52 protein-coding genes, 1 tRNA gene and 2 riboswitches (1 of these 55 only partly in view) are annotated in these 54,506 nt (G+C 65.6%); of the genes, 29 read left to right on the top strand and 24 right to left on the bottom strand.

The features are described 5' to 3' along the window. Positions 1-18 precede the first annotated feature (18 nt). Complete coding sequence (locus AC56KL_RS00750) at positions 19-492, top strand: hypothetical protein (RefSeq protein ID WP_497178243.1); 474 nt, start codon at positions 19-21, stop codon at positions 490-492. A gap of 155 nt (positions 493-647) precedes the next feature. On the opposite strand, the gene AC56KL_RS00745 is transcribed toward AC56KL_RS00750, so the two are convergent. The 3 genes from AC56KL_RS00745 to AC56KL_RS00735 all read right to left on the bottom strand — a co-directional run bounded on the left by AC56KL_RS00745 (position 648) and on the right by AC56KL_RS00735 (position 3,590). Beyond that, the gene (locus tag AC56KL_RS00745) at positions 648-773 is read right to left on the bottom strand and encodes a hypothetical protein (RefSeq protein ID WP_497178242.1); all 126 of its coding nucleotides are present in this window, start codon (positions 771-773) and stop codon (positions 648-650) included. Positions 774-879: 106 nt separating this feature from the next. After that, positions 880-1,905, bottom strand: a complete 1,026-nt coding sequence (locus tag AC56KL_RS00740) for an alpha/beta hydrolase fold domain-containing protein (RefSeq protein WP_497178241.1) — start codon at positions 1,903-1,905, stop codon at positions 880-882. An 8-nt stretch (positions 1,906-1,913) separates the two neighbouring features. Beyond that, entirely contained in the window at positions 1,914-3,590 is a 1,677-nt protein-coding gene (locus AC56KL_RS00735; protein WP_497178240.1) for an electron transfer flavoprotein-ubiquinone oxidoreductase, read from the bottom strand. A 178-nt stretch (positions 3,591-3,768) separates the two neighbouring features. On the opposite strand from AC56KL_RS00735, the gene AC56KL_RS00730 reads away from it, so the two are divergent. After that, positions 3,769-4,545 carry an SDR family oxidoreductase gene (locus tag AC56KL_RS00730; RefSeq protein ID WP_497178239.1) on the top strand — a complete coding sequence of 259 codons (777 nt, stop codon included), beginning with the start codon at positions 3,769-3,771 and terminating at the stop codon, positions 4,543-4,545. Between the two features lie 25 nt (positions 4,546-4,570). Beyond that, the gene (locus tag AC56KL_RS00725; RefSeq protein ID WP_497178238.1) at positions 4,571-4,996 is read left to right on the top strand and encodes an acyl-CoA thioesterase; all 426 of its coding nucleotides are present in this window, start codon (positions 4,571-4,573) and stop codon (positions 4,994-4,996) included. Positions 4,997-5,033: 37 nt separating this feature from the next. Here AC56KL_RS00725 and AC56KL_RS00720 read toward each other — a convergent pair whose 3' ends face one another. Continuing rightward, positions 5,034-5,630 carry a LuxR C-terminal-related transcriptional regulator gene (locus AC56KL_RS00720; protein ID WP_497178237.1) on the bottom strand — a complete coding sequence of 199 codons (597 nt, stop codon included), beginning with the start codon at positions 5,628-5,630 and terminating at the stop codon, positions 5,034-5,036. Between the two features lie 147 nt (positions 5,631-5,777). Here AC56KL_RS00720 and AC56KL_RS00715 point away from each other — a divergent pair, with 147 nt between their 5' ends. Further along, positions 5,778-6,476 (top strand): CoA transferase subunit A, encoded by a 699-nt coding sequence (locus tag AC56KL_RS00715; protein ID WP_497178236.1) that lies wholly within the window; start codon positions 5,778-5,780, stop codon positions 6,474-6,476. A gap of 35 nt (positions 6,477-6,511) precedes the next feature. After that, positions 6,512-7,162 (top strand): 3-oxoacid CoA-transferase subunit B, encoded by a 651-nt coding sequence (locus tag AC56KL_RS00710; protein WP_497178235.1) that lies wholly within the window; start codon positions 6,512-6,514, stop codon positions 7,160-7,162. 64 nt (positions 7,163-7,226) lie between these two features. Here AC56KL_RS00710 and AC56KL_RS00705 read toward each other — a convergent pair whose 3' ends face one another. The 3 genes from AC56KL_RS00705 to AC56KL_RS00695 all read right to left on the bottom strand — a co-directional run bounded on the left by AC56KL_RS00705 (position 7,227) and on the right by AC56KL_RS00695 (position 9,374). Next, positions 7,227-7,634, bottom strand: a complete 408-nt coding sequence (locus tag AC56KL_RS00705) for an energy transducer TonB (protein WP_497178234.1) — start codon at positions 7,632-7,634, stop codon at positions 7,227-7,229. Positions 7,635-7,707: 73 nt separating this feature from the next. Next, complete coding sequence (locus AC56KL_RS00700) at positions 7,708-8,970, bottom strand: M56 family metallopeptidase (RefSeq protein WP_497178233.1); 1,263 nt, start codon at positions 8,968-8,970, stop codon at positions 7,708-7,710. Then, on the bottom strand, positions 8,967-9,374 hold the full coding sequence (locus AC56KL_RS00695) for a BlaI/MecI/CopY family transcriptional regulator (protein ID WP_497178232.1): 408 nt from the start codon (positions 9,372-9,374) through the stop codon (positions 8,967-8,969). Before AC56KL_RS00695 ends, AC56KL_RS00700 begins: the two co-directional genes overlap by 4 nt. Positions 9,375-9,575: 201 nt before the next feature. Here AC56KL_RS00695 and AC56KL_RS00690 point away from each other — a divergent pair, with 201 nt between their 5' ends. After that, positions 9,576-10,544, top strand: coding sequence for an IS1595 family transposase (locus AC56KL_RS00690; RefSeq protein WP_497178231.1), 969 nt, complete (start codon positions 9,576-9,578; stop codon positions 10,542-10,544). Positions 10,545-10,605: 61 nt separating this feature from the next. Here AC56KL_RS00690 and AC56KL_RS00685 read toward each other — a convergent pair whose 3' ends face one another. Beyond that, a complete protein-coding gene (locus AC56KL_RS00685) occupies positions 10,606-11,907 on the bottom strand; it encodes a dicarboxylate/amino acid:cation symporter (RefSeq protein ID WP_497178230.1) in 1,302 nt (433 codons plus the stop codon). 552 nt (positions 11,908-12,459) lie between these two features. On the opposite strand from AC56KL_RS00685, the gene AC56KL_RS00680 reads away from it, so the two are divergent. Further along, the gene (locus AC56KL_RS00680; RefSeq protein ID WP_497178229.1) at positions 12,460-12,687 is read left to right on the top strand and encodes a hypothetical protein; all 228 of its coding nucleotides are present in this window, start codon (positions 12,460-12,462) and stop codon (positions 12,685-12,687) included. Positions 12,688-12,815: 128 nt separating this feature from the next. Here AC56KL_RS00680 and AC56KL_RS00675 read toward each other — a convergent pair whose 3' ends face one another. The 3 genes from AC56KL_RS00675 to AC56KL_RS00665 are packed head-to-tail and all read right to left on the bottom strand — an operon-like array spanning position 12,816 to position 15,037. After that, the gene (locus AC56KL_RS00675; RefSeq protein WP_497178228.1) at positions 12,816-13,781 is read right to left on the bottom strand and encodes a nitrilase family protein; all 966 of its coding nucleotides are present in this window, start codon (positions 13,779-13,781) and stop codon (positions 12,816-12,818) included. Between the two features lie 58 nt (positions 13,782-13,839). Next, positions 13,840-14,220, bottom strand: a complete 381-nt coding sequence (locus AC56KL_RS00670) for a hypothetical protein (RefSeq protein ID WP_497178227.1) — start codon at positions 14,218-14,220, stop codon at positions 13,840-13,842. Positions 14,221-14,242: 22 nt separating this feature from the next. After that, complete coding sequence (locus AC56KL_RS00665; RefSeq protein WP_497178226.1) at positions 14,243-15,037, bottom strand: 3-hydroxybutyrate dehydrogenase; 795 nt, start codon at positions 15,035-15,037, stop codon at positions 14,243-14,245. A gap of 218 nt (positions 15,038-15,255) precedes the next feature. Here AC56KL_RS00665 and AC56KL_RS00660 point away from each other — a divergent pair, with 218 nt between their 5' ends. From AC56KL_RS00660 to AC56KL_RS00635, 6 genes are read left to right on the top strand one after another with little or no spacing between them, the layout of a single operon-like run. Beyond that, a complete protein-coding gene (locus tag AC56KL_RS00660) occupies positions 15,256-16,092 on the top strand; it encodes an alpha/beta fold hydrolase (protein WP_497178937.1) in 837 nt (278 codons plus the stop codon). A 31-nt stretch (positions 16,093-16,123) separates the two neighbouring features. Then, entirely contained in the window at positions 16,124-16,474 is a 351-nt protein-coding gene (locus tag AC56KL_RS00655) for a RidA family protein (protein ID WP_497178225.1), read from the top strand. Positions 16,475-16,482: 8 nt separating this feature from the next. After that, the gene (locus AC56KL_RS00650; protein ID WP_497178224.1) at positions 16,483-18,750 is read left to right on the top strand and encodes a RelA/SpoT family protein; all 2,268 of its coding nucleotides are present in this window, start codon (positions 16,483-16,485) and stop codon (positions 18,748-18,750) included. 57 nt (positions 18,751-18,807) lie between these two features. Continuing rightward, positions 18,808-19,614 carry an MlaE family ABC transporter permease gene (locus AC56KL_RS00645; protein ID WP_497178223.1) on the top strand — a complete coding sequence of 269 codons (807 nt, stop codon included), beginning with the start codon at positions 18,808-18,810 and terminating at the stop codon, positions 19,612-19,614. Between the two features lie 25 nt (positions 19,615-19,639). Then, complete coding sequence (locus tag AC56KL_RS00640; RefSeq protein WP_497178222.1) at positions 19,640-20,572, top strand: MlaD family protein; 933 nt, start codon at positions 19,640-19,642, stop codon at positions 20,570-20,572. Continuing rightward, positions 20,569-21,201 (top strand): hypothetical protein, encoded by a 633-nt coding sequence (locus tag AC56KL_RS00635; RefSeq protein ID WP_497178221.1) that lies wholly within the window; start codon positions 20,569-20,571, stop codon positions 21,199-21,201. The genes AC56KL_RS00640 and AC56KL_RS00635 overlap by 4 nt, the downstream gene beginning before the upstream one ends. A gap of 166 nt (positions 21,202-21,367) precedes the next feature. Here the strand turns inward: AC56KL_RS00635 and AC56KL_RS00630 are convergent, their stop codons facing one another. Continuing rightward, positions 21,368-22,336 carry an NAD(P)/FAD-dependent oxidoreductase gene (locus tag AC56KL_RS00630; RefSeq protein ID WP_497178220.1) on the bottom strand — a complete coding sequence of 323 codons (969 nt, stop codon included), beginning with the start codon at positions 22,334-22,336 and terminating at the stop codon, positions 21,368-21,370. Positions 22,337-22,405: 69 nt separating this feature from the next. Beyond that, complete coding sequence (locus AC56KL_RS00625; RefSeq protein WP_497178936.1) at positions 22,406-23,326, bottom strand: cation diffusion facilitator family transporter; 921 nt, start codon at positions 23,324-23,326, stop codon at positions 22,406-22,408. Positions 23,327-23,459: 133 nt separating this feature from the next. On the opposite strand from AC56KL_RS00625, the gene AC56KL_RS00620 reads away from it, so the two are divergent. The 11 genes from AC56KL_RS00620 to AC56KL_RS00570 all read left to right on the top strand — a co-directional run bounded on the left by AC56KL_RS00620 (position 23,460) and on the right by AC56KL_RS00570 (position 34,589). Continuing rightward, a tRNA-Val gene (locus AC56KL_RS00620) sits at positions 23,460-23,536 on the top strand. 344 nt (positions 23,537-23,880) lie between these two features. Next, positions 23,881-25,791, top strand: a complete 1,911-nt coding sequence (gene thrS / locus AC56KL_RS00615) for a threonine--tRNA ligase (protein WP_497178219.1) — start codon at positions 23,881-23,883, stop codon at positions 25,789-25,791. A 46-nt stretch (positions 25,792-25,837) separates the two neighbouring features. Continuing rightward, a complete protein-coding gene (gene infC / locus AC56KL_RS00610; RefSeq protein WP_497178935.1) occupies positions 25,838-26,359 on the top strand; it encodes a translation initiation factor IF-3 in 522 nt (173 codons plus the stop codon). Between the two features lie 322 nt (positions 26,360-26,681). Then, positions 26,682-26,879: a 50S ribosomal protein L35 gene (gene rpmI, locus AC56KL_RS00605; RefSeq protein ID WP_026354218.1), complete on the top strand. Its 198-nt coding sequence runs from the start codon at positions 26,682-26,684 to the stop codon at positions 26,877-26,879. A gap of 30 nt (positions 26,880-26,909) precedes the next feature. Beyond that, on the top strand, positions 26,910-27,269 hold the full coding sequence (rplT, locus tag AC56KL_RS00600) for a 50S ribosomal protein L20 (RefSeq protein WP_027865360.1): 360 nt from the start codon (positions 26,910-26,912) through the stop codon (positions 27,267-27,269). A 130-nt stretch (positions 27,270-27,399) separates the two neighbouring features. Then, complete coding sequence (gene pheS / locus AC56KL_RS00595) at positions 27,400-28,431, top strand: phenylalanine--tRNA ligase subunit alpha (protein WP_497178218.1); 1,032 nt, start codon at positions 27,400-27,402, stop codon at positions 28,429-28,431. Between the two features lie 29 nt (positions 28,432-28,460). Then, positions 28,461-30,887: a phenylalanine--tRNA ligase subunit beta gene (pheT, locus tag AC56KL_RS00590; protein ID WP_497178217.1), complete on the top strand. Its 2,427-nt coding sequence runs from the start codon at positions 28,461-28,463 to the stop codon at positions 30,885-30,887. Between the two features lie 180 nt (positions 30,888-31,067). Beyond that, on the top strand, positions 31,068-31,412 hold the full coding sequence (locus tag AC56KL_RS00585) for an integration host factor subunit alpha (protein ID WP_497178934.1): 345 nt from the start codon (positions 31,068-31,070) through the stop codon (positions 31,410-31,412). 7 nt (positions 31,413-31,419) lie between these two features. Then, positions 31,420-31,833 (top strand): MerR family transcriptional regulator, encoded by a 414-nt coding sequence (locus AC56KL_RS00580; protein ID WP_497178216.1) that lies wholly within the window; start codon positions 31,420-31,422, stop codon positions 31,831-31,833. 273 nt (positions 31,834-32,106) lie between these two features. After that, the gene (locus AC56KL_RS00575) at positions 32,107-32,739 is read left to right on the top strand and encodes a response regulator (RefSeq protein WP_497178215.1); all 633 of its coding nucleotides are present in this window, start codon (positions 32,107-32,109) and stop codon (positions 32,737-32,739) included. A 323-nt stretch (positions 32,740-33,062) separates the two neighbouring features. Continuing rightward, positions 33,063-34,589 (top strand): CHASE3 domain-containing protein, encoded by a 1,527-nt coding sequence (locus tag AC56KL_RS00570; RefSeq protein WP_497178214.1) that lies wholly within the window; start codon positions 33,063-33,065, stop codon positions 34,587-34,589. Here AC56KL_RS00570 and AC56KL_RS00565 read toward each other — a convergent pair. Then, the gene (locus AC56KL_RS00565) at positions 34,570-35,370 is read right to left on the bottom strand and encodes a Crp/Fnr family transcriptional regulator (RefSeq protein WP_497178213.1); all 801 of its coding nucleotides are present in this window, start codon (positions 35,368-35,370) and stop codon (positions 34,570-34,572) included. The genes AC56KL_RS00570 and AC56KL_RS00565 overlap by 20 nt on opposite strands. 292 nt (positions 35,371-35,662) lie before the next feature. Here AC56KL_RS00565 and AC56KL_RS00560 point away from each other — a divergent pair, with 292 nt between their 5' ends. Both AC56KL_RS00560 and AC56KL_RS00555 read left to right on the top strand, forming a co-directional pair. After that, the gene (locus AC56KL_RS00560) at positions 35,663-36,343 is read left to right on the top strand and encodes a response regulator transcription factor (RefSeq protein ID WP_497178212.1); all 681 of its coding nucleotides are present in this window, start codon (positions 35,663-35,665) and stop codon (positions 36,341-36,343) included. A gap of 37 nt (positions 36,344-36,380) precedes the next feature. Beyond that, entirely contained in the window at positions 36,381-37,868 is a 1,488-nt protein-coding gene (locus tag AC56KL_RS00555) for a sensor histidine kinase (RefSeq protein ID WP_497178211.1), read from the top strand. Here the strand turns inward: AC56KL_RS00555 and AC56KL_RS00550 are convergent. Genes AC56KL_RS00550 through AC56KL_RS00525 form a run of 6 tightly spaced genes read right to left on the bottom strand, consistent with a single transcriptional unit; the run spans position 37,847 to position 44,367 of the window. Next, entirely contained in the window at positions 37,847-41,206 is a 3,360-nt protein-coding gene (locus AC56KL_RS00550) for a pilus assembly protein (protein ID WP_497178210.1), read from the bottom strand. The two genes, AC56KL_RS00555 and AC56KL_RS00550, sit on opposite strands and share 22 nt — an antisense overlap. A 30-nt stretch (positions 41,207-41,236) precedes the next feature. Beyond that, entirely contained in the window at positions 41,237-41,821 is a 585-nt protein-coding gene (locus AC56KL_RS00545; RefSeq protein WP_497178209.1) for a hypothetical protein, read from the bottom strand. Continuing rightward, positions 41,818-42,912: a PilW family protein gene (locus AC56KL_RS00540; RefSeq protein ID WP_497178208.1), complete on the bottom strand. Its 1,095-nt coding sequence runs from the start codon at positions 42,910-42,912 to the stop codon at positions 41,818-41,820. The genes AC56KL_RS00545 and AC56KL_RS00540 overlap by 4 nt, the downstream gene beginning before the upstream one ends. A 12-nt stretch (positions 42,913-42,924) precedes the next feature. Further along, complete coding sequence (locus AC56KL_RS00535) at positions 42,925-43,509, bottom strand: type IV pilus modification PilV family protein (protein WP_497178207.1); 585 nt, start codon at positions 43,507-43,509, stop codon at positions 42,925-42,927. A 4-nt stretch (positions 43,510-43,513) separates the two neighbouring features. Beyond that, the gene (locus tag AC56KL_RS00530) at positions 43,514-43,972 is read right to left on the bottom strand and encodes a GspH/FimT family pseudopilin (protein WP_497178206.1); all 459 of its coding nucleotides are present in this window, start codon (positions 43,970-43,972) and stop codon (positions 43,514-43,516) included. After that, entirely contained in the window at positions 43,966-44,367 is a 402-nt protein-coding gene (locus AC56KL_RS00525) for a type IV pilin protein (protein WP_497178205.1), read from the bottom strand. Before AC56KL_RS00525 ends, AC56KL_RS00530 begins: the two co-directional genes overlap by 7 nt. A 188-nt stretch (positions 44,368-44,555) precedes the next feature. Between AC56KL_RS00525 and AC56KL_RS00520 the strand changes: the two genes are divergently transcribed. Then, positions 44,556-46,235 (top strand): peptide chain release factor 3, encoded by a 1,680-nt coding sequence (locus AC56KL_RS00520; RefSeq protein ID WP_497178204.1) that lies wholly within the window; start codon positions 44,556-44,558, stop codon positions 46,233-46,235. Positions 46,236-46,289: 54 nt separating this feature from the next. Here the strand turns inward: AC56KL_RS00520 and AC56KL_RS00515 are convergent, their stop codons facing one another. Then, positions 46,290-46,967, bottom strand: coding sequence for an outer membrane beta-barrel protein (locus AC56KL_RS00515; RefSeq protein WP_497178203.1), 678 nt, complete (start codon positions 46,965-46,967; stop codon positions 46,290-46,292). A gap of 273 nt (positions 46,968-47,240) precedes the next feature. Between AC56KL_RS00515 and AC56KL_RS00510 the strand changes: the two genes are divergently transcribed. Continuing rightward, positions 47,241-48,923, top strand: a complete 1,683-nt coding sequence (locus AC56KL_RS00510) for a methyl-accepting chemotaxis protein (protein ID WP_497178202.1) — start codon at positions 47,241-47,243, stop codon at positions 48,921-48,923. 25 nt (positions 48,924-48,948) lie between these two features. On the opposite strand, the gene gcvP is transcribed toward AC56KL_RS00510, so the two are convergent. From gcvP to gcvT, 3 genes are all read right to left on the bottom strand, one after another. Further along, positions 48,949-51,828, bottom strand: a complete 2,880-nt coding sequence (gcvP, locus tag AC56KL_RS00505; protein ID WP_497178201.1) for an aminomethyl-transferring glycine dehydrogenase — start codon at positions 51,826-51,828, stop codon at positions 48,949-48,951. A gap of 228 nt (positions 51,829-52,056) precedes the next feature. Then, positions 52,057-52,437: a glycine cleavage system protein GcvH gene (gcvH, locus tag AC56KL_RS00500; RefSeq protein WP_497178200.1), complete on the bottom strand. Its 381-nt coding sequence runs from the start codon at positions 52,435-52,437 to the stop codon at positions 52,057-52,059. 58 nt (positions 52,438-52,495) lie between these two features. Then, positions 52,496-53,626: a glycine cleavage system aminomethyltransferase GcvT gene (gcvT, locus tag AC56KL_RS00495; protein ID WP_497178199.1), complete on the bottom strand. Its 1,131-nt coding sequence runs from the start codon at positions 53,624-53,626 to the stop codon at positions 52,496-52,498. Positions 53,627-53,690: 64 nt separating this feature from the next. Then, positions 53,691-53,790, bottom strand: a riboswitch (glycine riboswitch). An 18-nt stretch (positions 53,791-53,808) separates the two neighbouring features. Beyond that, a riboswitch (glycine riboswitch) is annotated at positions 53,809-53,894 on the bottom strand. Between the two features lie 166 nt (positions 53,895-54,060). Between gcvT and AC56KL_RS00490 the strand changes: the two genes are divergently transcribed. Further along, positions 54,061-54,506: the 5' portion of an ATP-dependent Clp protease proteolytic subunit gene (locus AC56KL_RS00490; protein WP_497178198.1), read on the top strand. It continues 115 nt past the right edge of the window; the window shows 446 of its 561 coding nt (coding positions 1-446); the start codon lies at positions 54,061-54,063; its stop codon lies off the right edge, out of view.

Below are 54,506 nucleotides of genomic sequence, written 5' to 3'. Positions count from 1 at the left end.
GGCGCTTTCGCCCTGGCCTTGCCCGCCGAGATCGTCCAGTGCCGGTGTGCCGCCGGAGGCGTGCTGGCCGCCTCCCTGCTGGCCGCCCTGCTGGCGGTCGCTCTGCTGGCTGCCCTGTTGCTGGCCACCTTGTTGCTGGCCACCTTGTTGCTGGCCACCCTGTTGCTGGCCACCCTGTTGCTGGCCACCCTGTTGCTGGCTACCCTGTTGCTGGCCACCCTGCTGGCCACCTTGCTGCCGGCTGCCCTGTTGCTGGCCGCCTTGTTGCTGGTTGCCCTGTTGCTGGCCGCCTTGTTGCTGGTTGCCCTGTTGCTGGCCGCCTTGTTGCTGCTTGCCGGAGCCCATGCCGCCCGACTGCTGGTTCCCCTCGCGCTGGCCCTGGCCGGCGGCTGGAACGAGATCCGCGTTTGGATCGGATTGGGAATTGTCCGCTTGCGACTGTTTCTGGTTTGGCTGCTTGTTCATGACCGTCTCCTTGTCGAAGATTGCTGAGACATCATGTTAGTCCACCTGCTGACATCGGCCATCGGCGTTCGTCCGACATGGCTGTAGGAGAGGTCGGACGGCCTGTCCCAGCAGCAAAACAAGCGCGCACCTTGGCGGGCTGTTGCCTGCGCCGATGCGCGCTCCATTCAGTAACGGAAACGCTACCCGGCGCAGTCAATGCTTCCCACCTTGCTTGTCGTCCTCCGCTCGGGCTGGCGGTTAACGTCGAAGTCGTCGAATTGCAGCTTGGAGATGCTCTTGTCTGCAAAATCCTTGTTGTCAGCCATGGCAGCCTCCGCGCTTCGGATGAGTTGGAAACCGCATCTTGGGCGTTCCGGCAGGGAGACGGCGCTTGCCGCACGCTGGACGCGGCAAGCGCTGCAGGACAGGAGTTCAGGGCTGGGCGGGCGCCACGCCCAGGCTGCGCAGGAACTCCTGGGCGGCGCCGGAGGCGGCCCGATGCTGCTCGGCCGAGAAGCCGCCGTGCCCGCCGCCCTTGATCGTGTACAGCACGTTCTTCACGCCGGCCCGGTCGAGCGCCGTCTTCAGGCGCACGCCGTGCGCATACGGCACCAGCGGGTCGGCGTCGCCATGGATCGTGAAGACGGGCGGCCCGCCGGAGCGCACATGGGTCAGGGGCGACACCGCACGCGCCAGCGCCTCGCGGCCCTGCATGCTGCCGAACCAGGCCACCGCATACGAGCGCACGTTCGGCCCTTGCAGCATGTCGGCGATGTCGGTAATGCCATACCAGTTGACCACCGCCGCCACCTTCGGCGCCGGGTTCCGGTAAGGCCCGCTCCAGCCGGGCTCGTTGGCTGCGCACTGGTTGGTGAAGGGAGAATCCGACGGAATCATCGCGGTGGCAAGCGCCAGGTGCCCGCCGGCCGAGTCGCCGGAGGTCACGACCCGGTTGACGTCGAAGTTGTACTTTTTCGCGTTCAGGCCGACCCACTGCAGCGCGCACAGCGTGTCCTCGACCGCCGCAGGCGCCAGGGCCACGTTGGCCAGGCGGTAGCCCGCGTTCACCACCGTGAAGCCCATGTGCAGGAAAGGCAGGGCGGACAGGGCGGCGCGCCCGTGCGCGCCCGCGACCCAGCCGCCGCCATGGAAGTACAGCACCACCGGCGCGGCTTGCCCGCTTGCCGCGGTAGCGGCCGCGGCGGGCCGGTAGATGTCGAGCTTGAGCTCCTTGCCGCTCGCGGTCAGGTAGTGGATGTCGGATTGGACCGTGAAACCCTGCTGGCGCACGATGTCGCGGCGCGCCTCGGCGGGATCGGCCTGCGCCGACGCGGCCGGGGCCGCGCCCAGCGCGCCGGCCAGGACGGCAGCCAGTGCGGCAGCCGAGACGCGAGCCAACCCGGCGGGCCGCGGCGCGAGCGCAGGCAGTGGCCGTCCCTGCGATGGAAATGCGCGCATGCCCACCCTTACATGTTCGGGTAGTTCGGGCCGCCGCCGCCTTCCGGCGTCACCCAGACGATGTTCTGGGTCGGATCCTTGATGTCGCAGGTCTTGCAATGCACGCAGTTCTGCGCGTTGATCTGCAGGCGGTCCTGGCCATCATCCAGCTTCACGTACTCGTAGACCCCGGCCGGGCAGTAGCGCTGTTCCGGACCCGCATACTTGGCCAGGTTGACGTCCACCGGAATGCTGGGGTTCTTCAGCGTCAGGTGGATCGGCTGGTCTTCGCTGTGGTTGGTGTTCGAGATGAACACCGAGGACAGGCGATCGAAGGTCAGCTTGCCGTCCGGCTTCGGGTAGGCGATCGGCTGGAACTGCGCGGCCGGTTTCAGGCACTCGTGGTCGGCATGCTTGTGGCGCAGGGTCCACGGCGCCTTGCCGCGGAACACCATCTGGTCGATGCCGGTCATGATGGTGCCGACGTAGAGGCCCTTGCTCATCCAGGGCTTGAAGTTGCGCGCGACGTGCAGTTCCTCATGCAGCCAGCTCTTTTCAAAAGCCGCCGGGTAAGACGCCAGCTCGTCGTGCTGGCGGCCTTCGCCCAGCGCGGCGAACGCGCTTTCCGCGGCCAGCATGCCGGTCTTGATTGCACCGTGGCTGCCCTTGATGCGGCTGGTGTTCAGGAAGCCTGCATCGCAGCCGATCAGGGCGCCGCCCGGGAACACGGTCTTGGGCAAGGATTGCAAACCCCCTGCGGTGATGGCACGCGCGCCGTACGAGATGCGCTTGCCGCCTTCGAAGAAGTGGCGGATCGCCGGGTGCGTTTTATAGCGCTGGAATTCCTCGTAGGGCGACAGGTAGGGGTTCTGGTAGGCCAGGCCCACGACGAAGCCGACCGCCACCTGGTTGTTCTCCAGGTGGTACAGGAAGGAGCCGCCGTAGGTGCTGTTGTCGAGCGGCCAGCCGGCCGTGTGGATCACCAGGCCCGGCTTGTGCTTGCTCGGGTCGATCTCCCACAGCTCCTTGATGCCGATGCCGTAGGTCTGCGGGTCCTTGCCCTTGTTGAGGTCGTATTTCGCCATCAGCTGCCGGCCGAGGTGGCCGCGCGAGCCTTCCGCGAACAGCGTGTACTTGGCGTGCAGTTCCATGCCGAGCTGGAAGTCGCCGCCCGGCTCGCCGTCGCGCTTGACGCCCATGTTGCCGGTAGCGACGCCCTTGACCGAACCGTCCTCGCTGTACAGCACTTCGGCCGCCGGGAAGCCGGGGAAGATCTCGACGCCGAGCGCCTCCGCCTGTTGCCCCAGCCAGCGCACCACGTTGGCCAGCGAGATCACGTAGTTGCCGTGGTTGGTCAGCATCTTCGGGACCATGAAGTTCGGCGTGCGGATCGCCTTGCTCTCGGTGAGGAACAGCACCTGATCTTCGGTGACCGGGGTGTGCAGCGGCGCGCCTTTTTCCTTCCAGTCGGGGATCAGCTCGTTCAGGGCGATCGGGTCCATGACCGCGCCAGACAGGATGTGGGCGCCCAGCTCGCCGCCTTTCTCGAGCACGCAGACCGAGACCTCTTGTCCCTTTTCTGCCGCCAGCTGCTTCAGCCGGATCGCAGCCGACAGGCCCGCCGGGCCGCCGCCGACGATGACGACGTCGTACTCCATCGCTTCGCGCGGTCCGTATTGTTCCAGGATGTTGGTTGGCTCAGTCATATGATTATTTTAATAAGAATGAAAAATTTAAGCACGAGTGTGCGCTTTTTTACTGCCGATTGCAACGTTGGCCGCCATTTTACGGACATTATTAGATGCAGCAATCTAATACTGATGATTTGTGTAATCATGGTGTCTTCGCAACCGGGCAGGACCAGACTGGAAAGGGGAGCCGAGCGTGGGCATCGAAGTCAATTACGAAGGAAAAATCGCCATGGTCACCGGCGCATCGAGCGGCCTGGGCGCGCGTTTCGCCAAGGCGCTGGCGGGCGCAGGGGCGCAGGTGGTGCTGGCCTCGCGCCGGGTCGAGCGGCTCAAGGAGCTGCGCGCCGAGATCGAGGCCGACGGCGGCGCCGCCCACGTGGTGCGGCTGGACGTGACCGACCTGGCCTCGATCAAGTCGGCCATCGCGCATGCAGAGACCGAAGCCGGGCCGATCGACATCCTGGTGAACAACTCGGGCGTCTCAAGCACCCAGCGCCTGCTGGACGTGACCGAGGAAGACTACAACTACATCATGGACACCAACCTGCGCGGCGCCTTCTTCGTTGCGCAGCAGACCGCCAAGCGCATGATCCAGCGCGCCAAGGGCGACCCGCGCAAGCAGCACCGCATCGTCAACATCGCCTCGGTGGCCGGCCTGCGCGTGCTGCCCCAGATCGGCGTCTATTGCATGAGCAAGGCCGGTGTGGTGCAGATGACCAAGGCGATGGCGGTGGAGTGGGGCCGCTACGGCATCAACGTCAACGCCATCTGCCCGGGCTACATCTCCACCGAGATGAACGAGGATTACTTCGATACCGAGCAGGGGCGCAAGCTGATCGACATGCTGCCCCGCAAGCGCGCCGGCAAGCCGGAAGACCTCGACGGGCTCCTGCTGCTGCTCGCCGCGGACGAAGCCCACTTCATCAACGGCGCCGTCATCACGGCCGACGACGGCATGACGGCGCAGTAACGCCGTTTACCTGGGTGAGGAAGCCATGAGCAGCAAGCAGTTCGTGCACGCCCTGCGGATCCCCATTCGCTGGGGCGACATGGATGCGATGGGTCACGTCAACAACACCGTCTATTTCCGCTACATCGAATCGGCACGCATCGCCTGGCTGGAACAGGCCGGTGCGCTGCCCGACCCGGCCGCGTCCAGCGAAGGTCCTGTGATCGTCAACGCCCATTGCAGTTTCCTGAAGCAGCTGACGTATCCAGGCGAGATCGAAGTGAGGACATTTGTCGGCCCGCCGGGGCGTTCCAGCATCGAGCTCAGCCACGAGATCCGCCTGGTCGGTCCGGACGGACAGGCCGGTGCGCTGCATGCCGAGGGCGGGGCGAAAGTCGTGTGGATCGACTTCAAGGCCGAGAAATCGCGCCCGCTGCCGGACCGGCTGCGGGCGCTGCTTCCCACTGCGTAAGCGGGCAAGCGCGCCGAGCCAGCGCTGGCGGCAAGGCTCAGCGCGCCCCGACCAGCTTGTGCACCAGCTCCGACGAGGTCGAGGCCGAAAACTTGCGCATCAGGCTGGCGCGGTGCATCTCCACCGTGCGCGGGCTCAGGTCGGTGTCGCGCGCGATCATCTTGCTGGTCTTGCCCTCCACCAGCAGGGCGGCGATCTCGCGTTCGCGCGGCGTCAGTTCGGCCGACACCGGCCGCTTCTCGCTCACGTCCTCGAAGGTCCACACGCCCGCGCCCAAAGGCTGGCTCGGGTCGAGCGCGCGCCCCGTCACGTGGCACCAGAACAGTTCGCCGTCCGCGCGGCGCATGATGCGCTCGTCCGAGTAGCGCCCCCTGGCATTCATGATCGGCACGATGCGGTCGCCCGTGCGCAGGAATTCGTCCATGGTCGGGTAGAGGACGCTGAAGGATTTGCCGTTCAAGTCGCCCGCGGCATAGCCGAACATGCCTGCCAGCGCCAGGTTGCAGGACTGGATCACACGGTTGGACGAGACGCACATTCCCACCGGCGCATGCTGGAAGATCATCTCGTAATCGATGGCGGCGACCGGCACAGCGGCCTGGTTCGCTTGAGGTGGATCGGTTGCTCGAGTCATGGACGGGGCGGCCCGTATTTCTACGGTATTGTTATTCGTTACAGCGTATTTTATGCTGAGAATCGACTCTTGGAGGAAACCCGCGGCATGCCGCCGGGTTCTGGAAGTAAAAAAAGCTTGTTGGCTTAATCGATAAAAGGGACGGGTATGAACAAAGTGTATCCTGATGCGAAGTCGGCGCTCGCCGGCATCGTGGCAGATGGCCAGACCATCGCCGTGGGCGGCTTCGGCCTGTGCGGTATTCCGGAAGCGCTGATCGCGGCGCTGCGCGACTCCGGCGTGAAGAACCTGACGGCGATTTCGAACAATGCGGGCGTGGACGGCTTCGGCCTGGGCCAGCTGCTGGAAACCCGCCAGATCAAGAAGATGATCTCGTCCTACGTCGGCGAGAACAAGGAATTCGCGCGCCAGTTCCTCGCCGGCGAACTCGAACTCGAATTCACCCCGCAGGGCACGCTGGCCGAGAAGCTGCGCGCCGGCGGCGCCGGCATCCCGGCCTTCTACACCAAGACCGGCTACGGCACCATCGTCGCCGAAGGCAAGGAAACCCGCGAATTCGACGGCGAGCACTACGTGATGGAACGTGCGCTGCTGCCGGACGTCTCGCTGGTCAAGGCGTGGAAGGCCGACAAGGCCGGCAACCTCCTGTACCGCAAGACGGCGCGCAACTTCAACCCGAACGTGGCCACCGCGGGCAAGATCTGCGTCGTGGAAGTCGAAGAGCTGGTCGAGATCGGCGAGATCGATCCGGACCAGGTGCACACCCCGAGCATCTTCGTGCACCGCATCGTCCACAACCCGACGCCGGAAAAGCGCATCGAACAGCGCACTGTACGTACGAACTGAGGCGCCAAGCGCTATCAAGAACCTGGAGACAGAACATGGCATGGACTCGTGATGAAATGGCCGCGCGCGCGGCGAAGGAACTGCAGGACGGTTTCTATGTGAACCTGGGCATCGGCCTGCCGACCCTGGTGGCGAACTACGTCCCCAACGACATCGAGGTCTTCCTGCAGTCGGAAAACGGCCTGCTGGGCATCGGTCCGTTCCCGACGGACGATGCAGTGGACGCCGACCTGATCAACGCCGGCAAGCAGACCGTGACGGCGCTGCCGGGCGCAGCGTATTTCAGCTCGGCTGATTCCTTCGGCATGATCCGGGGCGGCAAGATCAACCTGGCGATCCTGGGCGCGATGCAGGTGTCCGAGCGCGGCGACCTGGCCAACTGGATGATCCCGGGCAAGATGGTGAAGGGCATGGGCGGCGCGATGGACCTGGTGGCGGGCGTCAAGCGCGTGGTCGTGGTAATGGAACACGTCGCCACCGCCAAGGACGGCTCGACCTCGCACAAGATCCTGAAGGGGTGCGACCTGCCGCTGACCGGCGTGGGCGTGGTCGACCGCATTATTACCGACCTGGGCGTCATGGACGTGCTCGAGAGCGGCCTCAAGCTGGTGGAACTGGCGCCCGGCGTGACGAAGGAACAGGTGCTGGCGGCCACCGGCTGCGAGCTGGATGTGTCGGCGGTCTGACGATCATGGGGCGGCTCTGCCGCCCTTCGTGAACAAAGCCCGGCCAGGCAGGTGCCGGGCTTTTTTATTCCGGAGTCCAGACGTACTGGACAGCCGTCCATGCGCGCACCGGCTTGCCGTCGACCATGGGCGGCTTGAAGCGGCATTTCGATAAACCCGAGCGCGCTGCCTCGTCGAGCCCGGGGTGGCCACTCGACTTCTGGAGCCTTGAGTCCAGCACCCTGCCATCGGGACCGATCAGGAACTGGATGGTGACGGTGCCTGTGTTCTTCAGCCGGGCGTCTTCCTCCGGATAGACAGGCCTGCTGCAGGTACTGGTGTCCACACCGGGGCGGGCATCCTGCACTGGACTGTCAGGCGCTGCATGGACAACTCCGTGGAGCGCCGCGGCGATGACAAACGATGCGCATGCCGCGAGCCGGACATGCCGTGCGTACCGGGCCGGGCCGGCGCGGCGGGAGGGGACTGCCATGCGATCTCCTTGTTCACCGCCCGAGGCTGGCGGGCGTCCCCGCCAGTCTACAGGCCTCGCACGGCAGCGGCAATCAGTCGAGCGTCCAGACGTACTGCACCGCAGTCCAGGATTCTACCGGCTTGCCCTCGGCGGTGGCCGGCTTGAACTTGCACTTCGTCAGCGCGGTGTGCGCCGCCTCGTCGAGCGCCACATGGCCGGACGACTTCGTGACTTTCGATTCCTTCACCGAACCGTTTTCCGACACCAGGAAGCCGAGCGAGACGGTGCCGGTATGCTTCTGTGCGATCGATTCGGCCGGGTACTTGGGACGCTCGCAGCTGTTGAAGTTTGCGATTGCGATGGTATCGGGCTTGGCCGGCTGTGCGGCAGGCGCCGCATGCGCGAACACCGCGGCGCTCATGGCGGCCAGTCCCAGGACGGGAATGGCCGCCTTCCAGTTCAATGCTTGTGTATCTGGGCGAATCAAGCGTTTGATGCGTGACATAAGATCTCCTCCGTTGGCCGCCTGGGCCAGGTGGTGGGTTGAAAACTGGAGTTTCTCCAGCTCGGAAAGGGCCAGGGCCAGGCGCCGCGGTTCGCCCAGTATCCTTGCCGCATGATCGTCGGCGATCTGTTCCCGTTCGACGCGGATGCGTCCCGAGATCCACCAGACCGCCGGGTGGTAGAAGAGCAGGGTCTCGACCAGGTTCTGGCCGAGGTTGACGAGGTAGTCGTGGCGCTTGATGTGGGCCATCTCGTGGGCCAGCAAGGCTTCCAGCAACTGCCCCGGCATACCGGACACGAGCGAAGCCGGCACCAATACCACCGGACGCCACCAGCCTGCCGTGATCGGGCTGCCGAGCCGCTCCACCACGCGCACGCGCACCGCACGGGTGATGCCGAACTGCGCGGCCAGCCGCTCGGCGCGAGCCTGCCATGCGGGATCCTGGCGTTCCTGGGATGCGGCGCGGCCGATCCAGAGCAGGCCCAGCACCATGCGCAATGCCATCGCGACGGCGCACACGGCCCAGGTGCCGACGATCCAGCTGAGCTGGTCGGCGAGCAGGACGCCCCAGCCTTCGTCGATCGGCGAGCCGGTCACCAGTCCGGCGGCGAACAGCACCATCGCGTCGCCGCCCGTGCCGGCGCTGCCTTGCAGGCGCAAGGCCAGTTCGGTCGCGGGCCATGCCAGGCACAGGAACAGCCCGGTGCACGCGGCCAGGTAGCGCGATTCGGGCCGGCGGTTCCTCAGTACCGTCAGCAGCACCGCAGTGGCGCAGCCGATCAGCGCACCCTGCCACAGGAAGTGAACCAGGGTCCAGCCGACGCTGGCGACGATGTCGGCGGCGCTCATTTCTTCGCCCCCGGTTGGTCTTCCTGCGCATCCTCACGCAGCAACTGCTCGATCTCTTCGCGTTCCTTCTTCGAGATGCCGCTCTTGAGCGCAGCCAGCACCAGCGCCTTGGCCGAGCCGGCGAATGCGCGCTGCATCAGGTCCTTCAGCAGATTGGTCTCGACCGAGTCCTGGGCATGGGCCGGGGCGTAGACGTGCGAGCGTTCGCTTTCGTCGCGCACCAGCAGGCCCTTGCCGTGCATGATCTGCATCAGGCGCAGCACCGTGGCATAGGTGACCTCGGGCTTGGTCTTCTGCATTTCCTGGTGCACCTGCTTGGCGGTGCCGGAGGCCATCGGCCACAGCACCTGTAATAGTTCGAGTTCGGCCGGGGTCGGCTTTGGGGTGTCGGGTTTGCGTGGCATGAGCGTCCTCATATGGTTGGTACCTGAGGCTAGAATAATCTGTCTAGACACGGCTGTCTACAACTTTCGTGCGCCGCGCTTCCATTATGCGCGGCGGATACGGGCGAAAAAAAAGGCTCTGTCAACCTTATGTATGGATGAGGGAGGAACTGCTGAGCCAATTCGCTGTCGAACACCGGTCACGACAGACGGGGAACGAGCATGCGATCGCCTCAGTTCACAAAGTGGTTTGCCAAACTCCCTGCGCTGAATGTCCCCCAGCGCCTCAAGACACTCGCGGCCCTGCAACCGGCCGCCGGGCTCGAGCAGGTGATCTCGCTCATCACCGAGATCGGCGCCACCGCCCGGCGCTGCCCGGGTTGCGCCTGTGATCGATACCATCGGCATGGCCAGGCCAACGGCCTGCAGCGCTACCGCTGCCGCGCCTGCGGCCGCACGTTCAACGACCTGAGCGGTACACCGCTGGCGCGGCTGCGGTTGCGCGATAAATGGCTGGATTACCTGGGCGCCATGCTCGAATCGAAGTCGGTGCGGGCAAGCGCCCGCCAGGTCGGGGTGCACCGCAACACGGCATTTCGCTGGCGCCACCGCTTCCTGCAGCGGCCCCGGGACGACCAGCCGCGGCAGCTCAACGGCATCGTCGAGGCCGATGAAATGTTCTTGCTGGAATCGCAGAAGGGCTCGCGCAAGCTGGACCGGCCGGCGCGCCAACGCGGCGGCAAGGCGGGTCGGCGCGGCATCTCAAGAGAGCTCGACTGCATTCTGGTAGCGAGAGACCGTAGCGGACAGACCGTCGACGCTGTAACGGGCCGCGGCGCGCTGACGGCGCCGCAACTGGAGCGTCACCTGCTACCCAGGCTGGATCGGCAAGTGCTCCTGGTAAGCGACGCGCATGCGGCGTACCGCAGCTTCGCCCGCAAGCACGGCGTCGCGCACGAGGCGGTCAACCTGCGTGCCGGCGTGCGAGTGCGCCGGGGCGCTGCCGGCGCCATCCACGTGCAGAACGTGAATGGCTATCACCAGCGATTCCGGCAATGGTTGAGCCGGTTTCGTGGGGTGGCCTCGCGTTACCTGCCCAACTACCTGGGCTGGCGCCGCGCGCTCGATGGCGACCGGGGGAGTACCGCGCAGCAATTGCTGCGCATTGCGATCGGGGTCATCAACAGTTAGCGCTGACAGCGCCAAAAAAACCGCATCCGAAGATGCGGTTCTCGAGAGGAGTGCAGGGTAGTCAGGCGGCGGCAGGCACCGGGGTCAGGTCCTTTTCGCCTTCGAGCGGCACGCGGCCGTGCAGGACGTCATCCATGCGCTGCACGTCGAGCTCCTTCTCCCATTTCGACACCACCACGGTGGCCACGCCATTGCCGACGAAGTTGGTCAGGGCGCGGGCTTCGCTCATGAAGCGGTCGATGCCGAGGATCAGGGCCATGCCGGCCACCGGGATGGTGGGAACCACAGCCAGGGTCGCGGCCAGGGTGATGAAGCCGGCGCCGGTGATGCCGGAAGCGCCTTTCGAGGTCAGCATCGCCACCGCGAGGATGGTCAGTTCCTGCATCAGGGTCAGCTCGGTGTTGGTGGCCTGGGCCACGAACAGGGCCGCCATCGTCATGTAGATGTTGGTGCCGTCCAGGTTGAACGAGTAGCCGGTTGGGACCACCAGGCCAACCACCGGCTTGGAGCAGCCGAGGCGTTCGAGCTTGCGCATCAGGGCCGGCAGCGCGCTCTCCGACGAGCTGGTGCCGAGCACGATCAGCAGTTCCTCCTTGATGTAGCGGATGAAGCGGAACACCGAGAAGCCCGTCATCCGGGCGATGAAGCCCAGCACCACGGCCACGAACAGGAAGCAGGTGAGGTAGAAGGAGCCCATCAGCTTGGCCAGCGGCAGCAGCGAGTCGAGGCCGTACTTGCCGATGGTGAAGGCCATCGCACCGAAAGCGCCGATCGGGGCGGCCTTCATGATGATGTTCACGACGCCGAAGATCACGTGCGAGAAGTCCTCGATGAACTTCGTCACCGGACGACCGCGCTCGCCCATCATCGACAGCGCGAAGCCGAACAGCAGCGCGATCAGGAGTACCTGCAGGATGTCGCCCTTGGCGAAGGCATCCACGAAGGTGGTCGGGATGATGTTCATCACGAAGTCGATCGTGCTCTGGTTCTGGGCCTTGGCCGTGTACTGGGCGATCGAGGAAGCGTCGAGCTGGCTGGCGTCGACGTTGAAGCCGGCGCCCGGCTTGAGCACATTGGCGACCACCAGGCCGATGGCCAGGGCGAAGGTCGAGACGACTTCGAAGTAGATCAGCGCCTTGCCGCCGACGCGGCCGATCTTCTTCATGTCCTGCATGCCGGCGATGCCGGCGACGACGGTACAGAAGATCACCGGGGCGATGATCATCTTGATAAGTTTGATGAAGCCGTCTCCCAAAGGCTTCATCTTCGCGCCCAGTTCGGGGTAGAGCACCCCAAGCAGCACACCAAGCACGATGGCGAACAGCACCTGGACATACAGGACTTTATAGAATGGCTTTTTCATGGCAAGGCTTCGTAGTGAAGTTTGTGGTGTTGCCATCTTTACCGAAGCGTGCTGCCTTATCTATTGTGGATATCCGCAGGCCTTATATCTTGCTTGCTGATATGTCGATCCTGTATCGGGTGGTATTTCTGAAACGATCTCCTCGACTACCCGCCCGAAGACGTAGCACGCACCACTGGCGCCTGTGACCTCCGGCGAAGGCGGTAGTCATGCCACCCACATGAGTGCCCGAATTTTTTTGCCTGCCGAAGACGCTGTTAGCATCGCCGCCGCCTGAACACCTCGCCACCCTTTATCACGAATGGCTGGTTTCCTTTTGTGATGATGCGTTGGAAGATCGCCATCACAGCGGAGCGTACTGTTTGGAAGAACAAGCCTGGATGAAGCCTGGGCTGAACTCGCAACGGTAGAAGCGGACTTCTTGTACGTCCGCCCTGGGCCTGATTCGGCCCTTGTGACAATTGGCGGATTTTTCTGTTCCGCAGGCTGGTATCTTGGTGCGACAGGGGGAATGCAGGTCGGACCTTTTGTCCGATCCGCGCTACTATATCGATGACGCAAGATAAAATGACAGATCAAAAACCATCCTTCCGTCGTTCCTGCCTTGAATTCGCGACGGCGCTGTTGGTCGTGAGTATCTCGGCATTCGTCGCCGGGTATGTTGTGGGAAGTCTTGGCGTATCCAGAGGAAATGAGATTGCAGGTGGAGTCGGTGCAATCATGGCTTTTCTGTACCTGGAAATGCAGCGCAGAGCGCGCAAGTCGCGGCGCAGCTCCTGACTGAAGCGCGACCTCATTTCGAGCCAGGGACGGATATCGACACCGGCTGCTGCGCCTGCGAGGCGCTGGTCAAATGACAAGCCATACGCGCCTGAAACGCATCAGGACCAGCTTGATACGCCGCCGATTCAGCCCGAGGTAGGCGCGTCCGAGAATCGTGCGGTTATCGGATCGAGCTCGTTTCCGGTCGCTTCGCACAGCAGGCCGTACAGCGCAGGCCGGCGGCCGCGTATCCACCGGCGTCCGGTGCAGCGTTCCAGTAGCGACAGGTCGAGTTCGCCGCACACCATCTCGTCCCGCGCTTTCCAGGTTTCATTGATGATCCGCCCGTAGCAGTCGATCAGCATCGCGTTACCGGTGCGGACTTCGCCATGGTCCTCGCCCACGCCGTTGGAGAAAACGAGGAACATGCCGTTGTCGTGCGCGCGCGCGGGCAGCCAGCGCATCAGCCAGCCGCGCCCCTTGTCGCCGCGGAATTCGGCCTCGATCGCTTCCGGATCGTTCTCGCGCTGACGCCATAGCGCCGGATCGATGACGCCCATCGCATGCGGGCTCCGGGATGCGGTGCCGCCCGTCTGATGCGGCGCGATCAGGATGTCCGCGCCCAGCAGCGCAGTCATGCGCGCATTCTCGACCAGGTTGTTGTCCCAGCAGATCAGGATGCCCAGCCTGCAGCCGAGCGAGGAGTCGAACACCGTGTAGCGGTCGCCCGGAGTGATGTGCTCGCTCTCAAAGGCGTGGATCTTCCGGTGGACGTGCCAACTGCCGTCGGGCTCGGCCACGACATAGCTGTTGTGCAGCGCCCCGCCATCACTTTCGATCAGTCCGGCGCCGATGACCAGATTGTATTGCCGGGCCAGCGCCAGCAATTTCCGGGTGCTCGGCCCCGCCGGCACTGCTTCGGCGAGCGCTTCGATGCCAGCGCGCGGCATGCCGACGACATGCCAGTACCCGGTGATGCACATCTCCGGAAATACGGCCAGTTGGATCTTGCGGGCGGCGGCCTGCGCGGCGAACTCCGTAATCCGCTGCAAGTTGGCCTGCTTGTCTCCGGGAATATGCTGGAACTGGATGGATGCCGCCTGGATGATCATCTGCCGAATCCTGAACTAAATGAATAAACGGAAGTTCTAGAAGACTATCCTTGATGGATCAGCCTTCCAGATCCCCCAGCGACTGCTCGATCCCGAGCTGCACGTCGCGCAGGAAGGCCCCACCCTGGTCCGACAGGGCAATCCCCGGCACGGCCAGCTCCACCAGGCACACCAGCGCCTGGCGGAACCATTCCATGTCGGTGCCCATGAGGGGCAGGGCGTGGGCGTCGTTCAGGTAGTGGACGGCGCGCGTCAGGAGGTTCGGATCGCGCCCGGCGCGCGCCACGCCGGGGGCGAAGTCGACGACTTCGCGGAAGAAGCGGTCCGCCAGCGTCTCGAGGATGTCGTTCGACACCTGCGGCTGGCCGGCGGCAAGCACCACCCGCGCCAGCTCCAGGCAGGCGTCCCGCAATCCCTGTTCGTCGAGGCGCTCGGTCATCGTGCTGTTACGGCGGGCGGGCTTACTGCGCGGCCCAGCCGCCGTCCATGTTCCAGGCCACGCCGCGCACCTGGTCGCCGGCCGGGCTGCAGAAGAACACGGCCAGCGCGCCGAGTTCCGCCGGGGTGACGAACTCGCCCGAAGGCTGCTTTTCAAGCAGCAGTGCCTTCCTGGCCTGCTCGTTGGAGAGGCCGTCGCGCGCGGCGCGGTCGTCCACCTGCTTCTGCACCAGCGGGGTCAGCACCCAGCCCGGGCAGATCGCATTGCAGGTGATGCCGGTCTGGGCCAGCTCGAGGGCGGTGACCTTGGTGAAGCCCACCAGGCCGTGCTTGGCCGCCACGTAGGCCGACTTGCCTGCCGAGCCCACCAGGCCGTGCACCGAGGCCAGGTTGATGATGCGCCCCCAGCCCTTCTGCTTCATGCCGGGCAGGGCCAGGCGGGCGGTGTGGAAGGCCGAGGTCAGGTTGATGGCGATGATCGCGTCCCACTTCTCGGTAGGGAATTCGTCCACGCTGGCCACGTGCTGGATGCCTGCATTGTTGACCAGGATGTCGACGCCGCCGAAGCGCTCGGCAGCAAAACGCATCATGGCTTCGATCTCGGCCGGCTTGCTCATGTCGGCGTTGTGGTAAGCGGTCTGCACGCCGAACTCCGCGCCGACTTCAAGGTAAAGCTTCTCGATCTGCTGGGCGTCGCCGAAGCCGTTGAACACGATGTTGGCGCCCTGTTCCGCCAGCGAGCGGGCGATCCCCAGGCCGATGCCCGAAGTCGAACCGGTGACGAGTGCTGTTTTACCGCTGAGCATAGTGGAGTTCATTGTGTCCTCTGGTTTGGTGGGTGAGTTTGCAGGTGAGCGGGTTGCTTCCTCAGAATTGGTAGAATTCTAATGGCAATGCCAAGTAAAATGGTGCGTTGCCACAGTAGAAACTGAAAAGATTGGACAATATTGTCATCGACGGAGCGGGGGCGAAGGTGCAGAGCGGCGAAGCCAGACTGAAAAACGTGCAGTGCAGTTCGCCTGCCGGCCTGCACCGCATGGCCTACAAGGAGTGGGGCGACCCGGCGAATCCGAAGGTGCTGGTGTGCGTGCACGGCGTCACCCGCGTGGCCGACGACTTCGACCACCTGGCGCGCGCCCTGTGCGACGAATACCGCGTGGTGTGTCCGGACGTGGTCGGCCGGGGGCGCTCCGGCCGGCTGCGCAATCCGGAGTACTACACGGTGCCGCAGTACGTCGCCGACATGGTCACGCTGATCGCGCGCGTCAAGGGTGACGACGATGCGGACGACAGCCCCGGCGTGCACTGGTTCGGCACCTCGATGGGCGGCCTGATCGGCATGATACTGGCCTCGCTCGAGGACAGCCCGATCCGCAGGCTGGTCCTCAACGACATCGGCCCGGTGCTGGACCAGGGCGCGATCGCCCGCATCGGCGAGTACATCGGCCAGGACATCCGCTTCCCCGACTTCGATACCGGCGCGGCCTATGTGAAAGCCGTGTCGATGTCCTTCGGCCCGCACACCGAGGAAGAATGGCACAAGCTCGCCAGCGACGTGCTGCGCCAGGACCCCGACGGCCAGTGGGTGCGCCACTACGACCTGGGCCTGGCCCAGCCTTTCCGCGCCATCACGCCGGACCGCGCGGCCGGCGACCAGGCCGCCCTGTGGTCGGCCTGGGATGCGATCCGCTGCCCGACCCTGCTGGTGCGCGGCGAGCAGTCCGACCTGCTGTCGCGCGAGACGGCCGAGGAAATGTGCAGGCGCGGACCGTTGCCGCGGCTGGTCGAGATTCCCGGCGTGGGGCATGCGCCCACTTTTGTCCGGGCCGACCAGATGGCGATCGCACGAGAATTTTTAGTCGGCGGAGCATAGGCATCCGCCACGTTTTATAAAGAAAGCAGCTATGGAAATCAAACGACTTCACGTGGGCAGGCGCCTGTCCGAAACCGCCATCTATAACGGCACCGTCTACCTGGCCGGCCAGATCGCCGAGGACACCACCCAGGACATCGAGGGCCAGATGCGCGAAGTGCTCGGCCACGTCGACCGCCTGCTGAACGAAGCCGGCAGCGACAAGTCCTGCATCCTGATGTGCCAGATCTTCATCTCCAGCATGGAGCATTTCGCCGGCATGAACAACGTGTGGGACGAGTGGGTGCCGCAGAGCCACACCCCGCCGCGCGCCACCGTGGAAGCCAGGCTTGCCAACCCCGCATGCCTGGTCGAGGTCTGCATCACCGCCGCACTGCGCTGAACCCCTAGATGGTATCAAGTGTTCTCCTCGGCGACGCCATCAGCCGTCTGAATCAGGGCCTGGGCGCGGACGACTGCGCACGGGTCCAGGCCGCGCTCGACTACGCCGGCGCCATGTACGGCGAACGCAGCACGGCGGCGGGCCAGAACGCCTTCGAGTTCTCGCTCGGCGTCGCCGGCACGCTGTGCTACCTGAGCACCGACGCCGAGACCCGCATCGCCGGCCTGCTGTTCGAGCTGGCGATGGTGGACCCGGCGGTGGCGGGCTCGCTCGAGGAGCGCTTCGGCAAGGAAGTATCAAGCCTGGTGCAGGGCGTCTACCAGCTGGTCAAGCTGCGCGACCTCACGGCCGGCAAGGAGCAGATCGCAGGCGCGAAGACGGTGGGCAAGAACGCGGCGGGCAAGAACGCGGCCCAGCAGGCCGCCGCCCAGGTCGAAACCCTGCGCAAGATGCTGCTGGCGATGGCCTCCGACATGCGCGTGGTGCTGATGCGCCTGGCGTCCTGCGCCACCACGCTGCGTTATTTCGCCGAGCAGAAGCGCTTCGACGAGGTCACCCGCGCCTATGGCCGGGAGGTGCTCGACTTCTATGCGCCGCTTGCCAACCGGCTCGGCATCTGGCAGTTGAAATGGGAGCTGGAGGACCTGTCCTTCCGCTTCATCGAGCCGGACACCTACAAGCGCATCGCCAGGATGCTCGAAGAGAAGCGCATGCAGCGCGAAGGCTTCGTGCAGTCCTCGATCGACCGCCTGGAGAACGAGCTGCGCGATGCCGGCATCAAGGCGGAGGTGTCGGGGCGGCCGAAACACATCTACAGCATCTGGAACAAGATGCGCGGCAAGGAGCTCGACTTCTCCTCGCTGTACGACGTGCGCGCCTTCCGCGTGATCGTCGACGACGTCAAGACCTGCTACACGGTGCTCGGCATCGTGCACAACATCTGGACCCCGATCCCGAAGGAGTTCGACGACTACATCTCGCGTCCCAAGCCGAACGGCTACCAGTCGCTGCACACGGTCGTCACTGCCGAGGACGGGCGGCCGCTGGAAGTGCAGATCCGTACCCAGGACATGCACAACTTCGCCGAGTACGGCATCGCCGCCCACTGGCGCTACAAGGAAGAGGGCGGGTCGAGCTTCAAGAGCCAGAAGTACGACGAGAAGATCGCCTGGCTGCGCCAGCTGCTGGCCTGGAAGAGCGACGTCGCCGACGTGGTCGCCGGCCAGGACGAGCTGCAGAAGGAATGGGTCGAGAAGCTCAAGGCGGCCACGCTGGACGACCGCATCTTCGTGCTGACCCCGCAGGCGCGCGTGCTCGAACTGCCGCAGGGCGCGACGCCGATCGACTTCGCCTACCACCTGCACAGCGAGGTCGGGCACCGCTGCCGCGGCGCCAAGATCGATGGCGTGATGGTGCCGCTGAATACGCCGCTGCGCAATGGCCAGACCTGCGAGATCATTACCGCCAAGGGGCCGGCGGGCAGCGCGGGCCCGTCGCGCGACTGGCTCAGCCCCGGCTATACGGTCAGCAGCCGCACCCGGTCGAAGATCCGCGCCTGGTTCCACGCCCAGGAGCAGGCCGAGACCCTGGCGCAAGGCCGGGCGCTGGTGGAAAAATCGCTCCAGCGCGAGGGCAAGACCGCGGTCAACCTGGAAACGCTGGCGCACAAGCTGGGCTTTGCCAAGGTGGACGAGCTGTTCATCCAGGTGGGCAAGGAGAAGTTCAGCCTGCGCCACGTGGAAGCGGCCCTGCACGACACGGTGGAAACGCCGCCGCCAGTGGACGAAGCGGTGGTCTACAAGAGCCGCGCCTCGAGCGTGGAGCAGGGCGCCAAGTCCGGCGTGCTGGTGGTCGGCACCGAGGGCCTGATGACGATGCTGGCCAAGTGCTGCAAACCGGCGCCGCCCGACCCGATCTGCGGCTTCGTCACGCGCGGCAAGGGCGTCTCGATCCACCGCCTGAGCTGCAAGAACTTCGCCGAGATGCGCGCCAAGGCGCCGGAGCGGGTAATCCAGACCGAATGGGGCTCGGCCGGACAGGAGACCGTGTATCCGGTCGACCTGTTCATCCTGGCGATGGACCGGCAAGGACTGCTGCGCGATATCTCCGACGTGTTCATGCGCGAGAAGATCAATGTGATCGGGGTGAATACGCAGAGCAGCAAGGGGCAGGCGCGCATGGTGTTCACGGCGGAGATCGGGTCGACCGGACAGCTGCAGAAGGCGCTGGGGGCGATCGGGGAGGTGAAGGGGGTGATGGAGGCGAGGAGGCAGTAGTATCCATTTGATACAAAAAACGAGCACATCCATTAAAATTTGTATCATATTGACATCATGCGCCGAACCGTCAACCTCTACGCCAACCCGCGCCTGTGGGGCCTCGCCCTTGCCCGCTACCTGCGCAGCTGGTGGTACATGATTTACCTGGGCGCCATCGCCATCGTGATGGCGCTGTCCCCGTCGACCTACAAGCGCGAGAACCGCCTGGCCGCGGCGCGCTACATCCATGCCGGCACCTGGCAGGTGCTGCCCTGGTTCGCCTTGGCCTCGGCCCTGATCAGCCTCGTCATCATCCGCATCGTGCTGGTCACGGCCAAGAGCTACGGCCTGTCGCACTTCGCCCTGGAGATGGTGGTGCGGGTGCTGGTGCTGGAACTGATTCCCCTCTCTGCCGCCATGTTCGTGGCCCTGCGCGCCAGCATGGCCTTCGACGTGTCGGCCCTGGGCCTGGCGCGCGCCGGCATGTCGCCGCAGGCCGCGGGCGAGGAGGCCATGCGGCGCATGCGGCGCGACATGGTGCCCCAGCTGCTGGCCAATTCCTTCGCGGTCCTGAGCCTGGCGATGGTGACCAGCACCATCGTGCTGGTGCTGGCCTACCTGAACGTCTACGGCCTGCTGCCCTGGGGCGTGAACGACTACACCCGCACCGTCGGCCGCGTGTTCTCGCCGGCGGTGACGATCGGCTTCGTGCTCAAGACCGTCCTGTTCGGCCTGGCCGTGGCCCTGATTCCCACCGCCGCCATCCTCGAACTGCAGCGCTACCCGCGCCGCGTCAACTTCACCGTCCAGCCGGGCGCGCTGCGCCTGCTGTTCGTGCTGCTGCTGATCGAGGCCGCCTCGCTGGCGCTGAAATACATCTGAACCCGACAAGAACACAAGGAAGCCCATGACCGAACCGCTGCCGGACGAACCGAAACACGTCGAACTCAAGGCCATGATCCTCTTGGTGTCGATCGGCATCCTGGTCGTTTCCTTCATCGGCTACGTGATGCACGCCCGCGGCGTGTTCGAGCCGACCCAGCGCCTGGTGCTCGAGGCCGACGATTCCTCGGGCGTCATGCCGGGCATGGACATGACCTTCGCCGGTTTTCCGATCGGGCGTGTGAGCCAGGTCGAGCTTTCTCCCGAGGGCAAGGTGCGAATCCTGGTCGATGTGCAGAGCAAGGACGCCAAGTGGCTGCGCACCAACAGCGTCTTCACGCTGGAGTCGAGCATCGTCGGCGAAACCCGCCTGCGCGCCTTTACCGGCGTGCTGACCGATCCGCCGCTGCCGCCGGGGGCGGTGCGTTCGGTGCTGCGCGGCGACGTCTCGGCCGAGATCCCGCGCATGGTCGCCACCGCCCGTTCGCTGCTGGAAAACCTGGAAAGCATGACGTCGGTGGGGTCGGACATCAACGCCAGCCTCGCCAACGTCAACGCGCTGACCGGCCGCATGAACGGTCCGGGCGGCGTGCTGGGCGGCGTGATGGGCGGCGATGCCGAGGCGCGCCGCCTGCGCGAGGCGCTGGACCGCATCAACTCCCTGCTCGGCAAGACCGAGCAGCGCGTCTACGGCAGGAACGGCGTCATGGACGACACGCAGGCCGCGATCCGGCAGCTGCACGTGGTCTTGCAGGACGCCAGCACCACGCTCAAGAAGGTCGATGCGGTGCTGGTCGAGGCCCAGGCGGTCGGCGCCAACGCGCGCGTGGCCACCCAGGACCTGGGCGCGCTGCGCGGCGAGGTCGACGCCAGCCTGCGCAAGGTGAACCGCCTGGTCGACGAGATCAACCGCAACTGGCCTTTTGCCCGCAGCAACCAGGAGATCAAGCTGCCATGAGAATCTTCCCTGTCCTCCTTGTGGCCCTGCTGGCAGGCTGCGCCAGCAAACCCCTGCCGCCCGACTGGCAGGCGGACGCCAAGGGCGCCCTCGACGGTTCGGTGGACGACTACCTGAAAGGCCATACGGGCGCCGCCGACGCGGGATTCCGCACGGCGCGCACGGCGACCAGCGCCACCGGCCGGCCCGACTACGTGGCCCAGGTCGAGCTGGTGCGTTGCGCGGCCCGCGTGGCCAGCCTCGACTTCGACGACTGCCCCGGCTACGCGGTGCTGGCCCGAGAAGCCACCCCGGAACAGCGTGCTTATGCGGACTACCTGTATGGCCGCTGGCAGGGTGTGAATGCCGCGGCGCTGCCCGAGCAGCACCGTCCCGTGCTCGCCACCGGGCAGGTCGCCGGTGTGGCCGACCCGCTGGCGCGTTTGGTGGCGGCTGGCGCGGCCTTCAAGGCCGGACGCATCACGCCGGAAGTAATCAATCAGGCCATCGATACGGCGTCGAACCAGGGCTGGCGCCGTCCGCTGCTGGCCTGGCTGGGGGTACAGGCGCAGCGCGCGGAGGCGGCGGGAAATGCGCAGGAAGTGCAGCGCATCCGCAGGCGGATCGCGCTGGCGTCAGGCCAGGGCTAGGAAAACGACAAAGACAGCCAGGCCGGCTTTCGCAGGGTGGTCGGCTGCGCCGACCGCGCGTTCGGCTTCGTCATGTTCAGTGGCTGCGCCTCTTTGAGTTGGACGCGCGGTCGGCAATAGCCGACCACCCTACATGAGGACAAACCGGCGTTGCGCCTCCCCAGGATCAGCCAGGCTGTGCATGGGTGAGCGCCTCCTTCGCCGGCCGCAGCGCCCACGGCAGCATGTTGTGGATCGTGGTCGCCGCAAGCGCCGCCTGCCCGGTCGCCACCGCGATCTGGTTCAGGCCGCGCGTGACGTCGCCTACCGCGAACAGCCCCGCTACCTTCGTGCGGCAATGGTCGTCCACCGCCAGCTTCGCGCACTCCACCGTCTCGGCGCCCAGCCCGGACGCCAGGTCGGAGCGCGCATTCTCGCCCAGCATCGGGTAGAACACGTCGCAGCGATAATCCTCGCCGTCCCTGGTATGCAGGATCGGCTTCATGTCGTCGCTCATGGTCACGCCGGCCAGCGGCGACTCGACCAGGCGCACGCCGGCGGCCGCCAGCTGCTGGCGCTCCTCGTCGTTGATGGCGGAGGGAGCGCTGCGCTCGAACAGCAGCACGTCGGCGCTGAAGGTGCGCATGAACAGCGCGTGGCCGACCGGATTGACCTCCGAGGTGACCACGCCGATCCGCTTGTCGATCACGTCCCAGCCGTCGCACACCGGGCACAGGCGCACGGCGCCGCAGCGCACCGCCTCGTCCCAGCGTTCGACCGGCATGCCGGCGTCGGCCACGCCGGTAGCCAGCAGGACCGTGAGGGCGCGGATCTGGCAGGGCTCGCCTCCGTCCGGCGGGGTATAGTCGCCGACGAAGACCCCGTCTTCCAGGCGCAGGTCGAGGATCTCGCCCTGCATCACGCTGCCGCCATAGTTGGCCAGTTGGGCGCGCAGGTTCTCGAGCAGCTGCACGCCATTGATCCCTTCCGGGAAGCCGGGGTAGTTGTGCGAGACGGGAATCCAGGAAAGGCGGCTATTGCCCTTGTCCACCAGCGCCACGTGGCGGGTGAAGCGGCGCAGGTAGACAGCGGCCGTGAGTCCGGCCGGGCCGCCGCCAATGATGAGGGTGTCGAATACTGTGCGGTCGCAATCCATGACCCGATTATGCTGCCGGCGCCGCGGGGCGCGTATCGGCGCGCCCGCCTGCCGTGGGTAAGAGAGGGCTTACAAGGACTTGCCGCCGGCCGCCTCCGGCTGCAGGGTCACATGGTCGATGCCGTGTTTATCGCGCAGCATGGCGCGCACCGCCGCCAGCACGGCCGGCCACTGGTCGAGGCTGGCGATTTCCAGGTGGCCGATGAGCGCAGGGTGGCCGGGCGACATGTCCCATACGTGCAGGTCGTGCACGTCCAGCACGCCCTGGACGGCCTTCAGGTCGGCGCCCACTTCCAGGTAGTCGATTTCGTGCGGCACGCCTTCCATCAGCACGTGGTAGGACTCGCGCAGGATGCCCCGGGTGGAACGCAGGATGAGCAGGGCCACGAACAGCGACAGGATCGGGTCGACCCGCACCCAGCCGGTGAAGTAGATGATGGCGCCGGACGCGATCGCCGCGAGGGAGCCGAGCAGGTCGCCCATGACGTTGACCAGCGCGGCGCGGGTATTGATGCTGGCTTCGCCGCGCGACAGCACCCAGGCCACCAGCAGGTTGATCGCCGCGCCGATGGCGGCCACCACCAGCACCACGCCGCCCTGGACCGGCTCGGGGCTCAGCAGGCGCTGGGCAGCTTCCCAGCCGATCCAGGCGACCAGCGCCAGCATGGCCAGGCTGTTCACGAAGGCGGCGAGCGCTTCCGCGCGCACGAAGCCGAAGGAGTGGCGGCTTGACGGCGGGCGCTTGGCGATCGCCTGCGCCAGCAGGGCCAGGCCGAGCGCGGCGGCGTCGGTGACCATGTGGCCGGCGTCCGAGATCAGCGCCAGGGAATTCGAGATGAAGCCGGTGACGACTTCGATGACGGCGAACAGCAGGGTCAGGCCGAGGGCCAGCGCCAGCGCGGCCTGGCTGCGGCCTTCGACCACGTGGGTATGTCGGGCGTCGCCGTCGAGGTGGGCGTGCAGGTGGTCGGCAGAATGTTCGGCAGGCATCATGAATGTGGCGATTCAGACAAGGCTCCAGTGTAAAGCAAAGCCGGGCGCCCGTTGCAGGCGAGCTCGCCGGGAAACTTTTTCCGTGACAAGCCTTGCCTATGCCGTGTGCAATCCCTATAATGGCGGCATCGGGCGGTTAGTTCAGCTGGTTAGAATACTTGGTCGACATCCAAGGGGTCGCAGATTCGAATTCTGCACCGCCCACCAGAATTCACAAGAGGCTCAAAGAAGCGTAGCGAGCGGCGGCAGTTCTGGTTGAGAAGCGCAGCCGTACTTTAGTACGGTGAGCATCGCAAACCGGAAATGCAACGCGCAGTAGCTCCGTTGAGCCTCGCACTGTAAGAGCGAGAAAGGCACCGACGGTTATGACACCGCGAACTACGACTATGTTGTGGGGGAATCGCTAGACGCGGTACGGTGGTCTTTTGTCCAAAGAAGCTCGACAACACTGAAGAAAACGCGCCTGGTGCGCGTTTTTTTTCGTCCCGAATTTTCAAGTTTCAGATTTTTCAATTCTTAGCGGGCGCGTGTGGCGCCGAATGGAGATCAACATGCTGAACGTACGACTTCCGGATGGTTCCAGCCGTCAATTCGAAGGCCCGGTGACGGTCGCCCAGGTGGCCCAGAACATCGCACCGAGCCTGGCGAAGGCCGCGCTTGCCGGCAAGGTCAACGGCAAGGTGGTGGACACCTCCTTCCTGATCGAGTCCGACGCCGACCTGGCGATCGTCACCGACCGCGATGCGGACGGCCTGGATGTCATCCGCCACTCGACCGCCCACCTGCTGGCCCACGCCGTCAAGGAGCTGTTCCCGGAAGCGCAAGTCACCATCGGTCCGGTCATCGAGAACGGCTTCTACTACGACTTCTCGTACAAGCGCCCGTTCACCCCGGACGACCTGGCCGCGATCGAGAAGAAGATGGCCGAACTGGCCAAGAAAGACCAGGCGGTGACCCGCAAGGTGCTGCCGCGCGACGAAGCCGTCGCCTACTTCAAGTCGATCGGCGAAGCCTACAAGGCCGAGATCATCGCGTCGATTCCGGCGGGTGAGGACGTGTCGCTGTACGAGCAGGGCGGGTTCACCGACCTGTGCCGCGGCCCGCACGTGCCCTCGACGGGCAAGCTGAAGGTCTTCAAGCTGATGAAGCTGGCCGGCGCCTACTGGCGCGGCGACGCCAAGAACGAGATGCTGCAGCGCGTGTACGGCACCGCCTGGACCAGGAAGGAAGACCAGGAACAGTACCTGCACATGCTGGAAGAGGCCGAGAAGCGCGACCACAGGAAGCTTGGCAAGCAACTGGACCTGTTCCACTTCCAGGACGAGGCGCCGGGCCTGATCTTCTGGCACCCGAAAGGCTGGACCGTCTGGCAGCAGGTCGAGCAGTACATGCGCAAGAAGTACCAGGTCAACGGCTACGACGAAGTCAAGGCGCCGCAGATCCTGGACGTGACCCTGTGGCAGAAGACCGGTCACTGGGATAACTACCGTGAAAACATGTTCACGACCGATTCCGAAAACCGTTCGTACGCCCTGAAGCCGATGAACTGCCCGGGCCACGTACAGATCTATAACTCGGGCATGAAGAGCTACCGCGACCTGCCGCTGCGCTACGGCGAGTTCGGCCAGTGCCACCGCAACGAATCCTCCGGCGCGCTGCACGGCATCATGCGGGTGCGCGGCTTCACCCAGGACGATGGCCACATCTTCTGCACCGAAGAGCAGATCGAGGCGGAAGTGACGGCCTTCCACGCCCAGGCGATGCAGGTGTACGACGATTTCGGTTTCAACAACATCGAAGTCAAGCTCGCCCTGCGTCCGGAAAGCCGCATCGGCAGCGACGAAGTGTGGGACGAGGCGGAAGAGGCGCTGCGTTCGGCCCTGCGCGCCTGCGGCGTCGAGTGGACCGAGCTGCCGGGCGAGGGCGCCTTCTACGGCCCGAAGATCGAGTACCACCTGAAGGACAGCCTGGGCCGCCCGTGGCAGGTCGGCACCATGCAGGTCGACTTCTCGATGCCGGGCCGCCTCGGCGCGGAATACGTCGCGGAAGACAACACCCGCAAGGTGCCGGTCATGCTGCACCGCGCGATCGTCGGCTCGATGGAACGCTTCATCGGCATCCTGATCGAAAACTATGCCGGCGCGCTGCCGCTGTGGCTGGCGCCGGTCCAGGTTGCGGTCTTGAATATTTCTGACGCGCAAGCCGATTACGTCAAGCAGGTCGAAGCAAAGCTGCGCGCGGCAGGCCTGCGCGTTCACGCTGATTTGCGGAACGAGAAGATTACTTATAAAATTCGCGAGCATTCTGTCCAAAAACTGCCGTACATTCTGGTTGTTGGCGATAAAGAACGTGAAGCAAACACCGTGGCCGTGCGTGCCCGCGGCAATGTCGACCTCGGCGTGATGCCGGTCGACGCGCTCGTGGAGCGCCTGGTGGGCGAAGTCGCCGCCAAGGCGAAGTGAGTTACACTAAGCGCCGGTCTACTTTCATACTTTCAAAGGAAACAACATAGCTACTGACAAACAGCATCGCATCAACGGCGAAATCACCCATCCCGAAATGCGCCTCAACGGTGTGGAAAACGAACCGCTGGGCATCGTGAGCCTGGCGGAAGCATTCCGCCTCGCCGAGGAAAAGAACGTCGACCTGGTGGAAATCGCGCCCAACGCGGTCCCGCCAGTCTGCCGCCTGATGGACTACGGCAAGTTCAAGTACTCCGAGCAGAAGAAGGCGCACGAAGCCAAGCTGAAGCAGAAGATCATCCAGATCAAGGAAGTCAAGTTCCGTCCGGGCACCGATGAAGGCGACTACAGCATCAAGCTGCGCAACCTCATCAAGTTCCTGGAAGAGGGCGACAAGACGAAGATCACGCTGCGCTTCCGCGGCCGCGAAATGGCGCACCAGGACATCGGCATGCGCATGCTCGAGCGCCTGCGCACCGACCTGGAAGAAGTCGGCCAGGTCGAGCAGTTCCCGAAGCTCGAGGGTCGCCAGATGATCATGGTGGTTGCGCCGAAGAAGAAGAAGTAATTCTTCAGGGCGACTTTCGCTCACCGTCAGATGAATGGGCCGGGTTCGGGTTCCAGCGCAAGCTGGAGCGCGGACCCGGCCCGTGTTCGTTTGTGCATCTTGAGCCCGGCGTGTGTCGTGTGCCTGTCGAAGCGGGTCCCGGCGTCAACAATTCCCTGCGAACCTGTGCTATTATCTGCGGTTCCTGTTTTTCAAAAAGCAGGTTGTAGTCGACAGGCAGTGGCGTCGGCTGCAAGACAAGTGAAAGCAGGCATCCAAGAGCGGCGTTGCCGCCACCTGCAATCCTGTCGTATAGAGGCTGTCCATAAAAGGGCAGAATACTATGCCAAAAATGAAGACCAAAAGCTCCGCGAAGAAGCGTTTTCGCGTGCGTCCGGGTGGTACCGTCAAGTCGGGTATGGCGTTCAAGCGTCACATCCTGACCAAGAAGACCACCAAAAACAAGCGTCAACTGCGCGGCACCCGTAACATCAATGCGTCGGACGTGACCAGCGTCTACCGCATGATGCCTTCCGCTTAATCTCACTAATCATCTACAAAGGGAGCTAATATGCCTCGAGTAAAACGTGGGGTTACTGCACGTGCCCGTCACAAGAAAGTCCTTGAACTTGCCAAAGGTTACCGCGGCCGTCGCAGCAAGGTATTCCGTATTGCCAAGCAAGCAGTCATGCGCGCTGGCCAGTACGCCTACCGCGACCGTCGTAACAAGAAGCGCGTCTTCCGCGCACTGTGGATCACCCGTATTAACGCGGCATCGCGTTCGCACGGCATGACCTACAGCGCGTTCATGAACGGCCTGAAGAAGTCCGGGATTGAACTGGACCGTAAAGTCCTGGCCGACATGGCAGTGCACGACAAGCCGGCATTCGCCGCGATTGTCACCGCCGCCAAGGCCAAGCTGGCTGCCTAATCAGTCAGTTAGCTAGCAAGACCAGCGCGAGGGTAACCTTGCGCAAAAAGAGCGGGGCACACGGTAATCAACCATGTGCCCCGTTTTTGATTGTGGCTCCTGCCACCACCCAAACAGGAAAAGACCAAGCATGCAATCGCTGGAAGATCTCGCGCTGTCACAACTCGTGACTTCGGCACAGGCAGACTTCACCGCCGCCCCGGACGCCGCTGCGCTCGAAAACGCCAAAGCCAAATACCTGGGCAAGACCGGGCAAATCACCGACCTCATGAAGGGCCTGGGCAAGCTCGACCCCGACGCGCGCAAGGCGCAAGGCGCCCTGATCAATGCGGCCAAGGAACAGATCGAAGGGGCCCTGACTGCCCGCCGCGACGCCCTGGCCAATGCCCAGCTCGAAGCCCGCCTGAACGCGGAAAGCATCGACGTGACGCTGCCGGGCCGCGGCCGCGCGAAAGGCGGCATCCACCCGGTGATGCGCACCTGGGAGCGCGTCGAGCAGATCTTCCGCTCGATCGGCTTCGACGTGGCCGACGGCCCCGAGATCGAAACCGACTGGCATTGCTTCACCGCGCTGAACAGCCCGGAAAACCATCCGGCCCGCTCGATGCAGGACACCTTCTACATCGAGGGCAATGACAGCCTAGGGAAGCCGCTGCTGCTGCGCACCCATACCAGCCCGATGCAGGTGCGCTACGCGCGCACCCACACGCCGCCGATCAAGGTGATCGCACCTGGCCGCACCTACCGCGTCGACAGCGACGCCACCCATTCGCCGATGTTCCACCAGGTCGAGGGCCTGTGGATCGGCGAGGACATCAGCTTCGCCGACCTCAAGGGCGTGTACCTGAATTTCGTCAAGGCCTTCTTCGAGACCGACGACCTGCAGGTGCGCTTCCGTCCGTCCTACTTCCCGTTCACCGAACCGTCGGCCGAGATCGACATCGCTTTCGGCAGCGGACCGCTCAAGGGCCGCTGGCTCGAGGTGTCGGGCGCCGGCCAGGTGCACCCGACCGTAGTGCGCAACTTCGGGCTGGATCCGGAAAAGTTCATCGGCTTCGCATTCGGCTCCGGCCTCGAGCGCCTGACCATGCTGCGCTACGGGATCAACGACCTGCGCCTGTTCTACGAGGGCGATCTTCGTTTCCTCAAGCAGTTCAATTGAACCGTCGACCTTAGAAGAAGACAAAGAATATGCAATTCTCTGAAAACTGGCTCCGCTCCATGGTCAATCCGGGCATGGGCTCGGACGAACTGTCCCACCTGTTGACGATGTCCGGCCTCGAAGTCGAAGAAGTCGAAGCGGTCGCGCCGCCGTTCACCAATGTGGTGGTGGCCGAAGTCAAGGAAGTGGCCAAGCATCCGGACGCTGACCGCCTGAACGTCTGCCAGGTCGACGTGGGTACCGGCACCCTGCTCAACATCGTGTGCGGTGCGCCGAACGTGCGCGCCGGCATGAAGGCGATCTGCGCCAAGGCCGGCGCCGTGCTGCCGCCGGGCGCGGACGGCAAGCCTTTCGCGATCAAGGTCGGCAAGCTGCGCGGCGTCGAGTCGCAGGGCATGATGTGCTCGGCCAAGGAGCTCAGGATCAGCGAAGAAAGCAGCGGCCTGATGGAACTGCCGGCGGACGCCCCGGTGGGCGCCGATATCCGCGACTATCTCGGCCTGGACGACCTGAAGTTCACCATCAAGCTGACCCCGAACAAGGCCGACTGCCTGTCGGTGCTGGGCGTGGCGCGCGAAGTCGCAGCGCTCACCGGCGCCCCGCTGCACGTGCCGACCACCAGGCAGGTCGCCGTCAATCTCGACGAGACCCTGCCGGTGAAGATCTCGGCCCCGGACCTGTGCGGCCGCTTCTCGGGCCGCGTCATCCGCGGCCTGGATGCGCGCGCCGCGACCCCGGCATGGATGGTCCAGCGCCTCGAGCGCAGCGGCCAGCGTTCGGTGTCAAGCCTGGTCGACATCTCGAACTACGTCATGCTCGAACTCGGCCGCCCCTCGCACGTGTTTGATCTGGCCAAGATCCACGGCGGGCTGGACGTCCGCTGGGGCAGGAAGGGCGAAAGCCTGAAGCTCCTGAACGGCAATACCGTCGAGGTCGACGAGTGGGTCGGCGTGATCGCCGACGACAAGGAGATCGAATCCCTGGCCGGCATCATGGGCGGCGATGCCACCGCCGTCACCCTGGACACGACCGACATCTACCTGGAAGCCGCTTTCTGGTGGCCGAACGCCATCCAGGGCCGCGCCCGCAAGTACCACTTCTCGACCGATGCGGCCTACCGCTTCGAGCGCGGCGTCGACCATGCCACTACGGTGGAGCACATCGAGCGCATCACCGCGCTGATCGTCGAGATCTGCGGCACCGACGCTACCCGCGTCGGCCCGGTGGACGACCAGGTGGTGAACGTGCCGCAGCCGAAGGTCGTCGCCATGCGCACGGCGCGCGCCGCCAAGGTCATCGGCGTGCCCCTGAGCGACGCGCTCGTGGCCGACATCTTCACCCGCCTGCAGCTGCCTTTTACCCACAGTGATGGCGTGTTCCAGGTCACCTCACCGAGCTACCGCTTCGACATCGAGATCGAGGAAGACCTGATCGAGGAAGTGGCGCGCGTGTACGGTTTCGAGAACATTCCGGCCAACCCGCCGGTGGCGGCCAGCAGCATGCTGGTCGAGCCGGAGAACACCCGCTCGCTGTTCGCGATCCGCCACCAGCTGGCCGACCTGGGCTACCAGGAAACCGTGAACATGAGCTTCGTGGAAGCCCAGTGGGAGCAGGACTTCGCGGCCAACACGGACCCGATCCGTTTGCAGAACCCGATCGCCAGCCAGATGAGCGTGATGCGCTCGAACCTGGTCGGCAGCCTGGTCGCCAACGTGCGCTACAACGTCAACCGCAAGGCCGGCCGCGTGCGCGTGTTCGAAGTGGGCGCCGTCTTCGCGCGCAATCCCGAGGTGCAGGATGGCCCGCTGTCGGTCGCCGGATTCGAGCAGCCCAAGCGCGTCGCCGCGATGGCCTACGGCCCGGTCAACGACGAGCAGTGGGGCGAGAAGGCCCGCCCGGTCGATTTCTTCGACCTCAAGGCCGACCTGGAAGCCCTGTTTGCCCCGCGTGTCCTGCGCTTCGTGAAGGGCGAGCACCCGGCGCTGCACCCGGGGCGCAGCGCCCTCGTCGAACTCGACGGCGCTGGAATCGGCTTCATCGGCGAACTGCATCCGCGCTGGCTGCAAAAGTACGACCTGCCGCTGGCGCCGGTGCTGTTCGAGGTCGATGCCGATGCGCTGCGCCAGCGCAGCGTGCCGGCCTACACCGAGATTTCGAAGTTCCCGGGCGCCACGCGCGACCTCGCGCTGGTGGTGAAGCAGGGCGTGCCGGCCCAGGAAGTGCTGGACGCCTTCCACGCCGAGATCGCCTCGAATCCTCTTGGCAAGATCGTGCAAGCCGTTGTTTTGTTTGATGAATACCGCGGCAAGGGCCTGGAGACGGATGAAAAAAGCCTTGCTTTCCGCTTTGGCTTGCAAGATACTCAATCGACGCTGCAGGACGACGCGGTGGACGCCATCATGGCGGCCGTGGCCCGGGCAGCACAAGAAAAAGTCGGCGCAAAGCTGCGTGCATAAGTGAGTGCACTGCGGTGCTTTACCGGAGGTCCCAAGGGCCGCCGGTCGAGCGTCGTACACCGTTCCAAAACATCGTTTTCTTGAAGGTAGGGCTTCAAAATTAATAACAACGACGTTGATTCGGTCGTGTTCCAGGAAGCACTGGCGGCCGATCTGCATCGCGCGACGCAAGTGGCGCGGATGCGGAAGGAAGCAGAGAAGAACCTGCCGACCCTGACCAAGGCCGAGCTGGCCGAGCTGCTGTTCGAGCAGGTCGGCCTGAACAAGCGCGAAGCCAAGGATATGGTCGAGACCTTCTTCGACGAGATCCGCAACGCGCTCGAGCGCGGTGAGGCCGTCAAGCTGTCGGGCTTCGGCAACTTCCAGTTGCGCGACAAGCCGCAGCGGCCGGGCCGCAACCCGAAAACCGGGGAAGAGATTCCCATCACGGCGCGCCGCGTCGTGACTTTCCACGCAAGTCAGAAGCTCAAGGGAATGGTCGAGGAGACTAGTCCCCCACGCAACTCGCTGGCCCGTGCTGCCTGAAACCTAGATGAGCGAACGACCGAAACAAGTTGAGCCCCTCGTGCTTCCGCCGATCCCGGCGAAGCGCTATTTCACGATCGGTGAAGTAAGTGATTTGTGCGGGGTCAAACCGCACGTATTGCGCTACTGGGAGCAGGAATTTACCCAACTGAAGCCGGTCAAACGCCGTGGTAACCGTCGTTATTACCAGCATCACGAAGTGCTGCTGATTCGCCGTATCCGCGAGCTGCTGTACGAGCAGGGCTTCACCATCAGCGGGGCGCGCAACCGCCTCGACGGCCGCGGCCATGAAGTGGCAGGTGCAGCCGAAGCCGAACTGCCAGCGGCGGCGCCTGCGATCGATATCGACATGGTGCGGGCCGAGCTGCTGGACATCCTCGCGCTTCTCAAGCATGGCGAGGGCGCCGGCAGCGCCGCCTGAGCGGCAACGGGCGTCCGCTGCGCTGGCCGCGATGCGGCCCCCTGATGTGTCGGCGCGGAGGCCTTACATGTGTTTGCTCTCACGACATCCGTCGATTCGCCCGCAGCGCGCCCCGTGCTCGGGCACGCCGCGCATAACTCAGCAATCGTGTGCCTTGATGCCCCACGCCATAGTGATAGAATGTCACTTGCGGTCATGCTGAACATGCATGCAAGCCGGGGCGCACACACGGACCTGGCACTTTCCTGAACAGGGAAAATTTAAGGGAAGACAATGATACGCGTTGCCATTTGTGACGATCACCAAATAGTTCGAGCAGGATTCAAGCAGATTTTCTCGTCGTCCGGCGAGTTCGAAGTCGTCGCTGAAGGCGCCACCGGGCGCGAAGCCCTCGATATCGCACGCCGCGAGATCTGCGACGTGCTCCTGCTCGACATCGCGATGCCCGACCAGAGCGGCATCGATATCCTGCGCACCATCCGCCAGGGCCAGCCCAACCTGCCGGTGCTGATCCTGTCCGGCTATCCGGCGCAACAGTACGCGCTCAACCTGTTCAAGATGGGCGCCAATGGCTACCTGAACAAGGAATGCGAAGCCGACGAACTCAAGACCGCCGTGCGCACCGTGTTCCAGGGCCGCCGCTACGTGAGCTCGACCGTGGGCGAGCTGCTGGCGCAAAGCTTCGACCGCGACCCCAACACGGCCCTGCACACCGAACTGTCGGACCGCGAGTTCCAGGTCTTCCTGCGCCTGGCGAAGGGCGCCACCGTGTCGGACATCGGCAATGCGCTGTCGCTGTCGATCAAGACCGTGTCCACCTACCGTACCCGCATCATGGAGAAGATGGGCCTGCAGTCGAACAGCGACCTGACCTATTACGCCATGAAGAACAACCTGCTCGATTGAGCTGTCCACGGATGCGCCGGCCTGCCGGCGCATCATCGCTGCACCCGTCTTTTTCGCCTCCCCGCCTCGTATACGGCTGAGCTCGCATAGCAGCCAAACCTGTTTCCAAACGTTACAAAAATTTCGCCGTAGCGCAACATTTGTATTGCATGCGCCAGCATCCTCGCGCAAACTTGCACCTGTCGGCCGCCCAGTATCGCATCAGCATCCCTCAACAACGGCTGGCACCGCGTCAGCTTCGTCCCTGCTCGGCCCGCGCTGCACTGTCGAGTCAACCCGACTATAATCGGCCCGGATGGCATGAGTTGCGCGAAAGGAAGCTTATGTATTTTTCCACTGCCTCTGATGGCAAGCGGCTGCGTGGCCTGCCGCTCTCCAAGACCCTGTTATGCGTGGCCTGTGTCGTGATCCTGGTCATCAACGCGGTCTTCCTGATCCGTAACCTCGATGACCTGCGCGCCGCAAACGGGCTGCAGGCGCAGACCGCCCGCGTTTCCGACGAGCTCGGGTACCTGAACCTGCTCGTCACCGATGCCGAAAGCGGATTGCGCGGCTATTTCCTGTCCGGCTCGGAAGTCAACCTCGGCCCGCTGCACGCGGCGCCGCAACAATTCGACAACCAGCTGCGCGCGCTGGGCGTGCTGCTGGCCGATAATCCTTCGCAGGCCCGCAACCTGGCGCAGCTGCGCACCCTGGTCCAGCGCAAGCTCGGCCTGATGCACCAGGCCCTCGAGGTCTATCGCCAGGGCGGCCTGGTCGACATCGTCGCCATCGCCGCGGCCGCCGACGAGCGTGGCCAGATGGACGAGATCCGCCTGCAGGTCGTGATCATGATGCGCGAGCAGAACGAACTGCTGGCCACCCGCACCGCCGCCTTCTACGAACAGTCGCGCCGCACCGTCCTGCTCGGGGTCGGCATCAATGCGCTGGCGATCCTCGTGATCCTGTTGTTCCATAACCTGGTGCAGCGCAGTTTCGGCCTGCGCCTGGAGGCCGAGCGCGCGCTCCAGAACACCAACGACACCCTCGAGGCCATCGTTGCCGAGCGTACCGAGCAGCTGTCGGTACTGTCGCGCCACCTGATCCGGGTGTCGGAAGAAGAAAAGTCGCGCCTGGCGCGCGAGCTGCACGACGAGATGGGCGCCAACCTGACGGCGATCGGCATGGACATGACCACGGTCAGCGAACAGCTCAAGGGCACGCATCCGGAACTGGTGGCCATGCTGGGCAGGGCGCGCAAGACCCTGGTGGACACGGTCCAGCTCAAGCGCCGCATCATCGAAAACCTGCGTCCGAGTTTGCTCGACAACATGGGCTTATCGACGGCGCTGCAGAGCTATTGCGCCGATTACGCACGCGTGACCGCGCTCGACTGCGACGCCCTGATCGACACCGACGCGGACAGCGCCGGGCCGATGCAGGCGATCGCGCTGTTCCGCATCACCCAGGAAGCGCTGAACAATATCGCCAAGTACGCCAAGGCTTCTACCGTGATCGTGAACCTGACGCGCGAGCCGGACGGGTGGGACCTGGAAATCACCGACGACGGCATCGGCATCCCGGCGGATGCCATGGCCAGATCGAAGTCGCACGGCCTGCTGGGCATGCGCGAACGGGCCTTGCTGCTGGGAGGCAGCCTGAGCGTGGGTCGCGGCGTCAACGGCATCGGCACTTGCGTGCATGCATGGCTGCCGGCGGCGGCCCCGGGCGGCGAGGGGACGGTTCCATTGACGCCAATGCTCGCTCCGGATACGACAACGCCGTCCCTGTTGCCAGAGACGGCGCCGGCCCTTCGTTTCGGTGCCCCGCAGGGGGCCGAGTCATCTTCGATTAACGCGCCACATCCATGAGCAGGCGGTCGTATTCCGACTTGGCCACCTTGTAGCATTCGCCGGCATACTCTTCCAGGCCCGCGCGGTCGAGGACGGTGATGTTGCCGCGGCGGTACTGGATCAGGCCTTCGTCCTGCAGCTTGCCGGCAGCGGCGGTGATGCTTTCGCGACGCACGCCCAGCATGATCGAGATCAGCTCCTGGGTCACTTTCAGCTCATTGCTGGCCGAACGGTCCAGGCGGTCGAGCAGCCAGCGGCACAGCTTCTGTTCGATCGAGCTGTGGCGGCCGCCGACGGCGTTCTGGGCCATCTGGGCGAAAAGGGCATTGGTGTAGCGCATCAGGAGCTGGGGCAGGGCGCCGCCGCGGTTGAAGGCGTCACGCAGGTACTGGGTCTTCAGGCGGTAGCCGTAGCCGGCGCTCTGCACCACGGCGCTGCAGGTAGCGCGTTCACCCATGAACAGCGACACGCCGACCGCGCCTTCGTGGCCGACCACCGCGATCTCGGTGGTGGCGCCGTCTTCCATCACATACAGCAGCGACACGATTGCGGTCGTCGGAAAATACACGTATTCCAGTTTGCTGCCATACTCGAACAACTCCTTGCCGAATGGCAGAGGCACAAGTTCCAGGTGCTCGAACAGGCTTTCCAGGTCTTGGCGGGGCAGGGCGCCGAGCAGTTCGTTCTGCTGGGTGCCGCTATAGCTGACAACGGGGCGGGACGCGGCTTTCACAGTCTCACTCGTGGCTGGAATCTTGTGTTGCGCTTTTTGCGTACCACCAAGCTGAGCGTTGTTCATTTTATGTCCTCTTATCTCTAACGTGTATCGGTTTGCGATTGTCTGAGGTCCTGTTTTTATTTCCTCATCGCGATGTGTGAACAATAAGGCTATAGTCTGTTGGCGAACATAAGACTGGCAGTCGCACCTGTGTAGGCTTGACGCAGGCCATTTTGTCAGCCCAGTCCTACTGGAGAGATGTCGTTCTGACATCGCTTTTTCTTTTCTCAGGGAAATGCTCGGGAAGGCGTCCAGGTATCCTTTTAGGCGACCGAATCGCGCATAATGTGGCTTTCTTCTTGCGCCTGAGATAATGCCCCTTCCACTGCTGCTGGTCGAAGACGATGCCGTGCTTGCCGACGGGCTGCTGCGCGCCCTGGGGTCACAGGACATGCAGGTCGACTGGGTGCCCGAGGGCCTGGCCGCCGACGCCCGCCTGCAGGGCGCTGGTCCGACGCAGTTTGCCGTTGTCATCCTCGACATCGGCCTTCCCGCCATCGACGGCTTCGAAGTGCTGCGACGCCTGCGCGCCCGCGGCGGCGCCACCCCGGTGCTGCTGCTCACCGCCCGCGACGCCGTCGAAGACCGCGTGCGCGGCCTCGAGGCCGGCGCCGACGACTACCTCGTGAAACCCTTTGCCACGGTGGAGCTCGTCGCCCGCATCCGCGCGCTGGCGCGGCGCTTCGCCCCGCCGCCCTGCCAGCTCGGCATCGGATTGCTGAGCCTGGATAGCGCGACCCGGCGCGCGCGCATCGGCGAACGTTCCCTCGACCTGTCGGTGCGCGAGTGGGGCGTGCTCGAATACCTGCTGCAGCATGCCGGCCGGGTGGTGTCCAAGCAGCAGATCATCGACGCCATCGCTCCCTGGGGCGACGACCTGACCCTGAACGCGGTCGAGGTCTATGTCTCGCGCCTGCGCCTGAAGCTGGACGGCGCAGGGGTGGCGATCCGCACCATCCGCGGCTTCGGCTACCTGCTCGAGGCCCAGCCGTGAGCCCCGGCAGGCCCGTGCGCCGCGCGCAGCGGCAGGCATGAGCAGCATCCGCCTGCGCCTGCTGAAGTGGCTGGTCGCGCCGATCCTCGTCTTCAACCTCCTGGCCGCCAGCCTGACCTACCTGCTGGCCTGGACGCCGGCCCAGCTGGCCTTCGACCGGGGCCTGCTCGACGCCGCCGCCGGCCTGGCGGCGCGCCTGCGGCCGGGAGACCCCGGACTGGGCCCCGAACTGCCCGACGCCGCAGGGCGCGTGCTGGACGCCGGCACCCCCGACGCCAGCTGGTTCGTGGTGCGCGACGCCGCCGGCCGCGTGCTGGCCGGCGATCCCGCCTTTCCGCGCCGCCGCCAGGACGGTCCGATGCGCGGAACCGTGCGCGAGACGGTCCACGACGCGCGGATGCACGGCCAGCCGGTGCGGGTCGCCAGCCTGCTGGTGCCCGGCAGCGGCGGCGTGCTCGAGGTCGGCGTGGCGCGCACCCTGAGCCAGCGCCACCAGGTCCGCTCGGCCATCGTGCGCGCCCTGGTGTTGCTCGAAGTGCTGTTCAGCCTGGCGCTGGTAGGCCTGGTGTGGTTTTCGGTCGGCAATGGCCTGGCGCCGCTGGCGCGCCTGCGCGCCCGCCTCGATGCGCGCGGCAGCCACGACCTCGCGCCGCTCGACGATACCGGCATGCCGCGCGAGATCGCGCCCCTGGTTGCCGCCTTCAATGCCCTGCTGGGGCGCATTGCCGCCGGCGCCCGGGCCCAGGACGATTTCCGCGCGAATGTGGCGCACCAGCTGCGCACGCCGCTGGCCGGGTTGCGGCTTCAGCTGGAGTGGCTGGCCGGCCGCCATCGCGACGACCCGGAGACCGTCCGTTCGGTCGAGCTGCTGCTGCAGGCCAACGAACGGATGATCCGCCAGGCCAACCAGCTGCTGTCGCTGGAACGGGCCGGCCCCGAGCGCTTCGCGCAGGCGCGGCTGGCGCCACTCGACCTGTCAGCAATCGTGGCCGAGGCGGTCCAGACCTTCGTGGACGGGGCAGTGCGCAAGGACATCGATCTCGGCTTCGAGCTGGCGCCGGTGGCGGCGATGGGCGAGCGCCACATGCTGCGCGACCTGGTCGATAACCTGGTGGACAACGCCCTGCGCTACACGCCCTCGCACGGCACGGTGACGGTGCATTGCCGTCCCGCGCCCGACGGGGCCCTGTTCGCGGTAGAGGATTCGGGGCCGGGCATCCCGTTCGACAAGCGGACCCAGGTATTCCAGCGTTTCGTGCGCCTGGACCAGCACAGCCAGGGCTCGGGCCTGGGCCTGGCGATCGTGCGCGAGATCGCCGTCGCGCATGGCGCGCAGGTGGAGCTCGGCGACGGCCTGGCAAACGGCGCGGGCGGCCGCGGGCTGCTGGTGGCCGTGCGCTTTCCCGGCGTGCCGGGCGATGCGGGCGATGCGGGCGATGCTCGCTTGATCCCGGCCGCCCGCGCGTCGTTGCGCGGGCGATCCGCCAGCACGCCCGTTCCGGATCAGTCGGCGCCCGAGGTGTAGCTGTAGGCACGCTTGCGGCGCGAGCTGATGGCCGGGCGGATCTTCTGCGGGGCGATCGGGACGCTGGCGCCGGCCGCGCCGTCCGAGCCCTTCTGCACGGCGCCGATCACCACCGTGGTGGCCTTGCCGTCGATCGGCACGCCGTTGGCCAGCACCGGCGAGGGCGGCAGCCCGCCGCCCACGAAGGGCGAGGAACGCTTGCCATCGCAGGTGCCGCCCACGCCGATCGCGCCGGAGGCGTTGAACAGGTTGACCCAGTAGCCGCGCGCTTCGCCCAGCGTGGTCGAGCAGGTGCCGGCCTTGGGCGGAATCGGGCGGTTGGTGCTGAAGGTCACCATGCCGCCGGCGATCAGGGCCGAGGTCACGACCTGCTCGCCCTTGCCGTTCTGGGTCAGGTCCATGAACCATCCCTTCAGCTCGCTCCCCGGCAGCACCGGGGGGGTGTCGCAGCTGTCCTTGTTCGTGTAGTCGGCCAGTGCGTCCAGGTCGACCGGTTCCGCGTCGGCCGCGCTCTTCATGCTGTCCTTGTAGACGTAGAAGCGGTTGACGACCGTCTCGAAGGGATACTGGCTGGCCAGCGGGTGCTCGCGGTCGCCGCTGCCGATCGCCACGTAGACGTAGTCGTCGTGGGTCGGCTTGGTGTTGTCGCGCGCCGCCAGCAGGGCCGGCGCGAACAGAAACTTGCGTCCGCCGCCGTTGCTGCGCGCCACCGTGCGGCGCGTCCATGCCGCCTTCGCCAGCGCGCTGCGGTTGCTGCTCATGAAGTCCACGCGGTACAGGTTGCCCCCGGTATCGGCAGCATAGGCGTAATCGGGCATGGCGTCGTTGTCGATGTCGACCATGGAAATATCGGACGCCACGCTGCGCAAGGTGCTGAAGGAGCGCACGACCGCGCCGCTGCCGGCATCGAGGACATAGATCATGCCGCCCTTGGTGCTGCTGCAGCCGGGCGTCTTGCTATCCTCATCTTCGCAGCCGTCGTAGCCGCCGCCGACCACGAGCACTGGCTTCGTGCCGTCCTCGTAGCCCTTGATAAAGGCCACGCTCGGGGTTGACCAGGTCTGGCCGATGCCGGCCATGCCGTCGGTGCAGCCGGCGTCGTCGTTCAGGTTGGGGCAACCGACCTTCCACTTGAACGCGGGCTTGGCGGCGTCGCTGACGTCGAGGGCGTAGATCATGCGCCCGCCCCGGCGCATGGTCGGGTAGATCCAGACGGTCGCGCTGGTCGCGTCCTGGTAGATGCCGGTGGAACCGTCGAAGAAATAATCTTTCCTGGCCGGTGCGATATCGGTCTCCGGCATATCCGGATATTTCACCAGCGGCATGTTGCTCTTCAGGCGGGACAGGCGCGGGAAGAATTCCGGCGCGACGAAGGCCCAGCGTTCCACGCCGGTGGCCGCGTTCAGGGCGCGCAGGGTGCCGTCGTTGGCGCCGTAGAACACGGTCACGCCGCCTTTTTCCTGGCCGAAGTTGACCGGCAGGGGACGCGAGTGGATGACGTCGCCGTGGATCGAAGGACGGGTATTGCTGGATACGCCGCTGCCTTTTTCATTGTTGGTGTCCTCGCCGCGGATGAACTTGACGAGGCTGGCATCCATGCCGCTGTTGGCTTCCGTCAGGTCGGTCAGGCCGGTGCCGGGCACGTGGGTCAGCACCTTGCGGTTGACCGCGTTCGCATTGGCGCCACCGTTCCCCTTGCGCAGGACCTGCGCCGCCGCGCCTTTTTCCACGAAGGGACCGTCGGGCGCGTCCGAATACCGGTTGAAGCCGCTGGTCGTGCAGGTGCCGGCCGGGTCGGGCGTCAGGCCCAGCCCGCTCCAGTAGGTGCCGCTGTCGCTGCTCCAGTAGCTGGTGGCGCAGGGGCTCACGAAGCCGGTGATCGAGTTCACCGCCTGCTTGCCGGCGGCGTCGCCGAGGTCGATGCTGCCCTTGTTGTCGATCAGCTGGTAGCGCTTCAGGTTGCCGAACCAGCGCGGCTTGGCATCGGGGTCCGGGCGGAACATGCCGATGAAGACCTGGTTTTCGTTCTGGGAACGGTTGGTGGCGTTCACCGGCAGGCTGGTCGAAGCGAAGGTGCTGTTCACGGCCTGGATCTCGACCATGATTTCCTTCAGTGCGTCGACGATGGCCTCTTCGTTCCTGGCGGCGAAGTACTTGCCGCCGCCGGCGCGGGCCATGCTCAGCATCAGCGAGGTATGCTCGGCGTTCTGCTGGGCGTTGTAGACGTCGATGGTATAGGTAGTGACGTTGGGACGGATCGTGCTGTCGGGCAGCTCGATGCCGCGGTCGTGCAGCAGGCGCGCCCACTCGTCGGCATTGCGCGGACCGGTATCGGTGCTGAAGCTGCCGGTCGGCGTGTTGGTGATGATGGTGTCGGTGGCGACCACGCTGTAGCGGCTGTTGCCGGCAGTGCAGACACCGGCCGCGCTGGGCACGGCGGCGCCGATCTTGCAGCCATCCGTATAGTCGGCGCAGGTGGTACTGAGGGCAGATAGTCCCGCCGCCGCCGCGGTGGCGCTGCCGTAGCAGGCGGCCGTGGTGCCGATCGTGGTCGGGGTGCTCACGCTCTGGGTGCTGAAGTTCGGCAGGCCGAGCTGCGTGACCGGAATGATGGCGCCATTGGCGTTCTTGTTGCCGTTGAGCGTGTTGAGCAGGGCCGTATTGGCCGCCGTGTCGGCCGCGGGGCCGCTCGAATTCGGATTGCCGATGAAGATGACGAAAGTCTTGCCGCAGACGTTGTCGGTGCTTAAGGGGGACTTGAAGCGGGCGAAGGCCGTGGTATAGCCGCCCGCGTCGGCCTTGCTTGCCACGACCCCGCCCGGCGAATAGGACAGGCCGCCGGACAGGTAATTGTAGACGTCGTACATCAGGTTGCCGTACGGGGTATTCGAGTTGCGCTTCTCGTCCGGGCTGTTGATGTTGTCGTAGATCGTGGTCAGCTGGGTGCTGATGGCGGCCCGGTTGTCCGTGTCCATCGGGCGGATCGCGTAACGGATGAAGCCGCCGTCCATGTTGGCGTTGCCGCCGGTGACGAACTCCATCAGGCCCAGGCTGACCGTACCGTCCAGTTCCGCCACGACGCGCTTGATCGCGTTCACCTCGGACTGGCCCTGGTCCACCTTGTTCGCCCACTTCTGGTTCTGGCGCGACCAGTTCGAGGTGTTGTCGAGCACGATCAGGATGCGCGGATTGGCATTCGCGCCTGCCGAAGCGCCGGTGAAGATGTCGATGTCGTCGGCGCCGGCCGGATGCGGCAGCAGCGCGAGCGCGCCGGAGAAGGCCAGGGCCAGCCCGGTAAGGCCCGCGCGGGGCGAGCCGGGATACTTGTTGCGGAACATGAAGGATCCTTCGCTCAGTTGCTCGGTTGCTCAGTTGATGGGGCAGTTGTTGGTGACGTCGTCGCGCGCCACGCGCACGGCCACGCCCTGGGTGACCTCGACCTGGGCCTCGGTCTCAATGTCGGTGGCTTCGGCGCGGATTTCCCAGACGCTGTCGGCGCAGGCGGAGTTGCCGTCGACGGCGCCGGCCACGCCGAAGCTCTGCGAACTGCCCATGCTGCACACCTGGTCCTCGGGCTTGGCCAGGTCGAGCGCCGTGTTCCTGATCGCCGGGGCCTTGACGCACTTCGGGCGCGGCGCGATCTTCACGCGCACATCGTCTTCGCCGTCGCCATTCGTGTCGACGCAGCGCTCGTTGGCGGCGCCGCAGGGATTGGCCAGCACATGGTCGGGCGTGACGGTGAAGCGGGTGTTGCTGATGACTTCCTCGACCACTTCGCGGGCGGCGGCGGCGGCTTCGTCGCGCTGCTGCATGTTGCTGACGATCTGCAGGTTCGATTTGCCGACGTTGAAGGTGGTCAGCGCCACCAGGGTCAGCAGCACCAGCATGATCAGGGCCGTGATCAGGGTTACGCCGCGCTCGCGGCCTTGCCGTATGACGCGCCCGGCGTTCATGGCAGTCTCCTTCCGGCCGGGTTGGGCAGCGCCACCTGCGCCTGGAATACGTGGCGCTTGTAGCCATCCTCGGCCGCCTCGACGACATGCTCTTCTCCGGCGGCATCCAGGCCCAGGGTATAGGACTTGGTGTCGCGGTAGCCCGGCGTGGCCTCGGTATTGCGCGCCAGCAGGTGGATGCGCACGGCCACTGCGCTGCGCCAGTTGGCAACCGCGCAGTCCGCGCTGCCGCAGCCGGCGGCGCTGGCAGGATCGGCGGCGGTGGTGTCGGCCACGCCGTCCTGGACCAGGTCCAGGCCGTACTCCAGCTGCATGTTCTCGATGCCTTCCGCCAGCGGCACGACGGTCCAGGTCGGCGCTTCGCCGTTGCTGCCCAGCTCGAGACGCTTGAGGGTCGGGATACCGTCGCCGGCGCGGTTGTTGTTGGCCACGTAGTAGATATGGGTGTGGTAGCGGCGGATCGCGGCCAGGGTTCCGCTATTGGCCGCCTGCGTGCAGTCGCGCCGGCGGCGGTCGAGGTTGGCGGTCGACAGGCTGAGCGCATAGAAGTCGTCGACGTCGCCGGAATCGAGCTGGGTGGGGTTGTTGCACAGCGAGGCCTGGAAGAAGGGGCCGCCCTGCGCCAGCGGCGCGCAATTGCCGCTGCCGGCGACGCAGGTCGCGGTGCGGCGCAACACCAGCACGTCGGTGCCGGCGCGTACGTCGCTCAGGCAGGCAGGCAGGGCGGCGCCATCGTCCAGGCCCTGGACCGGCAGCACCAGGCCGGCGCGCAGTTCGGCCAGGTCGGCCGCGCACAGGAGCGGCAACTCTGCCGGGTTGTCCAGCACGCCGGGATCGAATTCGGCATAGTAGCCGGCATTGCGCAGGTCGACGCCCAGCAGGTCGATCGCGAAGCGGCCGTTCTCGACCTGGCGGTGCGACTTCTCGATTTCCTGCTGGGCGCGGGTGTTCTTGACGAACATGGTGGACAGCAGAGCGAGGATGACCAGGCCGATGGCGACGGCGATCATCAGCTCGACCAGCGAGAAGCCGCGGGCGCGGCGCAAGGCAGGCAAGGGGGGCAAGGGGGGCAAGGGGGGCAGGGGGCGCATCGGGCGGTCTCCTCAGGTGCAGCCGGGCAGGCCGACAGCCACCCGCACCGAGACGGCGCGGCGGTGGGTTTCGTCGCCATACAGGTCCTTGCCGCAGGCCTGGGATGGGGCGCGGGTGGGATGCATGCCCTGCCAGACGACGGTGACCAGGTAGACCGCCGGCGTGCACACGCCGGCAGCCTCGTTGCTGGCGCGGACTTCGGTGATGCAGCCGCGTGCGTCCTGCATCGCGCCGGCCTGGGCGCCGTCCTCGCGCTGCTCGGCCGCGCCCTTGAGGGCGGCGCTCCATTCGCACAGGTCGCGCTCGCTGCGGGCTGCCAGCAGGGCGCAGTCGCCTTCCATGTCGTCGCCGGTGCCCAATGGTGCCTCGGTCTCGTAGGCGGCCGCGTCAGCCGGGTTGCCGGCCAGGCGCGACTGCATGTCCTGCAGCAGCACCGCGGCCTGGGCGCGCTGGTAGGACTCGAGCGTGCCCACGTGGGCCTTGGCCTGGAAGGCGGCCAGGCCGAGCAGGCCGAAGGCCAGCACGGCCATCGTGACCAGGACCTCGACCAGGCTCACGCCGCGTGCGCGCGCAAAATGGGGAAGCGTTCGGTTCATGGCGTCAGCAGGAGGCAGTAATTTGCTTGGGACGGCCCGACAGGTCGACCGCGACGCAGCGCAGTTCGTCCCCGTCGCCGGCCGCGATGTCGAAGGCCGGCAGGTTCGCACCCTTGGTGCGCCCGTTGGGCAGGTAGGTGACGCTGTCGGGGCCGTCGATGCTGGCGCCCGGCACCGCCGGATGGTCGTGCAGCAGGCGGTCGGCGTCGCCCGGGTCGGCGATCTGCCAGCCGGCCTGCCAGCCGTCGTCGGCCGGCGCCAGGGTGACTTCGCGGTTGCGCTTGATCGCTTCGCTGCGCGCCAGGTTCAGGGCGGTGTAAAGGTCGGTTCCGGCGCTGCGTGCGCGCATGGTTGCCACCAGGCTGCTGTAGGCGGGCGCCGCGATCGCCAGCACGGCCGACAGGATCAGCAGCACGATCATGAGTTCGGGCAGCGTCAGGCCGCCCTGGCGTCCGTTTACCATTTGTCGCCCGGCGTGCGGGCGCCGGCCTGGTCGATGCTGAGGACGTCGTCGCCGGCCTGGCTGGTGCCGGGGCGCGGGGTCGCGGTGATGGTATAGCCCTGCGGCGGGCCGTCCTCGAGTTCGATCGCGATCTCGTACTTCTCGTCGATGTGCTCGGGCACCGGCAAGTGCAGGTCGTCGACGCTGTCGGCATAGCTGCGCGAATCGGCCATGAACTGGGCCTGGGCCTGGCTCAGCTCCATCAGGTAGGCCTGGGCCGCGCTGCGTTTGCTGCGCACGACGTACTCGCTGTAGGCGGGCAGGGCGATCGCGGCCAGGATGCCGACGATCGCCACCGCCACCATGAGCTCGACCAGGGTGAAGCCACGCTGCCTGCGGGATGCTTGGGTGTGCATGGTATTGCCCCATGGAATCATAAATTGTTGCCCAGTATAAACATCGAAGCTGTCAGAATGCTGAATTTGCGCTGACAAAACGCTGACAAGTGGCCGGTGACCGGAGTGGCATGATGCGTGTGAGCCACACAAGGCGGCCCGTACCCGGTAAAATCGAGGGTTTTGCAGAACCCGAATTGGCCGAGACCATGTCCACCGACACCGACGCAGCATCCGTAGCACCTATCAGCGAACCCTCCAGCGACAATGTCGAGAGCGCCGCCGGCAAGCCGGCTGCGCTGATCGCGCGCGAAGTCGCGCGCCGCCGCACCTTCGGCATCATTTCCCACCCCGACGCGGGTAAAACCACGCTGACCGAGAAGCTGCTGCTGTTCTCGGGCGCGATCCAGCTGGCCGGCACCGTCAAGGGCCGCAAGAGCGGCCGCCATGCGACCTCGGACTGGATGGACATCGAGAAGCAGCGCGGCATTTCGGTGGCGTCCTCGGTGATGCAGTTCGAATTCCGCGAGCACGTGATCAACCTGCTCGACACGCCGGGTCACCAGGACTTCTCGGAAGACACCTACCGCGTGCTGACCGCGGTCGACTCGGCCCTGATGGTGATCGACGCGGCCAAGGGCGTGGAGGAGCAGACCATCAAGCTGCTCGACGTCTGCCGCATGCGCGACACCCCGATCGTCACCTTCATGAACAAGCTCGACCGCGAAACCCGCGACCCGCTGGAGCTGCTCGACGAAGTGGAATCCGTGCTCAAGATCGAGTGCGCGCCGGTGACCTGGCCGATCGGCATGGGCAAGAACTTCCGCGGTGTGTATCACCTGCTGAAGGACGAGATCATGCTGTTCAAGGCCGGCGAGGAGAAGGCCGACGGCGCCTTCGAGATCGTCAAGGGCATCGACAACCCGAAGCTGGCCGAGATGTTCCCGCTCGAGATCGAGCAGCTGAAGATGGAAGTGGAGCTGGTGCACGGCGCCTCGCACGTGTTCGACCTCGAGCGCTTCCTGTCGGGCGTGCAGACCCCGGTGTTCTTCGGCTCGGCGATCAACAACTTCGGCGTGCGCGAGATCCTGTCGGCCCTGGTCGACTGGGCCCCGGCCCCGCGCGAACGCGACGCCACCGTGCGCGCGGTCGGGCCGGTCGAGCCGAAGTTCTCGGGCTTCGTCTTCAAGATCCAGGCCAACATGGACCCGGCCCACCGCGACCGCATCGCCTTCCTGCGCGTGTGCTCGGGACGTTTCGAAAAGGGCATGAAGGTCAGGCACCTGCGCCTGGGGCGCGAAGTGAAACTGTCCTCCGTGGTGACCTTCATGGCGTCGAGCCGCGAGCAGGTGGAAGAAGCCTACGCCGGCGACATCATCGGCCTGCCCAACCACGGCAACATGCAGATCGGCGACAGCTTCTCGGAAGGCGAAATGCTGACCTTCACCGGCATCCCGTACTTCGCGCCGGACCTGTTCCGTACGGTGCGCATCCGTAATCCGCTGAAAGTGAAGCAGCTCCACAAGGGCCTGCAGCAGCTGGGCGAAGAGGGCGCGGTGCAGGTGTTCAAGCCGGTGCTGGGCGCGGACCTGATCCTGGGCGCGGTCGGCGTGCTGCAGTTCGAGGTGGTGGCGAGCCGCCTGCTCAACGAATACGGCGTGGACGCCGTGTTCGAAAGCAGCAGCATCTCGAGTGCGCGCTGGGTGTCGAGCGAGGACAAGAAGTCCCTGTCCGACTTCGAGAACCAGCTAGGCCACCAGGTGGCCTACGACGCGGCCGGCAACCTGGCCTTCCTGGCCACCTCCGGCGTCAATCTGCGCCTGACCCAGGAGCGCTGGCCCAAGCTGACCTTCCACGCGACCCGCGAACACGCGGCCAGGCTCGGCTAACTCCGCTAAGTCCCAGGGTGCGCCGGCCGGCGCACCCGTCCTCCTTGCAGCGCATCAGAAGCCGATCCCGACGCTGCCTTTCAATCCGCCCGCATTCGAAGCGCCGCCGAACTTGTCGGCGCTGCCGTTCACCCGGTACTCGCCGCTGAGCGTCGCCTTGTCGTTCAATTTGTATTTGGCGCCGACCGCGCCGAAGGCGCCGGTGCGCGTTTGCGGACCGGTCGGCTTGCCGGACGCCTGCGCCTCCGGCGTAAGGAGACCGTCATCCACCACGCTGCTGTGCGCGACGCCGAACTTGCCATAGGCCGACAGGCGCTCGTTGACCGGCACCGTGAGCCTGGCGGCAAGGTAGGTGGTGTTGCTGACCGCGCCAAGGTCGCCTGCCGCGAACGCAGCCTGCGCCGCGCCCGCCCCGCGGCCGAAGGGATCGATCTTGTGGAAGCCTTCGTCCTTGAGGAAGGAATAGCCGGTTTCGATGGCGAGGTAGGGATTCAAGGCATAGCCGAGCACAAGCCGGGGATCGGTGCGAAAGCCCGGGAACAGGCGATCGTTCGGATTGACGGCCTCGTTGCCGCCATAAAGGGGCGAATGGCGCTTGACGCCCTGCGCCAGCGGACCGAGGCTGCCTCGCGCCTGTGCTTCCAGGTGCGGCTGCGGCATGCCGGGCGGCTGCGCCTGGACGAGGCTGGAGGAGAAGAGTGCTGCGGCGATAAGGATGCCCCTGGCGTGCATGCGTGTTCCTTTGCGAAATGCTTGATCCGGTCGTGCGGCAGGATACAGGATGCCGCGTTGCCAACTGTGGCAAATTGGTAACTAGCTGTTTCACGAATGCATATGTCCGACTACGGGGCCGGTGGTCTGCGCCAACGCAAACTGCGCTCGCTTTGAACCGCGTAGATTCATTGAATGCAATCTGGAAATAACGCGTGTTTTCGACAGGGAGGCATCATGCAAACATACAAGAACACTTCCCGTTTCACCACGCCGCCGCAGCGGGCCTGAGCGATGCTGTCGCGGCTCAAGATCGGCCCCAAGCTGCTGCTGGCGCCCGGCGTCGTCTTGCTCCTGCTGGTGCTGCTCTCGAGCGGCGCCTATGTCGCGATGGTGCGCCAGCACGCCTCGCTGCAGGCGATCGTCGGCCCGCGCGCCATGCAGATGCGCAGCGCCACCGAACTGGTGGCCCAGGTCCAGCGCGTCCATGCCGACACCTACAGGCTGCTCACCTGGCTGGGAAGCAGTATTTCCCGGCCCCGCATCGAGCTGCTCATTGCCGACATCCACCGCCAGCATGCGGCCATCGCGCGCGCCTTCGGCGAGCTGGCGCGCCGGACCCCGGCCGGCGCCGAGCGCCGCCATGCCGAGGGCGCGGCCCAGGCGCATCGGCTGTACGTGCGGGCGGCGCGCGAGGTGGTCGAGCTGGCCCATGCCGACCAGACCATCGGCGCCAACGCCATGATCAAGCCCGAGGCCGCGTTCTCAAGGCTGGTGCAGCGCATGGCCATGCTGGCGCAGCACGAGCGCGCGCTGTCGGAACAGGCGTCGCAAAGCGCGGCGGCCGACTTCCGGGTAGGCGCCGGCCTGATGCCCTTCGTGGTCCTGCTGGCGGTCGGGGTGTCGCTCGCGATCACGATCGCGGTGCGGCGTTCGCTGCTGCTCGAGATACGCGCGATCGGCGCGGCCGCTTCCGGGCTGGCCAGCGGCGACCTGACCGTGGGCGAACGCGTGTATGGAGACGACGAGATCGGCGAGATTTCGCGTGCCCTCGACGCCGGGATCCGCAACCTGAACGGCAGCCTGCGCACGGTGCTGGAATCGGCGCACACGATCGGCAGCGCCTCGCGCGACCTTGGCCTGGGCAAGCTCGGCATGCACAGCCGCGCCGGCTTCCGGCGCCAGGCGCTGGAAGACACCGCCGCCTCGATGCAGCGGCTGGCCGAGCACGCTACCGTGACGGCCACCGGCGCGCTCGCGGCCAGCCGGCTGGCCCGGTCGGCATCAAGCAGCGCACGCGAAGGCGGCCTGACGGTCGAGCGCATGGCGGCCACGATGGCGCGCGTGAAGGAGGGCGCCGCGCAGGCGGCCGAGGTGGCGGGCGCCATCGACGCGCTGGCCAGCGAGGCGGGCACGCTGGCGCTCGATTCCGCCCTGGCTTCGGCGCGCGGCGACGGCCGGGGGAGCGAGTTCGCGGACGCCGCCGGCGAGGTGCGGGCCTTGGCCCAGCGCGCGGCGCGCGCCGCGCGCGAGGTGCGCGAACTGGCGGCGCGCTCGGTGGCCGAGATCGAGGCGTGCACCGCATGGGCGGCCCAGGCCGGCGCCAGCATGCAGGACGCCGCCGGCTCGTTGGGCGCCGTGGAGGAGCTCGCAGGCAAGATCGGCAGCGCCGGTGCGGGGCAGGCAGGCAGCCTGGCCGAGGTCAACCAGGCGATCGTGCGGATCGACGAGGTAAGCCAGCAGAACTGCGCGCTGGTCGAGGAAGCGGCCGCCGCGGCGCGCACCCTGCAGATGCAGGCGCTGGCGCTGTCGCGCACGGTCGCTGCCTTCCGCCTCGACGCGCCCGACACCGCGTTGGGCACGCAGGACGAGGGCGCCAGGCCGCAGCAAAAAGAAAGCGGCGTCCCCCGGGATCTCCCCAGGGAACGCCGTCTTCACGAGCGTTCGCACCTGCGACTCGCGTCGAGCCGCAAATGAGCCGCAGACAAGCCCTTAGTGCGACTTATTCATAATCGCTGATCGGCGCGCAGCCGCAGAACAGGTTGCGGTCGCCGTACACGTTGTCCGCGCGGCCGACCGGCGGCCAGTACTTCTTCTTGCGCAGCGAGGCCACCGGGAAGGCCGCCACTTCGCGCGAGTACGAATGCTGCCAGTCGTCTGCGGTCACCACCTCGGCGGTGTGCGGAGCGCCCTTGAGCGGATTGTCCATCTTGTCGTACTCGCCGCGCTCGACCTTCACGATCTCGGCATGGATGGTGATCATCGCTTCGACGAAGCGATCCAGCTCGGCCTTCGACTCCGACTCGGTCGGCTCGATCATGAGCGTGCCCGGCACCGGGAAGCTCATGGTCGGGGCGTGGAAGCCGAAGTCCATCAGGCGCTTGGCCACGTCTTCGTTCGAGATGCCGGTCTTGTCCTGCAGCGGGCGCAGGTCGATGATGCACTCGTGCGCCACCAGGCCGTCGTGGCCGGTGTACAGCACCGGGTAGTGCGGCGCCAGGCGGCGGGCGATGTAGTTGGCGTTCAGGATCGCCACTTCGGTCGCCGCGGTCAGGCCGGAGGCGCCCATCATCGCGATGTACATCCACGAGATCGGCAAAATCGAGGCCGAGCCGTAGGCGGCGGCGCTCACCGCGCCGATGCCCGCTTCGTTGCGCACGTAACCTGTCGACAGCTGGTTCGGCAGGAAGGGCGCCAGGTGGGCGCCCACGCCGATCGGGCCGACGCCGGGGCCGCCGCCGCCGTGCGGAATGCAGAAGGTCTTGTGCAGGTTCAGGTGGCTGACGTCGCCGCCGAAGGCGCCCGGCGCGGCCACGCCGACCATCGCGTTCATGTTGGCGCCGTCCACATACACCTGTCCGCCGTGCTGGTGCACGATCTCGCACAGTTCGCGGATGCCTTCCTCGAACACGCCGTGGGTCGACGGGTAGGTGACCATGACGCAGGCCAGGTCACGGCTGTACTGCTCGGCCTTGGCCTTCAGGTCGGCCAGGTCGACGTTGCCGTTCTCGTCGCAGGCGGTGACCACGACCTTCATGCCGACCATGCTGGCCGACGCCGGGTTGGTGCCGTGCGCCGAAGACGGGATCAGGCAGATGTTGCGGTGGCCTTCGCCGCGCGCTTGATGGTATTTCTGGATCACCAGCAGGCCCGCGTATTCGCCCTGCGAGCCGGCGTTCGGCTGCAGCGAGATCGCGGCGTAGCCGGTGGCGGCGCACAGCATGGCTTCCAGCTGGCCGATCATCTCGCGGTAGCCGACGGTCTGGTCGCCTGGGGCGAACGGGTGGATGTTCGAGAACTCGGGCCAGGTGACCGGGATCATTTCCGAGGTCGCGTTCAGCTTCATGGTGCAGGAGCCGAGCGGGATCATGGTGCGGTCCAGCGCCAGGTCCTTGTCCGCCAGGCCACGCAGGTAGCGCAGCATCTCGTGCTCCGCGTGGTAGCGGTTGAAGGTCGGGTGGGTCAGGTAGGCGGAGGTACGCGCCAGTTCCGCCGGGTAGGCCTCCTGCACGTCGCTGTCCAGCGCATCCATGTCGACCGGCTTCCCGTTACCGAAAACCGAGAACAGCAGGGCCAGGTCGTCGCGGGTGGTGGTTTCGTCCAGCGATACGCCTACGTGTCCGTCGTCGATGCGGCGCAGGTTGATGCCGGCCGCTTCGGCGGCAGCATGCAGTGCGGCGGCATCGCCCTTGACGGTCAGGGTGTCGAAGTAGGTGCTGTTCAGCACTTCGGCGCCGAGCGACTTCAGGCCCGCAGCCAGGATGGCGGTCTGGCGGTGCACGCGCTGGGCGATCCTCTTCAGGCCCTGCGGACCGTGGTAGACCGCGTACATGCCGGCCATCACGGCCAGCAGCACCTGGGCGGTACAGATGTTCGAGGTCGCCTTTTCTCGGCGGATGTGCTGTTCGCGGGTCTGCAGCGCCAGGCGGTAGGCCTGGTTGCCCTGGGCGTCCACCGTGACGCCGACCAGGCGGCCGGCCATGCTGCGCTTGAATTCGTCGCGGGTGGCCAGGTAGCCGGCGTGCGGGCCGCCGAAACCGAGCGGCACGCCGAAGCGCTGGCTGTTGCCGACCACCACGTCGGCGCCCCAGGCGCCCGGTGCTTCCAGCATGGTGAGCGCAAGCAGGTCGGCGGCCACGACGACCATGGCGCCGGCAGCGTGCAGGCGTTCGACGGCGGCGCGGTAGTCGCGCACTTCGCCGTTCACGCCCGGGTACTGCAGCAGCACGCCGAAGCAGGTCTCGTCCAGCTTGTCGATGTCGCCCGCTGCGACGACGCGCACTTCGACGCCGATCGGCGTGGCGCGGGTCTGGATCACTTCCAGGGTCTGCGGCAGCACGTCGTCGGCCACGTAGAACACCTTCGAGGCCGACTTGCCGACGCGCTGCAGCAGGGTCATGGCTTCGGCGGCTGCCGTGCCTTCGTCCAGCATCGACGAGTTGGCGATGGCCATGCCGGTCAGGTCCGTGATCATCTGCTGGAAGTTCAGGATCGCTTCCAGGCGGCCCTGCGAGATCTCCGGCTGGTACGGGGTGTAGGCGGTGTACCAGGCCGGGTTCTCGAAGATGTTGCGCAGGATGACTTTTGGCGTGTGGGTGCCGTAGTAGCCCTGGCCGATCATCGATTTCATGACCTTGTTCCTGGAGGCGATCGCCTTCAGCGTAGCCAGCGCGTCCTCTTCGCTGCGCGGTTCGACGAACTGGCCCAGGTCCATCGTGTCCTGGCGGCGGATGTTCGCAGGCACGACCGCGTCGATCAGGGCGGCGCGCGAGGCGTAGCCCAGGGTCGACAGCATGGCTGCCTGTTCGGATTCGGACGGGCCGATGTGGCGCGGGATGAACGAATCGCGCGCTTCGAGTTGGGTGAGGCTGGTGCGGGTCATGGTAATGGCCAAGAGAAGGAGCTGGCGCGGTGGCGCCGGAGTATTGGAGATGGGGATCGCTTACGCTGCTGCAAGTACCTTGTAGGGTGGCCGGCTTGGCCGGCCGCGCGTTCAACCGAGGCTGGCGCTGCCGTGGTGCATGCCGGAGCTGGACGCGCGGTCGGCATAGCCGACCACCCTACGGACCCCACGTCGTATCCGTGGAAACGACGTGGGCAGGATTGCCGATCAGTTGCCGGTGGTCTTGCCGTAGGCGTCGGCGTCCAGCAGCTTGTCGACCGCGCCGGCATCGCTCGGCTGCAGCTTGAACAGCCAGGCGCCGTAGGCATCCTGGTTGATCGAGTCCGGCGCATCGGCGACCGACTGGTTGACGGCGGTGACGGTGCCCGCGACCGGCGCGTAGATGTCGCTGGCGGCCTTGACCGACTCGACCACCGCGGCGTCGCTGCCGGCGGTGAATGCCTTGCCGACCTGCGGCAGCTCGACGAACACGATGTCGCCCAGTGCGTCCTGTGCGTACTCGGTGATGCCGACGGTCAGGGTGCCGTCAGCCTCGCGGCGCACCCACTCGTGGGACTCGGTGTATTTCAGGTCGGTTGGAATGTTCATGTAAGGGCTCCAGTGTGGTGAGGCAGGTAGTATAAACGGTTCTTTTGATTGTTCTGTCTTAGGAAGCGAGGACCTTGCCGTTGCGCACGAACGGCAGTTTGACCACGCTGGCAGCCAGTTTCTTGTCGCGGATTTCCACGTGCACGGTGTCGCCCACCGCCACGTCCAGCGGCACGCGCGCCAGCGCGATCGCCTGCTGCATGCTCGGGCTGAAGGTGCCGCTGGTGATTTCGCCTGCGTTGCCCGAGCTGGCGACCACCTTCTGGTGGGCGCGCAGGATGCCGCCTTTCTCGCGCAGGATCAGGCCGACGAAGTTGGCTTGCTGGCCCTTGGCCTGCAGGGCGGCCTTGCCGACGAAATCGCGTTCCGAGACCAGGTCGATGGTCCAGGCCAGGCCGGCATCGAGCGGGTTGACCGTGTCGTCCATGTCCTGGCCGTACAGGTTCATGCCCGCTTCCAGGCGCAGGGTGTCGCGCGCGCCCAGGCCGGCCGGCTTGATGCCGGCGGTGGCAAAGGCGTTCCACAGGGCTTCGACCTGGCTTGCCGGGACGCCGATCTCGAAGCCGTCCTCGCCGGTGTAGCCGGTGCGGGCCACCATGACTTCGCCGAACGGGGTATCCGGGACGATCACGACATTGAAGGGTTTCAGCGGTTCCGACGCGGCCTGGGTGCCAGGGAGTACCTGCCACACCTTGGCGCGGGCGTTCGGGCCCTGCACCGCGATCAGGGCGATCGGATCGCGGTTCTCATCACTGGGATCGCGGCGCTGTGTGATGGCGACGCCCGAGCCGGTCGCCTCGTTCTGCCGGGTCATCCAGGCCACGTCCTTTTCGGCGGTGCCGGCATTGACGACCAGGCGGAACCAGTCTTCGCTGAAGTAGTAGACGATCAGGTCGTCGATCACGCCGCCGTCGGGATTGAGCATGCAGGAGTACAGGGCCTTGCCGGGAACCTGCAGCTTGTCGACGTTGTTGGCCAGCAGGCCGCGCAGGAAGGGGCGCACCTTGGCGCCCTTGAGGTCCACGACGCACATGTGCGAGACGTCGAACATGCCTGCATCGGTACGCACGGCGTTGTGCTCTTCGATCTGGGAGCCGTAGTTGACCGGCATGTCCCAGCCGCCGAAGTCGACCATCTTGGCTCCGAGGGAGCGGTGTGCGGAATTGAGCGGGGTCGCTTTGAGCGTCATGGAATCCTCGGGCAGTGAATAGGGGTGCGTGCGCACCCTCGAGCAAAACGCTCTGGCGGGTGCCTGTATCCCCTCTGTCCTTGGTACCTGAGAGATAGCGGCTGCGCCGCCTGCCCCTTCGGTGGACCCCATGTCGAATGGGGCCGCTCTCCAGAGTGTGAGCCGCCGCGCCGTGCGCTGCCGCTCCTTGACCAGTCCGTTTGCCTGAGAGTTTGTGGGTAGTGCCCCTTCGGCGGCAGGTGGTCCTGCGCTCTCCCGGTCAAGACTGTGGAGGATATGCCAGCATCGGTCCGGTGTCAACCGAAGGCACTCTCTGCCATAGGGGACGCGCCTTTTTCACAAAGAATTGCCGCACACTATTGCTTTATCCGTCGACCGGGCCTTTTGACGTGTTTTGCTAAACTTGTTCCACACACTTTGCAGTGGGGAAAACGATGAGCGAAGACAAAGCAAAGCAGGTCAAGGAAGCGTGGTTTACGCTGTCGGGCGATGTCAACAGCGACATGGTGCACCGTGTATTCGAGGCAGTGTCGATGATGACCGAAGACGGCATCGAAACGGCCCACGTGATGGTGCAGTCGAACGGCGGCTACGTCAGCGACGGCCTGTGCCTGTACAACTTCCTGGCCAACTCGCCGATCAAGTTCGTCATGTACAACGGCGGGGCGGTGGCCTCGATCGCGGTGATCCTCTACCTGTCCGGCAGCGAACGCTATTGCAGCGAGACGGCGCGCTTCATGATCCACAAGTCGCACGCCACGGCCTCTCCCGGGTCGCGGCCGGATGCGCTCAACATCATCGTCGAGGGCCTGCGCGCCGACGATGCGCGAACCGAATCCATCCTGCGCAAGTGCATCGAACTGACGCCCGAGCAATGGGC

It is taken from the genome of Telluria sp. ZB4P34 (genome assembly GCF_059686055.1).
The sequence above is the reverse complement of the archived record's forward strand: the minus strand, read 5'-3'. Positions and strand labels throughout refer to the sequence as shown.

Excerpts from the sequence above, each read along its gene's own strand:
- AC56KL_RS00745 (WP_497178242.1), bottom strand. The coding sequence starts at position 773 with ATGGCTGACAACAAGGATTTTGCAGACAAGAGCATCTCCAAGCTGCAA.
- AC56KL_RS00740 (WP_497178241.1), bottom strand. The coding sequence starts at position 1,905 with ATGCGCGCATTTCCATCGCAGGGACGGCCACTGCCTGCGCTCGCGCCG.
- AC56KL_RS00735 (WP_497178240.1), bottom strand. The coding sequence starts at position 3,590 with ATGACTGAGCCAACCAACATCCTGGAACAATACGGACCGCGCGAAGCG.
- AC56KL_RS00725 (WP_497178238.1), top strand. The coding sequence starts at position 4,571 with ATGAGCAGCAAGCAGTTCGTGCACGCCCTGCGGATCCCCATTCGCTGG.
- AC56KL_RS00720 (WP_497178237.1), bottom strand. The coding sequence starts at position 5,630 with ATGACTCGAGCAACCGATCCACCTCAAGCGAACCAGGCCGCTGTGCCG.
- AC56KL_RS00715 (WP_497178236.1), top strand. The coding sequence starts at position 5,778 with ATGAACAAAGTGTATCCTGATGCGAAGTCGGCGCTCGCCGGCATCGTG.
- AC56KL_RS00710 (WP_497178235.1), top strand. The coding sequence starts at position 6,512 with ATGGCATGGACTCGTGATGAAATGGCCGCGCGCGCGGCGAAGGAACTG.
- AC56KL_RS00705 (WP_497178234.1), bottom strand. The coding sequence starts at position 7,634 with ATGGCAGTCCCCTCCCGCCGCGCCGGCCCGGCCCGGTACGCACGGCAT.
- AC56KL_RS00700 (WP_497178233.1), bottom strand. The coding sequence starts at position 8,970 with ATGAGCGCCGCCGACATCGTCGCCAGCGTCGGCTGGACCCTGGTTCAC.
- AC56KL_RS00695 (WP_497178232.1), bottom strand. The coding sequence starts at position 9,374 with ATGCCACGCAAACCCGACACCCCAAAGCCGACCCCGGCCGAACTCGAA.
- AC56KL_RS00690 (WP_497178231.1), top strand. The coding sequence starts at position 9,576 with ATGCGATCGCCTCAGTTCACAAAGTGGTTTGCCAAACTCCCTGCGCTG.
- AC56KL_RS00685 (WP_497178230.1), bottom strand. The coding sequence starts at position 11,907 with ATGAAAAAGCCATTCTATAAAGTCCTGTATGTCCAGGTGCTGTTCGCC.
- AC56KL_RS00680 (WP_497178229.1), top strand. The coding sequence starts at position 12,460 with ATGACGCAAGATAAAATGACAGATCAAAAACCATCCTTCCGTCGTTCC.
- AC56KL_RS00675 (WP_497178228.1), bottom strand. The coding sequence starts at position 13,781 with ATGATCATCCAGGCGGCATCCATCCAGTTCCAGCATATTCCCGGAGAC.
- AC56KL_RS00670 (WP_497178227.1), bottom strand. The coding sequence starts at position 14,220 with ATGACCGAGCGCCTCGACGAACAGGGATTGCGGGACGCCTGCCTGGAG.
- AC56KL_RS00665 (WP_497178226.1), bottom strand. The coding sequence starts at position 15,037 with ATGAACTCCACTATGCTCAGCGGTAAAACAGCACTCGTCACCGGTTCG.
- AC56KL_RS00660 (WP_497178937.1), top strand. The coding sequence starts at position 15,256 with ATGGCCTACAAGGAGTGGGGCGACCCGGCGAATCCGAAGGTGCTGGTG.
- AC56KL_RS00655 (WP_497178225.1), top strand. The coding sequence starts at position 16,124 with ATGGAAATCAAACGACTTCACGTGGGCAGGCGCCTGTCCGAAACCGCC.
- AC56KL_RS00650 (WP_497178224.1), top strand. The coding sequence starts at position 16,483 with ATGGTATCAAGTGTTCTCCTCGGCGACGCCATCAGCCGTCTGAATCAG.
- AC56KL_RS00645 (WP_497178223.1), top strand. The coding sequence starts at position 18,808 with ATGCGCCGAACCGTCAACCTCTACGCCAACCCGCGCCTGTGGGGCCTC.
- AC56KL_RS00640 (WP_497178222.1), top strand. The coding sequence starts at position 19,640 with ATGACCGAACCGCTGCCGGACGAACCGAAACACGTCGAACTCAAGGCC.
- AC56KL_RS00635 (WP_497178221.1), top strand. The coding sequence starts at position 20,569 with ATGAGAATCTTCCCTGTCCTCCTTGTGGCCCTGCTGGCAGGCTGCGCC.
- AC56KL_RS00630 (WP_497178220.1), bottom strand. The coding sequence starts at position 22,336 with ATGGATTGCGACCGCACAGTATTCGACACCCTCATCATTGGCGGCGGC.
- AC56KL_RS00625 (WP_497178936.1), bottom strand. The coding sequence starts at position 23,326 with ATGCCTGCCGAACATTCTGCCGACCACCTGCACGCCCACCTCGACGGC.
- thrS (WP_497178219.1), top strand. The coding sequence starts at position 23,881 with ATGCTGAACGTACGACTTCCGGATGGTTCCAGCCGTCAATTCGAAGGC.
- rpmI (WP_026354218.1), top strand. The coding sequence starts at position 26,682 with ATGCCAAAAATGAAGACCAAAAGCTCCGCGAAGAAGCGTTTTCGCGTG.
- rplT (WP_027865360.1), top strand. The coding sequence starts at position 26,910 with ATGCCTCGAGTAAAACGTGGGGTTACTGCACGTGCCCGTCACAAGAAA.
- pheS (WP_497178218.1), top strand. The coding sequence starts at position 27,400 with ATGCAATCGCTGGAAGATCTCGCGCTGTCACAACTCGTGACTTCGGCA.
- pheT (WP_497178217.1), top strand. The coding sequence starts at position 28,461 with ATGCAATTCTCTGAAAACTGGCTCCGCTCCATGGTCAATCCGGGCATG.
- AC56KL_RS00585 (WP_497178934.1), top strand. The coding sequence starts at position 31,068 with ATGCGGAAGGAAGCAGAGAAGAACCTGCCGACCCTGACCAAGGCCGAG.
- AC56KL_RS00580 (WP_497178216.1), top strand. The coding sequence starts at position 31,420 with ATGAGCGAACGACCGAAACAAGTTGAGCCCCTCGTGCTTCCGCCGATC.
- AC56KL_RS00575 (WP_497178215.1), top strand. The coding sequence starts at position 32,107 with ATGATACGCGTTGCCATTTGTGACGATCACCAAATAGTTCGAGCAGGA.
- AC56KL_RS00570 (WP_497178214.1), top strand. The coding sequence starts at position 33,063 with ATGTATTTTTCCACTGCCTCTGATGGCAAGCGGCTGCGTGGCCTGCCG.
- AC56KL_RS00565 (WP_497178213.1), bottom strand. The coding sequence starts at position 35,370 with ATGAACAACGCTCAGCTTGGTGGTACGCAAAAAGCGCAACACAAGATT.
- AC56KL_RS00560 (WP_497178212.1), top strand. The coding sequence starts at position 35,663 with ATGCCCCTTCCACTGCTGCTGGTCGAAGACGATGCCGTGCTTGCCGAC.
- AC56KL_RS00555 (WP_497178211.1), top strand. The coding sequence starts at position 36,381 with ATGAGCAGCATCCGCCTGCGCCTGCTGAAGTGGCTGGTCGCGCCGATC.
- AC56KL_RS00550 (WP_497178210.1), bottom strand. The coding sequence starts at position 41,206 with ATGTTCCGCAACAAGTATCCCGGCTCGCCCCGCGCGGGCCTTACCGGG.
- AC56KL_RS00545 (WP_497178209.1), bottom strand. The coding sequence starts at position 41,821 with ATGAACGCCGGGCGCGTCATACGGCAAGGCCGCGAGCGCGGCGTAACC.
- AC56KL_RS00540 (WP_497178208.1), bottom strand. The coding sequence starts at position 42,912 with ATGCGCCCCCTGCCCCCCTTGCCCCCCTTGCCCCCCTTGCCTGCCTTG.
- AC56KL_RS00535 (WP_497178207.1), bottom strand. The coding sequence starts at position 43,509 with ATGAACCGAACGCTTCCCCATTTTGCGCGCGCACGCGGCGTGAGCCTG.
- AC56KL_RS00530 (WP_497178206.1), bottom strand. The coding sequence starts at position 43,972 with ATGGTAAACGGACGCCAGGGCGGCCTGACGCTGCCCGAACTCATGATC.
- AC56KL_RS00525 (WP_497178205.1), bottom strand. The coding sequence starts at position 44,367 with ATGCACACCCAAGCATCCCGCAGGCAGCGTGGCTTCACCCTGGTCGAG.
- AC56KL_RS00520 (WP_497178204.1), top strand. The coding sequence starts at position 44,556 with ATGTCCACCGACACCGACGCAGCATCCGTAGCACCTATCAGCGAACCC.
- AC56KL_RS00515 (WP_497178203.1), bottom strand. The coding sequence starts at position 46,967 with ATGCACGCCAGGGGCATCCTTATCGCCGCAGCACTCTTCTCCTCCAGC.
- AC56KL_RS00510 (WP_497178202.1), top strand. The coding sequence starts at position 47,241 with ATGCTGTCGCGGCTCAAGATCGGCCCCAAGCTGCTGCTGGCGCCCGGC.
- gcvP (WP_497178201.1), bottom strand. The coding sequence starts at position 51,828 with ATGACCCGCACCAGCCTCACCCAACTCGAAGCGCGCGATTCGTTCATC.
- gcvH (WP_497178200.1), bottom strand. The coding sequence starts at position 52,437 with ATGAACATTCCAACCGACCTGAAATACACCGAGTCCCACGAGTGGGTG.
- gcvT (WP_497178199.1), bottom strand. The coding sequence starts at position 53,626 with ATGACGCTCAAAGCGACCCCGCTCAATTCCGCACACCGCTCCCTCGGA.